The sequence below is a fragment of the Streptomyces cynarae genome (genome assembly GCF_025642135.1).
GTDB classification, from domain to species: domain Bacteria; phylum Actinomycetota; class Actinomycetes; order Streptomycetales; family Streptomycetaceae; genus Streptomyces; species Streptomyces cynarae.
The window spans coordinates 5788569-5844414 of the sequence record NZ_CP106793.1 but is presented as its reverse complement, the minus strand read 5'-3'; the positions used below and the strand labels follow the sequence as shown (position 1 = coordinate 5844414).

Here is a 55846-nt window from a genome sequence, read left to right as displayed (position 1 = left end):
GACTGTGAGGTCACAGCGGTGAGCTCCTGTGGGGCTGTCGGGTTCGGCAAGGGGAGACTCGTCGCGCGGAACCTCACTGTGACCGGCTCGGAGGGCTTGGGACTCTGCGGGACGGACTCCGCCCGCCTGGATGTCATGAACAGCGAGTTCGTCGACTGCGCGACAGCGGGTGCGAGTTTCCAAGGCACGAGCGGCGGACGGCTGGTGGACTGTTCCGTCACCGGAACGCAGGGTGTGGCCGTGCTGGACAACGGCCGCGTCGACCTTGTCTCTCTCCGCACGTCGCTGCCGGTCGTCGAGCAGACCGCAGAGCCGGTCGAGCCTCCGCCGACGATCGTCAACCACTACGACGGCCCGGTGTTCAACGCCGAGGTCCACGGGGCCCAACTGGCATGGAACAACAACAACGTCATCCAGCAGCAGAACAACGAGGACGGTTCCAGCACATGAACGAGCCGCAGAACGTCAACAACTACGACGGGCCGGTGTTCAACGCCGAGGTCTCAGGCGCTCAGTTCGCCTGGAACAACGACACGGTCAGCCAGAACCAGCAGAACAACAGCGCTGTCGCCCCGGGCTTCGAAGCACTCGCCACGCTGGTCACCACCTTGCTCCGAGAGCTGCCCCAAGCCGGCCTCGCCGATCCCGACCGAGAGGATGCCGAGTCCGCAGCCAGAGAAGTGCTCGCGACGATCGCCCGGCCGGATGCTGCCGAAGACGGCAGGCTCCGCCGCGCGCTCGCCATGCTGAGGGGAGCTCTGGCCCCGGTCGCGACCGGAGTGGTGGCCGGTACGGCGGCGGGGGCACAGCAGTGGGCCCAAAAGGCGATCGAGGGTTTGACCGGCATCCTCTGATCAGGGATTGGCGTATCGGCTCGTTCGGCTACGGCGCGTCTCTCTTCGTGGTGTCCCGGCGGCCCGGACCGCCCCGTCGGACGGTCCGGGCCGGCCGCCGCCGTTGCCGGACCCCTACGCCTCCTCGTGCCCCAGCGACACGTCCACCTGCCGGCGCCCGCCCCCGTCGATCTTCACGGGCGTGACGACCGGCGGGTAGCCGCTGGCGACCACCGTGTACTCGTCGCCGGAGAGATCGGTGAAGGCGTACGTGCCGTCGGGGCCGGTGGAGCGGGCCGCGACGACGTTGCCCTCCGCGTCCAGCAGGGTGACCCGGGCGTCCTCCACCGTGCGGCCGTCCCGGGTGCGTATCGTGCCGCGCACGTCGACGGCGGGGCGGAGTTCGATGTCGTGGTGGATGCCCTCGGTCGTGACCGTCACCAGGGAGGCTGCCGGGCGGCGGCCCGGCGCGGTGACCGTGACCGCGTAGTCGCCGGGGAGGAGGTCGACGATCCGGTAGGCGCCGTCGGTCCCCGTCGTCGTCGAGGACGCCACGGCGCCGCGCTCGTCGGTGACGACGACCAGGGCTCCGGACAGCGCCTCGCCGCCCGTGTCGCCCACCGTGCCGGACAGGGTGCCCGTGCCGGCGGGCATGACCAGGTCGTAGGCGATCGGTGCGCCGTTCAGGGACAGCGTGGCGACCTGCGGCTGGTGTCCGGCCGCCGAGCCGATGAGCACCAGGCTCCCGCGTGCGGAGGTGTCCACGGCGTACGAGCCGTCCTCGCGCGAGGTGGCCCGGGCGACCTGGCGGCCCGTCGGGTCAAGCACCGTGATCGCGGCGCGTGCCAGCGGTGTGCCCGCCCCGTCCCGCACCTGGCCGCGGATCACGCCCGGACCGTCGAACTCGATCTCGGTCTCCGGACGGTCGGTTCCGAAGCCTGGACGGTCGGTTGCGAAGTCCGGACGGTCGGTGTCCCGGCCGCCGGTGCCCCCTGCGGCGGCGACGGCCAAGGGCTCAGGGGCGTCCGGGGCGGCAGGCGTGTCCGCGGCCGCCTGGGGCGTCGCCTTGCGGCGGAACAGCAGCACCGTCACCAGCACCGCGAAGACGAAGAAGCCGGCCGACCACCAGTACGCGGTGGAGTAGCTGTGCAGCGCGGCGTTCACCTTGACCAGCGGGTCGGTCATGTGGTGCTTCGCGTAGTCCGTCGCGGCGCTGGTGGCCAGCGTGTTGAGCAGCGCGGTGCTGACCGAACCGCCCACCTGCTGCGTGGTGTTGACGGCCGCCGAGGCCACGCCCTGGTCGCTCGCCTGGACGCCGAGCGTCGCGTAGCTCATGGCCGCGGGCATCGACAGGCCGAGGCCCGCGCCGATCAGCAGCAGGGGCGGCAGCACATGCGCGGCGTAGCCGCTGTGCAGGCCGAGGCGGGTCAGCCAGACCATGCCGCCCGCTGCCAGCAGCATGCCGATGGGCACGATCACCTTGGGGCCGATCTTCGGCACGAGCACGTTGGTGGACAGCTGCGCCATCACCATCAGCGCTCCCACCATCGGCAGGAAGGCCACGCCGTTCTTCACCGGCGAGTAGCCCAGCGTCGCCTGCAGGTAGTAGGTGAGGAAGAGGAAGACGCCGAACATGCCGGCGGACGAGATGAGAACGGTGGACAGGGCGGCGCCGCGGTTGCGGTCCGCCAGCACGCGCAGCGGCAGCAGGGGGTGCTTCGCCCGGGCCTGCCAGAGGAAGAACGCCAGCAGGAGCACGCCGCCCGCGGCCAGGAAGCCCCAGGTCATCCAGTTGCTCCAGTCGTGCGTCTCCGCGTTGGCGAAGCCGTAGACGACGCCGAACAGGCCGCCGGAGACCAGGATCACACCCGGGATGTCCAGCCGGGGCCGCTGGGCCGGGACCGAGCGGCTGATGAAGACGATCGCGCCGACCAGCGCGAAGACCGCGATGACGTCGTTGACGTACAGCGTCCAGCGCCAGTTCAGGTATTCGGTCAGCAGGCCGCCGAGGACCAGACCGACGGCGGCGCCGGAACCGGCGATGGCGCCGAACACGCCGAACGCCCTGGCGCGTTCCTTGGCGTCCGTGAAGGTCGTGGTCAACAGGGAGAGCGCGGCGGGAGCCAGCAGGGCGCCGAACAGGCCCTGGATCGCGCGCGCGACGACGAGCATGGTGAAGCCGTTCGCCGCCCCGCCGAGTGCGGAGGCCGCCGCGAAGCCGACCAGGCCGATGATGAAAGTGGTCTTGCGGCCGAACAGGTCGGCGAGCCGGCCGCCGAGCAGCAGCAGGCTGCCGAAGGCGAGCGAGTAGGCGGTGACGATCCACTGCCGTCCGTTGTTGTCGAAGCCCAGGTCCTGCTGGGCGGACGGCAGTGCGATGTTCACGATCGTGGCGTCGAGCACCACCATGAGTTGGGCGAGGGCGATCACGCCCAGCGCCCACCATCGGTGCTTCGGCTGGGCATGGTGGTGGGTCCGGCCGGAGTCTGTGGCCGGGGCGGCTTCGGTCTGGATGAATTCCATGTGATCCCTCTTGCGGGGCTCAAGGGCTCCGGGGTGGCTCAGTGCCTTCTACCTCGAGGCGGAGGAGGACGACGGCGTCCGTCCAGCGCTCGAGGTACGGAGTGTGGGCGTCGGTTCGTTCGGTGTTCGGCCGGTGTGCGGGGCGCTTCGGCGAGACGGCAGGGTCTCTCTGTCCGAAACGGTTTCGTACACCGTCCCGAGAGTAGGGAACCTCGTAGCGAAACGCAAACGTTTCGATCCTCGCCCGTTCCGCACCTCAGGCCGCGGTGTAGATCCTCGCCCGTTCCGCACCTCAGGCCGCGGTGTAGATCCTCGCCCGTTCCGCACCTCAGGCCGCGGTGTAGCCGAGCTGGCGCCTCATGTACGGGGTCAGGAGGGTCTTCGCCTTGGCCAGGGCGCTGGTGCGGCTGCCGAGGACGGCGGTTTCGCCGCCCGGCACGGGCATCACGGTCACTCCGGCGGCCGGGCCGAACGGCACGATGAGCGGGGTGCGGCGGATCGGCCGGTAGAAGCGGGGCTCCTTGCGGTGCCTGCCGGAACTCTGGAGATGCACGCGGATGTTGTGGGCGGCGATGTCCGCCTGCGCGAGTGCGGCAGGGGTTATCTTGAGCTCGCTGACGTCGTTCACGTCGCCGACCGCGAACACGTCCGTCCACCCCTCGACCCGGAGCGTCCGGTCGACCTTCACATGGCCGGCACCGTTGAGCCAGTCGCCGTGGCCCGCCAGCCGCAGCCAGAGCGTGTTGGGGGTGGTCCCGGTCGCCCAGAAGGAGAGGTCGGCGTCGACGACGTCGCCATGAGCGTCGCGATAGGTGCCGAAGGCGTTGCCGGGGGCCATGAAGGAGTCGAGCCGCACCTCCACGTCGTGGGACTCCAGCCAGGCGCGAGCCTTGCGGCCGGCCCGCGTGCTGCCCGTGGAGTGGAGCAGTTCCGGCCCGGCGTGGGCGAGCGTCACCCGGGCGTCCGGCCGGGCCAGGCGAATCTCGGCGCTGAGCTCCACGCCGGACGGCCCGCCGCCGACGACCAGGACGTGTTCGGCGGCGGCCACGTGTTGCTGGTGTCCGGCGAACGACTTGGCCGCCTCCTCGGTGGTGGTGCCGGTGAAGCGGGCCGGTTCGGGGTAGTCGGCGCCGGTGGCGATCACCAGCACGTCGTACGGCAGTCTTTCGCCGGTGGCCAGCACCACGTGCCGTTCGGCGGTGTCGATGCGGACCGCCTTGCCGACGACGACACGGCCGTTGCGCAGCAGCCGGTCGTACGGAATGAAAGGAGTGGCCGTCCACTCCGGGCGTACGCCGGCGCGCAGGGAGGCGATGCGGTGGAAGAAGACCTCCTTGCGGTCCACCAGCGTGACCCGCGCCAGGGCGTCCAGCCGTTTCGCCAGGCGGACGCCCGCATAGCCGCCGCCGATCACCACTACATCGCCGTCGCGCACGCCGAGCCTCCTGCCTGATGGGGGGTGCGAGTGCCGCACGGATGGGCTGTTCTCGGCCACTCGACTGCCGGGGCAGAGTAACGCTTGAAACCTAAACTTTTGATGCGGTCGCGTGCGCATTCCGTGAAGCGATGGTGTGGGCGGGCACCACCCGACGCGGGCCGGTGCCAGGGTCAGGGAAGCGTCGGCGAGCCGCTGTCCGAGCCGTTGCCGTCCAAGGCCGTCCCTTGCCGCTGCTGGACCCACTGCCGCAGTTCCTCATCGCCCACCTGCTCCACGGCGGCCAGCAGCTCCTGTCGCGCTCGCGTGTCCCGGTCGGACTCAGGGAGCAACTGGTAGCGGTTGACGGCTCGTCGCAGGGACTCGCGGGACTGTGCCGCCAGGACATAGCGGGGGCCGTGCCCGAACACCTGCCGGAACCCGGTGAAGAACAGGGCGCCGCCCGCGATGAGAGCGGTGAGCCAGGCGGGAGCATGGAGCCCCGCCGCCACCACCGTGGACGAGGAAGTGGCCAGGGCCCCCAGCTCGGTGACGCGGTACCACTTGCGGGCCGAGTCGCGCACCTCCTCGTAGAAGGCCAGCTCCTCCCGGGCGAGTGCGAGCACCGGGTCCGGGGCTTCGAGCCACGAGCTGGTGTTCGGTCTACGTCGGCGCATGGCTCCATGGTGTCCTATGGAACACCGCCGACGCCGACCCGAAGGCGGGAGAAGTACAGTGGAGTTGACCGACGGACAGCACAACCGGGCCTGGGGGCAGCAGCGTTCGGATCTACGGAAAGCTGCGTGGCACCATGCGCCCCTCCCCCTCTTCCATCCCCCGACCGCCACTGCTGGACGCCGGGTGCGGGTTGCCTCAGTCGGCCGAACAGGACGAGGCCCGCGGCCATCTCGTAGGCCACGACCCGAGCGCCCACCGGCCGCCCCTCGGTGCAACGCCGCGGCGGGTCCTCGTCACCGGGCTGGGAGCCGTCACCCCACTCGGTGTCGGCGTGGCCGAGTTGTGGCAGGGGCTTCTGGACGGACGGTGCGGGGTAACCGAGTTGACGGGTGACGACTTCGCCGGGTTGCCCGTCCGCACGGCCGGGACCGTGCCCGCCGATCCCGCCGCGCTGCTGCCCCGGCCGCGGGCGCGGCGGATGAACCGGGCCGCGCAGTTCGGGGTGCTGGCGGCACGGGAGGCCTGGCGGGATGCCGGGTTCGACCTGGCGGGCGCGGTGGACAGCGGGCTCGAACCCGAGCGCGTCGGCGTGTCCGTGGGGTCCATCCTCGGTGACGCTTCCGTGCTGGTCGGCGGTGACCGGGTGCTGCGGGAGAGGGGGCCTCGCGCGGTCTCGCCCCTCACCACCCCCATGACCGTTGCCTCCCAGGCCGCCTCCCAGATATCGATCGACCTGGGGATCACCGGAGAGGCGCGCACCGTGACGAGTGCCTGCGCTTCGGGGACCGAGGCGATCGGGCAGGCGATCGACCGGATCAGGTACGGGCACGTGGACGTGGCCGTGGCAGGCGGTGCGGAGGCGGTGGTGACGCCGGCGATCATGGCGTCTTTCGCCGCGATGCGGGCCTTGTCCCAGCACGCGGTGGGGGACGTCTCGCCCTCCCGGCCCTTCGCCAAGGACCGCGACGGGTTCGTGAACGGCGAGGGCGCCGGATTCCTGTTGCTGGAGGCGGAGGAGCACGCACGGGCGCGCGGGGCGCGTGTCTACTGCGAGGCCGCCGGGTGGGGCTTGTCCGCCGACGCGCACCACATGGCGGCGCCGGATCCGTCGGGCGCCGGGATCGTGCTCGCGCTGCGGCGGGCGCTGCGGGACGCGGGTGCCCGCGCTGCGGACGTCGTCCATGTGAACGCACACGCCACCGCCACGCCCGACGGCGACCTCGCGGAGGGCATCGCGCTACGGGAGGTGCTGGGCGACGCCGTGCCGGTCACGGCGCTCAAGGGTCACCTGGGGCATCTACAGGGCGCGGCGGGCGGTGTGGAGGCCCTGGCCACGGTGCTGACCCTGTACCACGGGCTCATCCCTCCGACGATCGGGGCCACCGCCCACCATCCCCAGGACTCCCAGGACCCGGAGATTCCGCTGGACGTGGTCCGCGGCCGCCCCCGCCCGCTCCCCTCACGCGGCGACCTGGCCCTGAGCAACTCCTTCGGCTTCGGCGGCCACAACGCCGTACTGGCGCTGCGGCGGGTGCGCTAGCTAGGGCCCCTCGTTCGGATCATGCCGGGCTAGCGGGGCCTGGCACGACATCTCCCTAAGCCCCCTTCGCGGTCGCCTTCTTCGCCGCTGTCTTCTTCGCCGGCGTCTTCTTCGCCGCAGTCTTCTTGGCTGCCGTCTTCTTGGTCGCGCTTTGCTCGGTCGTGGTCTGCTCGGTCGCGGTCTGCTTGGCCGTGGTCTGCTTGGCCGCCGTCCTGTTCGCCGTGGTCCCCGGCTTCGCCGCCGTCTTCTTCGTCGCCGGCGCCCTCTTCTTCCCGCCGGTCTCCTTCGGCTCCGCACGCGCCGCCTTCCGCTGCGGCAACCGTGTGACCTCGGCCCTCTGCTGCGCCCCCTGCTCGCCCGCGCCCCGCGCCTCCTTGGCCACCCGCACGCTCTTCTCCAGCGCCGCCATCAGGTCGAGCACCTTGCCGCCCTCGGGCGCCGGCGCCGTCGGCGGTTCCTTGCCCTCCGCCTTCGCCGCGATCAGGTCCTCCACCGCCTCGCGGTACTCGTCGTGCAGCTCGTCCAGGTCCACCTCCCCCAGCGTGTCCATCAGGGCGTCCGCCAGGTCCAGTTCCTTGTCCCGGACCGTGATGTTCCCCTCCGGTGCCACGCCCTCCGGTGCGCGGATCTCATCGGGCCACAGCAGGGCGTGCATGGCGAGGACGTCGCCGACCGCGCGCAGCATCCCGAGCCGTTCCCGGCCCCGCAGGGCGAACTTCGCGATCGCCACCTTCCCCGTGCGCCCGAGCGCCTCCCGCAGCAGCGTGTAGGGCTTGGCTGCCGGGGTGCCGTTCGCGCACAGGTAGTACGCCGTGTCCATCTGGAGCGGGTCGATCAGGTCCTCCGGGACGAACGCCACGATCTCGATCGTCTTGGTGGTCGGGATGGGCAGCTGCGCGAGGTCCTCGTCCGTGATCGGGATGACCGAGCCGTCCGCGTCCTCGTACCCCTTGCCGATCTCCGCCTGAGCCACCTCGCGGTCCTCCAGCTCGCAGAACTTGCGGTACCGGATCCGGCCGCCGTCCTCCAGATGGATCTGACGGAAGGAGATCGCGTGGTTCTCGGTGGCGTTCATCAGCTTGATGGGGATGCTCACCAGGCCGAACGAGATGGAGCCGTTCCAGATGGATCGCACGTTCCGCCCCTTTTCCGGATAGGTCGGGCGATTTCATGGGGTTCTCGTGGCATTCTCATCGTATGACGCCGATCACAGAGGTGGAGGGCCGCCGGCTGGCGCTCAGCAACCTGGAGAAGGTGCTCCATCCCGCGACCGGCTTCACCAAGGGCGAGCTGCTGCACTATTACGCGACCACCGCCGGCGCCCTGCTGCCCCACCTCCGCGACCGCCCGCTGTCCTTCCTGCGCTATCCGGACGGGCCGGACGGACAGCTGTTCTTCGCCAAGAACGTGCCGCCGGGTACGCCCGACTGGGTCACCACGGCCGAGGTGCCGCGTACGGAGGGTGCGGCCCGCATGGTGCTGATCCAGGATTTGGCAAGCCTCATGTGGGCGGCGAACCTCGTCACCGAGTTCCACACCCCGCAGTGGCGCATCGACACGCCCGACATCGCTGACCGGCTGGTCTTCGACTTCGACCCGGGAGCGCCGGCCACGATCGTCGAGTGCTGCGAGGTCGCCCTGTGGCTGCGGGAGCGGCTGGCGGCGGACGGGATCGAGGCGTACGCGAAGACGTCCGGCTCCAAGGGGTTGCATCTGCTCGCCACCGTCGCACCGACGCCTTCAGAGCGGACGGCGGAATACGCCCGGCAGCTCGCCGTGGAGGCGGAGAAGGCGATGCCCCGCCTGGTCGTCCACCGTATGACCCGCAGTCTGCGGCCCGGAAAGGTCTTCGTGGACTGGAGCCAGAACGCGGCGCGCAAGACCACCGCCACGCCGTACACACTGCGCGCCCGGGCGGAGCCCACCGTGTCGGCGCCGGTCACGTGGGAGGAGGTGGGGGACTGTGCCTCGCCCGGCAGTCTCGTCTTCCGCGCCCCGGACGTCGCTCCCCGGTTGCAGGCGTACGGGGACCTCATGGCCGCGCTCTGCGATTCCGATCAAGCGGTTCCGCTGCCGTGAGAGCGAGCGGTTCCGTTGCCCTGAGAGCAGGCGGTTCCACGGCCCCGGACCCCTGCGGTGTGTCGCCGCCTTCCGGTCACACCCGGGACCACGTGTGCCTGTCCCGTGCCATCGCGTGCAGCGCCTCCACGTCCGCGGGCTTCAGCATGCCGCCCAAGCGGGCCAGGGCGGGCACGTCCGTGTCCTTCAGGACGCGGATCTTGCGCAGCGGCGCCGTGATCTCCAGGCGGCCGGGCTCGGTGACGATCAGGACCGGGTGGACCTCGGCCGTCAGCGCGTACGACGCCCGGTCCGCGTCGGCGCTCACCTGGCGCAGCAGCGGCCGCGCCTCCTGACGGCCCACCGTCACCATCGGGTCGGCGACGAGGACCCGCTGCCTGCGGGCGTAGAGGGAGCACACCGCGAACAGGCCGCCGGGGCCGATCGCCAGGTGGTGGATGCGGTCGCCACCGGGCAGCGGCACCGAGTGCAGGGTTCGCCAGCCCGCGCCCTCCAGCCCGTCCAGCGCGTCACCGACCGCCTGCTCGGCCTCGAGCGCCCGGCGCCGTGGGTCCGGGCGCAGCCGGTGGGTGGGGGCCGGGTCGCGGTCGAGGGCGATCAGCAGGGCCTCACCGGGTCGGTTCGGCGCCAGGTCGTCGTCCGGGTGGAGGGAGAGCCGGGCCAGTTCGGCGGGGGTGGGCACGGGGGGCGGCCCGATCGTCACCGGGCCCGTCACGAACGGGCCGAGCGCATCGAGCACGTCCTCACGCAGGTCCTCGCTCAGCAGGTTGACCCGGCCGGTCTCCCGGTCGTACCAGGCGATGTTCCGCCCGTCGGTGCCGCACACGTACAGGCGTTCCTGTCCGTGCCGCCAGGTCGGTACGACGCGCAGTCCGTCCATGCACCATCACCCCTCGACCATGGGAACAGGCGGGGTGCTCCGGGTGCAAGAACCCGGCTACCTTTGTGAGCAGTTGGGGACTCGGTGGGAGGCGCCGTTGCGGACCCGCAGAAAGCAACCCGATGTTCCGGCTCCCGAGAGCCCGTGGAGCGAGATCGTGCCCGGTCTGTGGATGGGCGGCCACGAGTTCAGGGGGCTCTCCGGGGAGCGGGAGTTCGCCGTCGTACGGGATGAGTTCGATCTGGTGCTGACCTTGTTGCGGCTGCCCGGGCACGGGCCTGACGACGGGGTCGAGCACCATGTGTGGCCGATCCCGGACGGCCCGCTGGACGGGACGCAGCTCGCGGGTGTGATGCGGCTGGCGCAGGCCGCCGACGACGCGCTGGAGGACGGGCGCCGGGTGCTCGTGCGGTGCTACCACGGGTACAACCGTTCGGGGCTGGTCGTCGCGCATGCCCTGGTGCGGGCCGGGCACACCGCCGAGGAGGCGATCCGCATGATCCGCGCCCGACGCGGGCCCTGGGCGCTGCACAACGAGCTGTTCGTGGAGTACCTGCGGGCGGGCCTGGACACCGCCCGCCTCCTGGAGGAACTCGCGGAGTAACCTCACTGGCCGACCCTAGAGCGAACAACCGGTCATCAGGTGAGCAAAAAGGACGGATGCCCCGTGTTCCCCAGCCGTCGCGCCGGCACGGCGTTCCGCAGCCGCCGCGTGGGCCCGGCACGACGCGGTCGCCCCGTGCGCGTGGCCCTCGGTGTCGCCGTGGCCGCCCTGGTGCTGGTGGGCTGCGGTGACTCCGGTGCCCTGCGGGCTGCGGGCCCGACCGCCACCGCCGTCGGCCCGGTGCGGCTGTGGCCCCACCTGCCGCCCGCCTCCACACCCGCCCTGGACTACGGCGAGGCGGTCACCGAGACCGTCAAGGGCATCACCGTTCCGGGTGATGACATCCGCCGGGTGGACCCCCTGGACGTCGTGCGCGCCGAGGTCGCCGCGCACCCGGACGCCTACTCCGGCCCGCACGCCGTGTACGCGGAGACCCGCGAGCGGCTGAAGGACTGCGGCGCGGCGGGCCCGCAGGGGCGGCGGTGCCCGGTCCTGCGGGCGTACTACCGCGACCTCACCGGCGACGGCAAGGACGACATGGTGCTCGGCATCCGCTTCCCGGACGATCAGCTGGCGGTGCGCGTGTACACCGTCGAGCACCACCGGCTGGTGCAGGTCATGGGCACCTCGGACAGCGTGATCAACGTGGAGCTGGCGGGCGGCACCGTGATCATCCGCTCGCCGTCGACGCTGCCGGGCTACGAGTTCCGCACAGAGTGGACCTGGGATCCGCACCAGCACGCGATGCTGGCGACCCGGGACGAGATCGTGCGGGTGGGCACCGCGCCCCCACGCCGGCCGGTCGCGCCGGCCCCGTCCGCCTCTCCCCCGGCCTCGTCCGTCCCGTCCGTCTCCCCCTCGGCCGTCCCCGTCCCCTCGGAGAGCGCCCGATGAGGCCCCTGGGACGTGGTTGTCGCACGCTCGGCCGGCTGCCGCGCTGGACCGGCACGCTGACCTGGAAGGCGGCCGCCTTCATCACCGTCATGTGCTGTGGTCTGGCCGCGCTGCTCGGCGTGCTCGTCCATGTCCAGGTCACCGACCGGACCGTCGGTGAGGCCCGCGGCCGGGCACTGGCCCGGCTGACGGAGGTGACGCAGGCCTACGAGGCGGGCGACCGGCTGCCGCACGGCGCGGGTGTCGACCCGCCGGGACTGCCGGCGCCGCTGCGGGAACTGGCGGCGGACGGGTACCGCGGCACGATGGTCGGGACCCAGGATCCGCAGCCCACGATGTGGGCGGCGGGCCCGGCCGACGGCGGCCGGGCGCTGGCCGTGCAGGTCGACTACGCGCAGGGCGCCCGCATCATCGACGCCCTGGACGAGGCGATCGTGTGGTCCTCGGCGCTGGCGAGCGGCGCGACGCTGTGCGTGGGAGCGTTCGCGGTGACCCGGGTGACCCGGCGGCTGCAGGCGACCGCGCAGGTGGCCCGGCGGATCAGCGCGGGCGACCTCGACGCGCGCGTGAACGACCGGCGCGCGAGGAATCCGGCGCGCCCCCAGGACGAAGTGGCCGCGGTCGCGGGCGCCCTGGACACGATGGCGGCCACGCTGCAGGGCAAGCTGCTGAGCGAGCAGCGGTTCACCGCGGACGTGGCGCATGAACTGCGCACCCCGCTGACCGGGCTGCACGCGGCGGCCGAGCTGCTGCCGCCCGGGCGGCCGACCGAGCTGGTGCGGGACCGGGTGGCGGCGCTGCGCACGCTCACCGAGGACCTGCTGGAGATCTCCCGCCTGGACGCGGGCGGCGAACGCCTGGAGCTGGCCGAGGAGCGGCTCGCGCCGCTGGCGCAGCGGGTGGTGCGGGCCTCCGGCACCCCGGCCGAGGTCCGGGTGGTGCGGGACGTGTGCGTGGCGACCGACCGGCGGCGGCTGGAGCGGGTGCTCGGCAACCTGCTGGCGAACGCGCACCGGCACGGGCGGGGCCCGGTCGTGCTGACGGTCGACGGTGCGCGGGTCACCGTCCGGGACCACGGGGACGGTTATCCGGAGTACCTGCTGGCACACGGGCCGCAGCGGTTCCGCACCGAGGGCAGCGCGAAGGGGCACGGCCTCGGACTGACGATCGCGCGCGGGCAGGCGGAGGTGCTGGGCGCCCGGCTGGAGTTCGCCAACGCGCCGGACGGCGGGGCCATGGCCACGCTCTCCCTCCCCGAGACGCCAATGAGTACCGGAACGGGCTGATTGCCCCGGCATAACAGGACATACCGCTTACCGCTTGCTACGTTCCGCACATGATCCCGCCCGGAACGCCAGGAGCGAGGACCGTGACGCCGGCGGACGCCCCCGCCCCCGCGCTGCGCCTGCCCCGGCGCCGGGGAACCGAGTTCGGCCTGATCGTCCTCGCCGTGCTGCTGTCGGTGTACGGCTACTGCGCCGTCGGCCTCGCCCGGCACGGCACCCTCCCGCCCGGCGCGCTCCGCTACGGCGCCGGGCTGGGCGCGCTCGCGCTGCTCGCGCACTGCGCGGTACGGCTGCGCGCCCCGTACGCCGATCCCCTGCTGCTGCCCATCGCGGTGCTGCTCAACGGCGTGGGCCTGGTACTGATCTACCGCCTCGATCTGGAGACCCCGAGCCACCGGGCGGCCCCCACCCAGCTGGCCTGGTCGACGCTCGGCGTCGCGCTGTTCATCGCCGTCGTCCTGCTGTTGCGCCACCACCGGGTGCTCCAGCGCTACACCTATCTGTGCGGGGGCGCCGCGCTCGCCCTGCTCACCCTGCCGATCTTCTTCCCGGCGGTGAACGGCGCCCGGATCTGGCTCAGGGTCGCCGGGTTCTCCATCCAGCCGGGCGAGTTCGCGAAGCTGCTGCTCGCGCTCTTCTACGCCGGGTACCTGGCCGCCAACCGGCAGGCGCTGGCCTTCACGGGCCGCAAGGTGTGGCGGCTTCAGCTGCCCACCGGGCGGGTCCTCGGCCCGGTGGTGGCGATCTGGCTGCTGAGCGTCGGCGTCCTCGTCCTGGAGCGCGACCTCGGCACCTCGCTGCTGTTCTTCGGGCTGTTCGTGGTGCTGCTGTACGTCGCCACGGGCCGCACCGGCTGGATCGCGGTCGGTCTGCTGCTCGCGATGGTGGGCGCGTTCGCCGTGGGCCGGCTGGAGCCGCACGTGCACGCCAGGGTCGAGGACTGGCTGCACCCCTTCGCGTCGATCGAGGCGGGCCAGGGCGCGGGCCAGCTCGCCCAGTCGCTGTTCGCGTTCGCCGCCGGCGGCGCGCTCGGCACCGGGCTCGGCCTCGGCCACTCGGTGCTGATCGGCTTCGCCGTGAAGTCGGACTTCATCCTGGCGACGGCGGGCGAGGAACTGGGCTTCACCGGCCTGTGCGCGCTGTTCCTGCTCTACGCGCTGCTGGTGGAGCGCGGCTACCGGGCGGGGCTGGCGCTGCGGGACCCGTTCGGGCGGCTGCTCGCCGTGGGGCTCGCGTCGATCGTGGCGCTCCAGGTGTTCGTGATCGCGGGCGGGGTGACGGGCCTGATCCCGCTGACGGGCATGGCGATGCCGTTTCTGGCGCAGGGCGGCTCGTCGCTCGTGACCAACTGGATCATCGTGGCGCTGCTGACCCGGATCAGCGACTCGGCCCGCAGCCAGTACGACAGGACGGCCGCGCCGTGAGCAGGTACATCCGCCGGGCGGCGGCCCTGTGCGCGGTGCTGCTGATCGCCCTGCTGGCGAACGCCACCCGGGTGCAGATCCTCGAGTCCGCCCGCTACGAGGACAACCCCGCCAACCGCCGGCAGATGATCGCCAGGTACGGCAGCCCCCGCGGCGACATCCTGGTCGACGGCCGCCCCGTGACCGGGTCCCGGGACACGGGCGGCATGTTCCGCCACACCCGCACCTACACCGACGGGCCGCTGTACGCGCCGGTCACCGGCTTCGCCTCCCAGGTGTACGGGACGACGCTGCTGGAGCACACCGAGGACGCGCTGCTGTCGGGCACCGACCCGCTGCTCGATCCGTTCCCCCTGTGGAACGGCGTTCTGAGGAAGCGCATCCCCGGCGGCCATGTCGTCACCACGCTCAACGGGGCGGCGCAGCGGGCGGCGTACCAGGGGCTGGCCGGGCGCGCGGGCGCGGTCGCCGCGGTCGAGCCGACGACGGGGCGGATCCTGGCGCTGGTATCGACGCCGTCGTACGACCCCGGGGAGCTGTCCGGGACGTCGCCGTCCGTGGCCCGGGCCTGGAAGAAGCTGAACGGGGACGCGGCGCGGCCGATGCTCGACCGGGCGATCCGGCAGACGTATCCGCCCGGTTCGACGTTCAAGGTGGTCACGGCCGCGGCGGCCCTCGAGGCGGGGGTGGTGACGGACCTCGACGCGCCGACGGACTCCCCCGACCCCTACCGGCTGCCCGGCACGACGACCGAGCTGGCCAACGAGACCGAGGGCTGCGAGGACGCGTCGCTGCGGTACGCCTTCACCTGGTCGTGCAACACGGTGTTCGCCAAGCTGGGCGGGGAGGTGGGGCTGCAGACCATGACGGGCACGGCGGCGAACTTCGGGTTCAACGAGCGGAGGCTGAGGGTGCCGTTCGCGGTGGCGCCGAGCACGTTCGACCCGAAGCTGGACGCCTCCCAGCTGGCGCTGTCCTCGATCGGGCAGTTCGAGACCCGGGCGACGCCGCTGCAGATGGCGATGGTCGCGGCGACCGTGGCCTGCGGAGGCGATGTGAAAGCGCCGTACCTGGTGGAGCGGACGACGACCAAGGACGGCGAGACGGTCGCCACGGCCACGCCCCGCACCCTGCACCGGGCGATGAGCGCCGCCACCGCGGAACAGCTGCGGGAGATGATGACGGACGTGGTGCAGGAGGGAACGGGTCGTAACGCGGCGATCCCCGGCGCCCGAGTGGGCGGCAAGACGGGCACGGCCCAGCATGGCGTCGACAACTCCGGGAAGCCGTACGCCTGGTTCATCTCCTGGGCACAGGCGGACGACGCGCTCGAGCCGGCGGTGGCGGTCGCGGTGGTGGTGGAGGACGCGGGCCGGCAGGGGGAGGTCAGCGGGGGCGGGGACGCGGCGCCGATCGCCAAGGCGGTCATGGAGGCGGTGCTCAACTCCCGGCCGCACGGCAGGGGTTGAGTCCAGGTGCTGAGACGGGGACTGTCGTCCGGCGGCCCGGCCGACCTACCGTTCGGTCATGACGACCACCTACGAACTCGCCGAGGTCAACATCGCCCGTCTCAAGGCCCCGCTGGACTCACCGCAGTTGAAGGACTTCGTGGAGGCCCTGGACCCGGTGAACGCGACGGCGGACGCGGCCGACGGTTTCGTGTGGCGGCTGCAGAGCGACTCGGGCAACGCCACGGACATCCCCGTCCTCGGTGACGAGTGGCTGATCATCAACATGTCGATGTGGCGGGACACGAACGCCCTGACGGCATTCATGTACCAGGGCCGGCACCGGGAGATGCTGGCGCGGCGCCGGGAGTGGTTCGAGCGGCTCGAGGAGGCGTTCACGGCGCTGTGGTGGGTCCGGGCGGGCCACCGCCCGACGGTGGCGGAGGCGGAGGAGCGGCTGCTTCACCTCCGCGCGCACGGGCCGACGGACTACGCGTTCACCCTGCGGACGTCGTTCCCTCCGGGGGAGGCGCGACCGGTGGGCGGCGGTTGATGGCGGTGAGGTCGATGGTGAGAGGGAAGGGGACGGTCAGTTCCAGCTTGTCGTGGAAGATGCCGGTCAGGCCGTAGACCTGGGTTGCGGGGTCGAGTTCGTAGACGTACACCACCGGAAGACCCTTGTTCTCTTCGACGCGCCAGTAGTGCGGGATGCCCGCCCGCGCGTACTTCCGCGGTTTCACCTCCCGGTCCCGGTCTTCCGAGTCCTCCGAGACGACCTCGACAGCGATGACGATGTCTTCCGGCCGGTACCAGGTCTGCCGAGGACCGGCATCGGCGTCCGCACGGAAAACCAGTACGTCGGGCTCCGGTCGATTGCGCTTGTCGAGCTTGATGGTCATCTCCCGGATGACGTCAAGCTCGACCGGCACCTGGGCCAGCAGGGTGTGCTCCAGCAAGCGCGTGGCACGCGAGTGGAAAGCGGTCTGCGGACTCACGAAGACAAGACTCCCGTCGATCAGCTCCGTGTGCGGAGGAAGATTGGGAAGCTTGTCGAGGTCGTCCGCCGTCCAGCCACCCTCCGGCGGACGAGCCCACTCGTAGTCGTCGTCCAGACCGTAGTCACGTGCGGCGCTCATGATTGCTCCCATGCGGCGGAGTCTGCCTGGCAGAGCCAGCGTACCCAGGGGAATATGCCGATTCGCCCGTCGATCGAGTGATCAGCCGCCGAGGCGCTGACCCTCCTCGATCGCCTCCTCCACCTCGGCGACCCGTTCCTTCTCCTCCGCCGCGAATCGCTCCGCATCCAGCTTCTCGGCGATCTCCTCGTCCTGCGCCATCAGCAGGTCCAGATTCGAGTCGCCCATCTCGAAGACGCCCATGTCGACGTAGGCCTGCTGGAGGCGCTTGCCCCACAGGCCGATGTCCTTCACGCACGGGACGATGCGGCTGAACAGCAACTGCCGGAACAGCTGAAGGAACTCGGAGTTCTCGCTGTACGCCTCCGCCTCGGCCTTGGGGATGCCGAAGTTCTCCAGCACCTCCACCCCGCGCAGCCGGTCCCGCATCAGGTAGCAGCCCTCGATGACGAACTCCTCGCGTTCGCGCAGTTCGGCGTCCGTGAGCTGCTTGTAGTAGTCCCGCAGCGCCATGCGGCCGAACGCCACGTGCCGGGCCTCGTCCTGCATGACGTACGCAAGGATCTGCTTGGGCAGCGGCTTGTCGGTCGTGTCGCGGATCATGCCGAAGGCGGCGAGCGCCAGGCCCTCGATGAGGACCTGCATGCCGAGGTACGGCATGTCCCAGCGGCTGTCCCGCAGGGTGTCTCCGAGCAGTGCCTGCAGGTTGTCGTTGATCGGGTAGAGCATCCCGATCTTCTCGTGCAGGAAGCGGCCGTAGATCTCCGCGTGCCGCGCCTCGTCCATGGTCTGGGTCGCCGAGTAGAACTTGGCGTCGAGGTCGGGGACGGACTCCACGATCCGCGCCGCGCAGATCATCGCACCCTGCTCGCCGTGCAGGAACTGGCTGAACTGCCAGGAGGCGTAGTGTTTGCGCAGTTCGCCCTTGTCCTTGTCGGTCATCTTCGCCCAGTACGGCGTCCCGTAGAGGGTCATCGCCTCGTCGGGGGTGCCGAGCGGGTCGTACGGGTCGACCTCCAGGTCCCAGTCGATCCGCTTCTGCCCGTCCCACTGCTTGTCCTTGCCCTTCTGGTACAGGGCCAGCAGCCGGTCGCGCCCGTCGTCGTACTCCCAGCTGAAGCGGGCAGCGCCACTCGCGGGCACCTGCCAGAGGGGTTCCTCCGGCTCCTTGGCGTACAGCTCAAACGTCGGCATGAGCACACGCTCACACGAGGTAGACGCGGCGTCAACAAGTGGAACGCAAGGGATTGACGTCGTTGCTGACAAGCAGTCTCATAAGACCGTGACCGCGGGTAACAGCCGACCCGTACGACGAGGTGGTGGGCACAGCGATGACGACCGTGACCGAAGCAGACGTGCTGCGCGACGCGCTCGGACTGCTCAAGGACCGGGAGCAGGTGGCGGAGCGGCTTCTCGCCTCCTCCGCCAAACACTCCTTCGACCCGGACGAGGAACTGGACTGGGACGCGCCCTACGAGGAAGGAAAGTGGTTCTGGCCCCCGGAGCTGGTGTCGCTGTACGACACACCGCTGTGGCGGCGGATGAGCCAGGAGCAGCGGATACGGCTCTCCCAGCACGAGGCCGCGGCGCTCGCCTCGCTGGGCATCTGGTTCGAGATCATCCTGATGCAGCTGCTGGTCCGGCACATCTACGACAAGGCGGCGACGAGCGCGCACGTGCGGTATGCGCTGACCGAGATCGAGGACGAGTGCCGGCACTCGAAGATGTTCGCCCGGCTGATCGCGCACGGCGACACGCCGTGGTACCCGGTGAGCCGGGCGCACCAGAACCTGGGCCGCGTCTTCAAGACGATCTCGACCACGCCGGGCTCGTTCACGGCCACCCTGCTGGGCGAGGAGGTCCTGGACTGGATGCAGCGGCTGACGTTCCCCGACGAGCGGGTGCAGCCGCTGATCCGCGGGGTCACCCGTATCCACGTGGTCGAGGAGGCCCGCCACGTCCGCTACGCCCGTGAGGAACTGCGCCGCCAGATGCTGACCGCTCCGCGGTGGTCGCAGGAGTTCACCCGCATCACGTCCGGCGAGTTCGCACGGGTGTTCTCGGTGGCCTTCGTGAACCCGGAGGTCTACACGAACGTGGGCCTGGACAAGCGGGAGGCGATGGCCCAGGTGAGGGCGAGCGGCCACCGCCGGGAGGTCATGCAGACGGGAGCGAAGCGGCTGACGGACTTCCTGGACGACATCGGTGTGCTCAGGGGTGTGGGCCGACGGTTGTGGAGGTCGTCCGGGTTGCTGGCATGAGTACGTCTCGGCTTCGGGCCGGCGTTTTCAGCCCGTCGTGGGGGTCCCCATGCTCGGGCGAAGCCGAGAGTGGGGGGAGAGCGAGGACGAGGCCGTTCAGGCCGATGGGGGTCCGGGGCGCAGCCCCCGGGCACGGCCGCTGCAGCTCCGGGTGCCTCGTCCTCCCGGCAACACGATTACGCTGCGAACATGACCTCCGAGGCCCCCACGCGCGCGTACCGAAGGCTCAGCGTGGAAGAACGCCGCAGGCAACTCCTCGACGCCGCGCTCACCCTCTTCGCGCACCGCGCCCCCGAGGAGGTCTCCCTCGACGACGTGGCCGAGGCTGCCGGCGTCTCCCGCCCCCTCGTCTACCGCTACTTCCCCGGCGGCAAGCAACAGCTGTACGAGGCCGCGCTGCGCTCCGCCGCCGACGACCTCCGGCAGTGCTTCGCCGAACCCCCCGAGGGCCCGCTCAGTCACCGCCTCGCCCGCGCCCTCGACCGCTACCTCGCCTTCGTCGCCCGGCACGACGCCGGTTTCAGCGCCCTGCTCCAGGGCGGCAGCGTGGTCGAGACGTCCCGCACCACCGCCATAGTCGACGGCGTGCGCCGGGCGGCGGCCGGGCACATCCTCACCCACCTCGGCGTCGAGGACCCCGGCCCCGGGCTTCGGATGACCGTACGGATGTGGATCACCTCCGTCGAGGCCGCCTCCCTCATCTGGCTCGACCAGGACAAGGAGCCCCCGGTCGAGGAGTTGCGGGACTGGCTGGTGGAGCAGTTCGTGGCCGGACTGGTGGCCACCGCGGGACGTGATGCGCAGACCGCCGAGGTGGTCCGCTCCGCGCTGGCCCTGGAGAGCGCCGAAGGTCCCGTCGGCGCCCTGGCCCGGCGTGTCCTGCCCGTGCTCGGCGGCGCCGGTCACCTGCTGTGACACTGGTGCCGTGAAGAGCCAAAACACCCCGTTCGTCGGCGGCCCCCTGGACGGGCGCGTCCTGCCCGTCCTGCTCGGCGTCACCGGCCACCCCCCGAAGGTGTACCGCGTGCCGGTCCCGGACGCGGCCGGCGCCTCGCCCGCCGTCCTCGTCTACCGTCGCGTCCAGGCGGGCCCGAGCGGCAGGTTCGGTCTCCACCCGGGCTGGAAGTACGAGTACGACCCGGAGGGGGACCCCGGCGGCCGTCCGCGGTGGCCGTGGTCGAAACCGCGCCGGACGCCAGGCGCCACGCCGGGAGACGGCCCGGACACCGCCCCCGAGTGACCTCGCTGCGCCGAACCGACCACTCGGCGCGCGCACGGGCCGCACCCGTCTCATCCTGCCGGTGCGAGGTGGAGGGACCACCCGGCATCCGGAGGTGATGACATGTCAGAAAGGTTGCTGTGTCTGGCGGGTACGGCGGCGGTGACCACGTGGGTCCTGCTCGCCACCGCGCCGGCGATCGCCGTCCCGGACCCCGTCCCCACGACCACGGCCCAACCGGACCCCTCCCCCGGCAACACAGCCCAACCGGACACCTTGCCCAGCGCCACGGGCCGACCGGACCCCTCCCCCGGCAACACGGCGCAACCGGACCCCACCCCCACCACCACGGGCCGACCGGACCCCTCCCCCGGCAACACGGCCCAACCTGACCCCTCCCCCACCACCACGGCCCAACCGGACGCCTTGCCCAGCGCCACGGGCCGACCGGACCCCTCCCCCGGCAACACGGCGCAACCGGACCCCTCCCCCACCACCACGGCCCAACCGAACGCCTCCCCCACCGCCACGGTCCAGCCGAGCGCCCCGCCCGTCGCCCGGCTCCTGACTGACCTTCAGCAGCTCTACCGCGCCGCGGAGCAGGCCACCGAGGCCTACGACGCCACCACCGAGAAGCTGAAGCAACGACGGGCGGAGGTGGCCCGGCTCGACGGGCAGCTCGCGAGGACCCGGCTCGACCTGCGGAGCAGTCGCGTCGCGGCCGGACGGCTGGCCCGGCAGCAGTACCAGGGCAGCGCGTCCCTCTCCCCGTACGTACGCCTGCTGTTCGCCCGCGATCCACAGCACGCGCTCGACGAGGGCCATCTGATCGGCCAGTTGACGCGGGAGCGGGCCGCGACCGTGAACCAGCTGACCGACGCCGAGAGGAGCGCCGACACCCTGGCCCGCGCGGCCCGTAAGGCGCTGGACGACCAGCTCACCCTCACCGACCAGCAGAAGAAGGCCCGGGACGACGTCGAACAGCGGCTGAAGGACATCGAGAAGCGGCTCGCCTCCCTCACCCCCGAACGGCTGGCCGCCCTAGCCCGGTTCGAGCAGGAGACGGCCGCGGCGGCCCAGGAGACGGCCCCGGCCTCCGGTGCGCCCGAGGCGGAGCGGACGCCGACGGCCGAGGGCCCGACGACGTCCGGCACCGTGCGCCCGGAGGCGTCAGGTCAGGCGCCGGCCACCGACGCCAGGTAGGCCTCGGCCTTCTCCGGCTCGTAGAAGAAGTTCTCGAAGTCCGAGGGGTCGTTGAACCCATTGGCGATCCGGTGCGCCACCGGCGGCATGGCCCCCGCCGCCCCGATCAGGTTCAGCACGTGCTCCGGCGGCACGCCCAGCATCGCGTTCGTCCACTTGGTGACGTGGCGCGCCGTCTCCCAGTAGCGGTCGAACGTCTGCTGCATCCACGCCTCGTCGAATTCCTTGTCCCCGTGTTCGAGGATCGAGGCCAGATACGCGGCCGCGCACTTGGACGCCGAGTTGGAGCCCTGTCCGGTGATCGGGTCGTTCGCCACCACCACGTCGGCGACGCCGAGCACCAGTCCCCCACCGGGCAGCCGCCCGATCGGCTTGCGCACGGTGGGCGCGTACCGCCCGGCCAGCGTGCCGCCGGCGTCGGTCAGCTCCACCTTCGTGGCCCGCGCATACTCCCAGGGAGTGAACTTCTCCATGAGTTCCAGGGTCAGGGAGAGGTGCTCGCCGGGGTCTTTGACGCCCTTGAAGACGTCGAGCGGGCCGCCGGGTATGCCCTCCCAGAACAGGATGTCCGCACGGCCGGAGGTGGTGAGCGTCGGCATGACGAACAGCTCGCCGACGCCCGGGACCAGGTTGCAGCGGACCGCGTCGAAGTCCGGGTGCTCGGGGCGCGGCCCGAGGCCGTGGACGTACGACACGGCGAGCGCGCGCTGCGGCTCGCTGTACGGGGACCGCTCGGGGTCCCGGGCGAACATCGACACCAGCTCGCCCTTGCCTGCCGACACCAGCACCAGGTCGTACGTGCGGGAGAAGTAGTCGAGGTCGGAGACCGCGGCGCCGTGGATGACGAGCTGGCCGCCGCGCTGCGCGAACGTCTCCATCCAGCCGGCCATCTTCAGCCGCTGGTCGACCGACTGCGCGTACCCGTCGAGCTTCGCCACCCAGTCGATCGCGCGCTGCGACGGGCCCGGGTCGAACGAGCCGGGAGCGGCGACGGACACGCCCAGTCCTTCGATCTTCGGGGCCTGGGACTCCCAGAAGTTCAGCTTCAGGTCGCGCTCGTACTGCAGCGCCGTGTCGAACATGCACTGCGTCGACATGACCCGGCCGGTACGGATCTCGTCCGCGGTCCGGTTGGACATCAGGGTGACCTCGTAGCCGTGCGACTGGAGGCCGAGGGCGAGCTGGAGTCCGGACTGACCGGCTCCGACGACGAGTATCTTCCGCATGCGGGTGGTGCTCCCTATCTTTTGGCTCGTTCGCCTCCGGGGCGCTGAAGCCGGTGTCGAGGGCCCGATCGTGCTCAGCCCTCCGGGCCTCCGCGCGTTCGGTCCCTCGACACCGGCGCGCCCCTTCGGCTCGCTCACTGCCGGGGGACTACTCGGGGGTGACGTCCAGCGCGTGGCCCACCAGGACCAGGAGGGTCTCGATCACCGAGATCCGGCGGCGCGCGTCCATGATCATGACAGGTATGTGTGCGGGAATGGTGAGGGCCTCGCGCACATCCTCGGGTTCGAACCGCTCGCTGCCGTCGAAGTGGTTGACGGCGACCATGTACGGCAGGCCGCTGCTCTCGAAGTAGTCGAGCGCCGGGAAGCAGTCCGCGAGCCGGCGGGTGTCGGCCATGACGACCGCCCCGATCGCGCCGCGCACCAGGTCGTCCCACATGAACCAGAACCGCTGCTGGCCCGGCGTGCCGAAGAGGTACAGCACCAGGTCGTCGTCGAGCGTGATGCGGCCGAAGTCCATGGCCACGGTGGTGGTGAGCTTGTCCGGGGTGCCGGTGAGGTCGTCGGTCTCCTCACTGGCCTCGGTCATCAGCGCCTCGGTCTGCAGGGGCGTGATCTCCGAGACGGCGCTCACCAGGGTGGTCTTGCCGACGCCGAAGCCGCCCGCCACCACGATCTTCGTGGCTATCGGAGCGCGCGTACGGTCCGTCTGCCAGGCCTTCAGTTCCTCGTCCGGCTCGACGAGTCGGTCGACGCCCGGGGCGGCGTCAGAGACGACGGAGTCCACTCAGCACCCTTTCCAGCAGAGCGCGGTCCGGCTGTCCCGTGCCGTGACCGGTTCCGTACACACGGATCTTTCCCTGGTCCGCGAGGTCGCTCAGGAGCACGCGGACCACCCCGAGCGGCATCTTCAGCAGTGCCGCGATCTCCGCCACCGTGCGCATACGGCGGCACAGTTCGACGATGGCCCGCATCTCCGGCATCACGCGGGTGGACAGTGAACCATTCGTCAGTTCCCGCCGCTCCTCGGGGGCGTCCAGCGCGGCGACGAAGGTCTCGACGAGCAGGACGTGGCCGAAGCGGGTGCGGCCCCCGGTCAGGGAGTAGGGGCGTACGCGGGCGGGTTTGCGCTCGCCGCCGCGGACGGGAAGTTTCTTCTGTGTGCCGCTCATCGGGCGCTCCCTGCCGACTCGGCCTCGAGGGACCTGCGCAGCTCGCTGCGGAGTTCGGGGGTCAGGACGTGTCCGGCGCGACCCACGAAGAGCGCCATGTGGTACGCCACCACGCTCATGTCGCAGTCCGCGGAGCCGTGCACGCCGAGCAGCGAGCCGTCGCTGATGGACATGACGAACAGGCTGCCCTCGTCCATCGCGACCATCGTGTGCTTGACCCGGCCGGCGTCCATCAGCTTGGCGGCGCCGATGGTGAGGCTGCCGATGCCGGAGACGATCGTGGCGAGGTCGGCGGCGGACCCCTTGGGGCCGCTGGGCCTTGCGTCACGGCCCGCGCGGGCTTCCGCAACGCGGCCCGGGTCGGACGAGAGCAGGAGCAGGCCGTCGGAGGAGACCACCGCGACCGACAGGATGCCGGGCACCTCCTCCACCAGGTTGGTCAGCAGCCAGTGCAGGTTGCGGGCTTCACTGCTCAGTCCGAAGGTACTGGACGCGGTCAACTGCTTGCCTCCTCGACTGTGCCCCCCGATGATTCAACGTCCTGTGCGGTGCCGGGTGTCGCGTGCTGAGGTGGAGCCGTGGGCCGGTGCCCGGGTGCCTTGGTCTCCCCCGTCCGCTCGGCGATCTCCGCCTCGACGTGGCGGAAGCCCTCCTTGGCTCCCCGGTGGAACCCGCCGAGCCTGCGGCGCAGCGCCTCGGCGTCCACACCGCCGGCACGCGGCCGTGGGGCCGGAGCGGGCGTGGAGATCTTGGGGGTGCGCTTGGGGAGCCCCTTGGCGGTGAGCCGGGGGGTCTCGGGCTCCTGAGGCTCCTCGGGCTCCTGGGGCCCCGCGGGCTCCTGAGGTGCCTCCGGCGCGGGCGGCTCGGTGGCCGTGGTGCGGGGCGCCTGCGCGGCGGGCCCCGGCTCGCCCTCGTCCACGGTGCGCTCGTGGCTCTCCGGACCGATGGCATAGGGGTCGGCGGACGCCTGGGCGGGGATGTCGGCGGTCGGGCCGGGCTCCTGCGCCCGGGGCGACGGCTCCACGCGGGGCGATGGAAGGAACAGCTCCATCGTGGTCTCGGGACCGAACTCGGGCTCGGCGGCGGGCTCCGGGGCGGCGGGCTCGCGTACTGGTTCGGCGCGCGTGGCGTCCCAGTCGTCCCGTACGGATTCCTCTCCGTGGGCGGGCTCCTGCCGCTGCTCGCTCTCCTCCCGCTCCCGTACGGCCTCCTCCGCCGCCGCGATCAGGGGGTCCTCGTCGCCCTCGGGCCTCCCCGGCGCGAGCCGCGCACGACCGCTGAGGACGTTGGAGTTGACCTCCGCGTCCGCGCCGGGCAGCGAGAAGGAGTGCGCGCCCCCGGCCACCGGGGCCCCGGCGGGTACGGCCGCGGCCGGCGCCTGGACGAGCAGCGGCTTCGGCAGGACCACGACGGCCGCGATGCCGCCCTGCTTCTGCTCCCGCAACTGCACCCGCACGCCGTGCCGGTGGGCGAGGCGGGCCACCACGTACAGGCCGAGCCCGAGGCCCTCGCCGCTCTCCTGGTCGTAGGAGTCCTCCGGGTCGAAGTCGGCGAGCCGGGCGTTGAGCCGGCTCAACCGGTCGGCGGCCATGCCGATGCCCTCGTCCTGCACGGAGAGCATCACCTCGCCGCTCTCCAGGAGCCAGCCGGAGATTTCGACGGGGACGTCGGGCGGCGAGAAGGAGGTGGCGTTCTCCAGGAGTTCGGCGACCAGGTGCGACAGGTCGTCGGCGGCGAACCCGGCGACGTGCGCGTGCGGGGGCAGCGCGGCGATACGGACGCGCTCGTAGCGCTCGATCTCGCTGACCGCGGCGCGCACCACGTCGACGAGCGGCACCGGTCCGGCGTGCTGCTGGACGTGCTCGGCGCCGGCCAGGACGAGGAGGTTCTCGCTGTGGCGGCGCATGACCGTGGCGAAGTGGTCGAGCTTGAACAGCGTGGACAGCCGCTCCGGGTCCTGCTCCCGCTCCTCCAGGCCCTCGATGACGGTCAGCTGGCGCTCGACCAGGCCGAGGGTGCGCAGGGCGAGGTTGACGAAGGTGGAGTGGATGCTGTGGCGAACCTGCTGCAGGTGGGCAGCGGCCTGGGCGAGTTCGGCGCGCAGCCTCTCGCGCTCGTCGGCCATGGTCTGCCGCTGGCCGACGAGGTGCCTGCGGTCGGCCTCCAGGGTCGAAAGGCGCTCCTGGAGGGCGACCGCGTGCGCGTGCAGGGCGTTGACGGAGCGGACGACCTGCGCGAACTCGTCGTTGCGGCCCGTGAACTTCACCGGCTCCTCGCCGGCCGGGTCGGCGGCCACGCGCGCGGTGCCCAGGCGGAGCACGGCGAGCGGGCGGGTGAGACTGCGGGCCATGGCCATGGCGATGCCGACGGCTGCCAGCAGGATGGCGCCGAGGACGGCGATGCGGATCTCCAGCGCCGTGACGTCGTCGTCGCGCAGCCGGGCGAGGTCCTTGCTGCGGGCCTCGTAGAGGGAGGACTCGACGCCGCGCATGAGGTCGACGCGGGCGGAGAGGGCGGCGTCGACCTTCTTGGTGCTCAGGCCGAGGTCGCTGTCGGAGAGGGTGGGCTGGTCGGTGAGGGAGGCGAGGTACTTCTCGGCGGAGGAGACCTCGGGGCCGGTCACCGTGGAGTCGTAGGAGGACTTGGCCGCGGCGGGCGCGGTGTCGCGGAAGCCGGCGATCGCCGCGTCGGAGCGGACGGCGGCCTGCTGGGCGGCGGCGGTGAGCGCGTCGCGCTGCTTGGTGTCGGCGGCCGAGGAGGTGTTGACGGTGGTCGGCAGTCCGGTGACCGGGCTGATGACGGTCCGGGTGGTGCTCGGGATGTTCAGGGCCGCGAGGAGCAGCCCGCGGGCGGCGGCGGCCTGCTGCACGGCGGTGTCGAGCTCGGCGAGGGAGTGGGCGCCGGAGCCGGCGCGCGGCGGCATCCGATCGGCCAGCTGCTCGGCGAGCGCGTGCAGCTCGGTGATGGCGGCGGAGTACGCCTGATGCGCCTGGAGAGCGGTGCTCTTCCCGGTGAGCGCTGCTCGCCGCACCGCGGCCACGTCGTCGAGGTCCCTGCGCAGGCCGACGGAGAGGTCCGGGTTGGCGCGCAGGTCCTCGATCTCCCGGTCGACACGGGCCTGCTGCTGCTCTGCGGGCGCCTTCGACCCGGGGCGCCCGGCGGCCACGTACGAGGTGACCTCGTCCCGTTCGTCGGCCAGCGAGTGGGCGAGGACGAGCGCGTCCTGGGTCTGCTCGGCGAGCGTGACCAGGTTCTGGGAGTCGTGCAACTGCCCGGAGGCGGCGACGACGCTCGGCGCCCCGGCCCCGGCGATGGCGGCGGCGACCACGGCGACGGCGACGATCAGCCGGTTGCGCACATGGGCGGCGCGGCCGTGGCCCGCGGACTCGGACGAGGCCCCCTGCGCGGGGGCCGTCTGCTTGCCTGTGCTCCGAGGCCGCGTCTTCTGCACCGGTGCTCGCACTTCCTCACTCGTGTACCCATGGGCCCGGGGTGACGTTCCGTCAACGGGAATGCCGACCCGGTACGACGGCTTCCGACCCTCCCAGTGCCGGTGGGCAGAGGTCTCGCTTCGCCTGACCCGCCACCCGAAGGAGTGAACATCGGTGGGGAGTTGGCGGGCAAGTTCCTCTGGCGCGTGCGGAGGCCTTGCGCGGTGGGCCGGTTGGACGTCGGCGGCGCACTTTGGCAATATTCGCCACCACGCTCCACCGGAAGCGATTATTCCGTACCAAACCAGGCGGCTGACCTGCGCGCTCGCATCGATTCGGCGACCGTTGACGGCCTTTCGTGGACCTTGTGAAGGCCTCGTGCAGACTGGCTGGATGCGTATTGAGCTGACGTCCGAACCCGGCGATGCGACTCACCCGAACGAGGACTTCGCCGCGCTCGCGCTTCCGGCTTCAGGACAGGGCGGGGCGCTGGTCGTCCTGGACGGGGTGACCCCGCCGGCCGGCGACGACGGCTGTCTGCATTCCGTCTCCTGGTTCTGCGCGCGCCTGGGCGGCCTGCTGACCGAACTGTCCGTTTCCCACCGGGATCTGACACTGTCGGAGATCCTCGCGGAGGCCGTTCTCCGCACCGCCGACACCCATGGCTCCACTTGTGACCTTTCTCACCCGCGGACGCCCCAGGCGACCGTGGTCCTCGCCCGCTGGTCCGAGGCAGCGGTGGAGTACCTCGTGCTGTCGGACTCGGCGCTCCTCGTCGAGGCCCCCGACGGCACGGTCACCGTCCTCCTGGACGACCGCCTCGCCCGCCTCCCGCGCGCGGCGCTGGCCACGGACGCGCTGGTGGACGCGAGGGTCCGCAACAAGGAGGGCGGCTTCTTCACGGCGGCCGCGGACCCCTCGGTCGCGGCCCGAGCGGTCACCGGGGAACTGCCGCGCGGGCGGGTGCGCGCCCTGGTGGGCCTGACGGACGGGGCGACGCGCTGGACGGAGAAGTTCCGCCAGGGCGACTGGACGGATCTGTTCGCAGTCGTCCGCAAGGAGGGAGCGGCGGCGCTGGTGGAGCGCGTACGGGCACTGGAGAGCGCCGACCGTGCGGAACGGGCGTACCTCGGCCGCAGCAAGACGCACGACGACGCGACGGTGGTGTACGTGGAGCCGTAGGGCTCCCGCCATGGCGAGTTCCCGCCCCGTAGGGCCGTCGCCCTGGTCGGGCTCCTGCCACCGTACGGCTACTGCTTGTCCATGCCCAGGTTCAACTGGTGCAGGAGCCGAGCCAGTTCAGCCACCTCGCGCGGGTCCCAGTGGGCGAGCTGGCGCACATAGCGGGCGCGGCGGGCCTCGCGGACGTGGCCGACACGCCGGTGGCCCTCCTCCGTGAGATGCACGAGCCAGGCACGGCCGTCGGCCGGGTCGGGCTCCCGGGCGACCAGACCCAGCTCCTCCAGGGCGCGCAGCTGGCGGGACATCGTGGCCTTGCCGACACCGATGTAGGCGGCGAGTTCCGTGGCGCGCTGGCGGCCGCTCTCGTCCAGCCGTACGAGGAGCCCGTACGCGGCGGACTCCAGGTCCGGGTGGACCTCCCGGGCCATCTGTCCGGCGTTGGCGCGGGCGCGCCGCAGGAACACGGTCAGCTCGCGCTCGAGCGCCAGGAACTCCTGGTTCGCGCCACCGGACCGGTCCGCGCCCTCCGCCGACGCGCCGGGGTCCACCGGACGCCGCTCGCCGTTTCCGTCCTCGTGCACGTCAGTCACCTGATCCGGTATCCCGTTCCTCGAAAGTCTCCGCCGAAGGTCGCCGTCGCCGCAGCTCCGTCAGTATTTCGCAGGCGTAGACCAACGGCAGCACCGGTCCATGGCGAAGGCCCGGGCCTCCCTCACGAAACCCGGGCCTTCCCTCATCCGGCGGCGTCCGTCACGCCGCCACCGGAACCTCCGGCGTCGCGTCGCTTGTGGCGGGCGCGAGCGCCAGCTCCAGGACCTGGCGGACGTCCGTGACGGCGTGGACGTCGAGCTTGTCCAGCACCTCCGCCGGGACGTCGTCCAGGTCGGGCTCGTTGCGCTTGGGGATGATCACCGTGGTGACCCCCGCCCGGTGCGCGGCGAGCAGCTTCTGCTTCACCCCGCCGATCGGCAGGACCCGGCCGGTCAGCGAGACCTCACCGGTCATCGCCACGTCCGTACGGACCAACCGGCCCGACAGCAGCGAGGCCAGCGCGGTCGTCATCGTGATGCCCGCGCTCGGGCCGTCCTTGGGGACCGCGCCCGCCGGGAAGTGGATGTGCACGCCCCGGTCCTTCAGGTCGCCGACGGGCAGTTCCAGTTCGGCGCCGTGGGAGCGCAGGAAGCTCAGCGCGATCTGCGCGGACTCCTTCATCACGTCGCCGAGCTGACCGGTCAGGGTCAGGCCCGCCGCGCCCGTCTCCGGGTCGGCCAGCGACGCCTCGACGTAGAGGACGTCCCCGCCCGCGCCGGTGACCGCGAGGCCGGTCGCCACACCGGGGACCGCGGTGCGCCGCTCGGCCGGGTCCTGAGCGGACTCGGGCACGTGGTGCGGGCGCCCCAGCAGCCCGCGCAGGTCCTCGTCCCGGACGGTGAACGGCAGCTCCCGCTCGCCGAGTTCGTGCTGTGCCGTGACCTTGCGCAGCAGCCGCGCGATGGACCGCTCCAGGGTGCGCACGCCCGCCTCGCGGGTGTACTCGCCGGCGAGCTTGCGCAGCGCGGCCTCGTCGATCGTGACCTCGTCCTTGTTCAGGCCGGCCCGCTCCAGCTGGCGCGGGAGCAGGTGGTCACGGGCGATGACGACCTTCTCGTCCTCGGTGTAGCCGTCCAGGCGGACGATGTCCATGCGGTCGGCGAGCGCCTCCGGGATGGCCTCCAGGACGTTCGCCGTGGCGAGGAACACCACGTCCGACAGGTCGAGTTCGACCTCCAGGTAGTGGTCGCGGAAGGTGTGGTTCTGCGCCGGGTCCAGTACCTCGAGCAAGGCCGCGGCCGGGTCGCCGCGGAAGTCGGAGCCGACCTTGTCGATCTCGTCCAGCAGGACGACCGGGTTCATGGAACCGGCCTCCTTGATGGCGCGCACGATACGGCCGGGCAGGGCGCCGACGTACGTACGGCGGTGGCCGCGGACCTCGGCCTCGTCGCGGACGCCGCCGAGGGCGACGCGGACGAACTTGCGGCCCATGGCGTGCGCGACGGACTCGCCGAGGCTGGTCTTGCCGACGCCGGGCGGGCCGACGAGCGCCAGCACGGCGCCGCCGCGGCGGCCGCCCACGACGCCGAGGCCCCGGTCGGCGCGCCGCTTGCGCACCGCGAGGTACTCGGTGATGCGCTCCTTCACGTCCTCCAGCCCCGCGTGCTCGGCGTCCAGGACGGCCCTGGCGCCGCGGATGTCGTACGCGTCCTCGGTGCGCTCGTTCCAGGGCATCTCGAGCACGGTGTCGAGCCAGGTGCGGATCCAGGAGCCCTCGGGGGACTGGTCGCTGGTGCGCTCGAGCTTGTCGACCTCCTTGAGGGCGGCCTCACGGACCTTCTCGGGCAGGTCGGCGGCCTCCACGCGGGCGCGGTAGTCGTCGGACTCCTCACCCCCCTGGGTGTCGCCGCCCAGCTCGCGCAGCTCCTTGCGGACGGCTTCCAGCTGGCGGCGCAGCAGGAACTCGCGCTGCTGCTTGTCGACGCCCTCCTGGACGTCCTTGGCGATGGACTCGGCGACCTCCTGCTCGGCGAGGTGGTCGCGGAGCTGCTGGGTGGCGAGCTTCAGCCGGGCCACCGGGTCGGTGGTCTCCAGGAGTTCCACCTTCTGCTCGGTGGTGAGGAAGGGCGAGTAGCCCGAGTTGTCGGCGAGCGCGGATACGTCGTCGATGGCCTGGACGCGGTCGACGACCTGCCAGGCGCCGCGCTTCTTCAGCCAGCTGGCGGCGAGGGCCTTGTACTCCTTGACGAGTTCGGCGACGTGGCCGGGCAGCGGGTCGGGAACCGTCTCGTCGATGCGTGTTCCCTCGACCCAGAGCGCCGCGCCGGGCCCGGTGGTGCCCGCACCGATCTTCACCCGTCCCAGGCCGCGGATGAGGGCGCCCGGGTCGCCGTCCGCGAGCCGGCCGACCTGCTCGACGCTGCCGAGGACACCGGTGGCGGCGTAGGTGCCGTCGATGCGTGGAACGAGCAGGACCCTGGGCTTTCCGGGCTCGGAACGGGCGGCCGCCTGGGCGGCCTCCACCGCCGCGCGCACCTCGGAGTCGCTCAGGTCCAGCGGGACCACCATGCCGGGCAGCACAACCTCGCCGTCGAGCGGCAGCACAGGCAGGGTGAGCGGTGTGGACGTCGAAGCCATGATCTCCCCTTCGGCAGTCAAGTTGAGCTGTGCAGACTCAATGCACGAGAGGATTCGATTGTTCCCCGACCCTTGTTCGCTCTCGGCGATCAGTCGGTGCGAGTACCGTGACCAGCGGCGGAGCGACTCGGGGGCAGATCCCGCAGAGGGCGGGACGCATCACCGCGAGCGGCCGGGCGGCTTTCGCGGGCGGCACCTCCGACCGTGCTGCGTGGGTGGCTTCCGGCAGCGGAACCGCGGGGCGGAGGCCGGAGTCACCGAGCCGGCGCCGGGGTGACCTCGGCTCCGGTCCGGGCCCAGCGCCGTACCAGCGGCCAGGTCGCGATGCCGACCGCCAGCGCCATCAGATGGCCCCAGTCGCTCAGCGGATCCGTGAACTCGGCCAGGTCCTGGAGGAGTAGCGCGGCGAACACGATCAGCACGGTCCAGCGCAGCCACGGCCGCAGCAATCCCGTCAGCGCGCCCACGCTCGCCGCCACGCCGAAACTGATGCCGTAGTCGAGGCGGTGCAGCGAACTGTCCGGCAGATGGCCCGCCAGGACCGCGAGGCCGACCGGGACCTCGGTGCCCAGCGTCGCGAGAACATGCCCGAGCAGGAAGACGACGGCCGTGCGGGCACCGCCTATCCGCCGCTCCAGCGCCGTCAGCACGACCAGGAAGACGAGCGTGTAGTACGACATCATCCCGCCCGCGATCCACAGCGCGCTGGTCAGCAGCACCACCGCCGGACTGCGCATCAGATGCGCGACGTCCGTGCTGGATCCCTGATACAGGGCGATCACCAGCGACGGGTCGGCGAACTGGGCGAACAGTGAGGTCACCAGCAACACGGCGGCGTAGCCGAAAGTGAACGGCGCCCGCGTGGGGCTCGGCAGCAGCGATGCCAGGCGCGGTGCCGTCCACGGCACCGGGAGCGCAGCCGGGGCGCGACGGCGGCGGCGCCGTGCGCTGACGCGGCATGCCGTCCAGAAGCGGCGCGCCCGTCTCGGGGGGCGTGAGCGTGGCGTCAGCCGCCGAGACCGTACGTTCCAAGGTGCGGCGCTCCTTCCGTCGCGCTCCACCCTTCGCGCCGCGCCGGTCGCTGTCTATGACCGACGCCACCCGAGACGCGATTCATAGCAACTTCCCAGCTGTTTCCGGCGTCCGGGGTGACCGCGGACGGGCGTCGGCGGCATCGGTGGTCCGTTCGACCACTGCGGGAAAGGCCGTTCGACCGCCGGAGAAAATCCGTCGTCCCCCGCCCCGCCGGTCACCAGAATGTGGTCCATGCCTCATCCGTACGACACCGACGAGACCCCGGTGGTCCTGGACCGTCGTGAGGGACCGCACGGCGAGGTCGTGTTGCGGCGCCACGGCGAGCTGCTGCAGATCATCTCCAACGGCTGCTTCCTGATGGACACCTCCGACGGGCGCTCGGAACGGCTGCTGGTGCAGGCAGCGTCCGACGCCCTGGACGGCCGCCCGGACCCGAGCGTGCTGATCGGCGGACTCGGCGTCGGTTTCTCGCTCGCGCACGCCGCAGCCGACCCCCGCTGGGGTCGCATCACCGTCGTCGAACGCGAACGGGCCGTCATCGACTGGCACCTCGACGGGCCCCTGTCCGCGCTGTCCGCCGACGCGCTCGCCGATCCGCGCACCCGCATCGTGGAGGCCGACCTCGTCGCCCACGTCAATGAGACATCGGACACGTACGACGCCCTCTGCCTGGACATCGACAACGGCCCCGCGTGGACCGTCACGGACGACAACGGCAGCCTCTACTCGACGTCCGGACTCACAAGCTGCGCAAGGGTGTTGAAACCCGGCGGTGTGCTCGCGGTGTGGTCGGCCGAGCCCTCTCCGGAATTTGAAGGAACCCTTAGGAATGCCGGGTTCCGGCAGGTGCGTACCGAAGAGGTGCCCGTTGCCCGGGGCGTTCCCGACGTCGTGCACCTCGCGATCGGACCTGGATAGCCGACCGGCGGTAACTCCCCGTACGCTGCTTCCCTGACGCCGATCATTCAAGCGTCAAACGCAGTCATGGGATCACCCCACGGATTCCGGAAAGCAACCCCAGGGGCGGGCGATGGAGCAGACACATACCTCCCACAACGGCACGACGGCGACCCCGGGCGCTCAGCGGCGCGTCCTGGTGGTCGAGGACGACCAGACGATCGTCGACGCCATCGCCACCCGTCTGCGCGCGGAGGGATTCCTCGTGCAAACGGCAGGTGACGGTCCGGCGGCGGTCGACACGGCGGAGGCCTGGCAGCCCGACCTGCTGATCCTCGACATCATGCTGCCGGGCTTCGACGGCCTGGAGGTCTGCCGGCGCGTGCAGGCCCAGCGCCCGGTGCCGGTGCTGATGCTCACCGCGCGCGACGACGAGACCGACATGCTGGTCGGGCTCGGTGTCGGCGCCGACGACTACATGACCAAGCCGTTCTCGATGCGGGAGCTGGCGGCGCGCGTGCACGTGCTGCTGCGGCGGGTGGAGCGGGCCGCGCTGGCCGCCGCGACCCCGCGCACCGGCATACTGCGCCTCGGCGAACTGGAGATCGACCATGCGCAGCGCCGGGTGCGGGTGCGCAGCGAGGACGTCCACCTGACGCCCACCGAGTTCGATCTCCTGGTGTGCCTGGCCAACACGCCGCGCGCCGTGCTCTCCCGTGAGCAGCTGCTCGCCGAGGTGTGGGACTGGGCGGACGCCTCCGGCACCCGCACCGTCGACAGCCACATCAAGGCGCTGCGGCGGAAGATCGGAGCGGAGCGCATCCGGACGGTGCACGGCGTGGGCTACGCCCTGGAGACCCCGACGCCATGAGCGACGGGCGGTCGGCCGCGCGGAGGAGCCCCGGGCAGCCCTGGGGCGGCGTACGTCCGTTCTCGATCAAGACCAAGCTGGGCGCGCTGGTCGTCATCTCGGTGTTCATCACCACGGGCCTGCTGATGATCGCGGTGCGCACCGCCACCGAGCTGCGGTTCATCACGGTGTTCTCGATGATCGCCACCCTGCTGATCACGCAGTTCGTGGCGCACTCGCTCACCGCCCCGCTGGACGAGATGAACGCGGTGGCCCGGTCCATCTCGCACGGCGACTACAGCCGTCGCGTGCGTGACAACCGCCGGGACGAGCTGGGCGACCTGGCCCAGACGATCAACCTGATGGCCGACGAGCTGGAGGCCCAGGACAGCCAGCGCAAGGAGCTGGTGGCGAACGTCTCGCACGAGCTGCGCACCCCCATCGCGGGCCTGCGCGCGGTGCTGGAGAACATCGTCGACGGGGTCACCGAGGCCGACCCGGAGACCATGCGCACGGCGCTGAAGCAGACCGAGCGCCTCGGCCGCCTGGTGGAGACGCTGCTGGACCTCTCCCGCCTGGACAACGGCGTCGTTCCGCTGAAGAAACGTCGCTTCGAGGTGTGGCCGTACCTCTCGGGCGTCCTCAAGGAGGCCCAGATGGTGTCCTCCGCGCGCGCGGGCATCGCCTCGGGCTCCGGCACCCACACCCGTACGGACGTCCATCTGCACCTCGACGTCTCCCCGCCGGAGCTGACCGCGCACGCGGACCCGGAGCGGATCCACCAGGTCGTCGCCAACCTGATCGACAACGCGGTCAAGCACAGCCCGCCGCACGGCCGCGTCACGGTGAAGGCCCGGCGCGGACCCGCCCCGGACTCCCTGGAGCTGGAGGTGCTGGACGAGGGTCCCGGCATCCCCCAGTCGGAGTGGCACCGGGTCTTCGAGCGATTCAACCGCGGCGCCGTGAACCGGCCGCACGGGCCCGGCAGCGACGGCGGCACGGGCCTCGGCCTGGCGATCGCCCGCTGGGCGGTGGATCTGCACGGTGGCCGGATCGGTGTGGCCGAATCCCCGCGCGGCTGCCGGATCCAGGTCACCCTTCCAGGAGAGCCATCTCTGCCAAGTTGACGTAAAGTTCGAAGCGGAGCAACAAGATCCACGTCTGTCCGCGCAGCCGGATACGTGTGATCAGGCAGAGGCCCGCGTACTCCCCGCGCCGGGCCCGGGTCGTCGCACCCGTCCACAACCGGAACCACGCTTGTTTCCCGCCATTTCAACCCCTGAAACGCACTTTCTGATGTGACTTACGCGACGATGAACCGGCCCGACCTGACCTTCACGGTCTTGGAGGCGTAGCCTTTATTCCCGCTGTCCAATCACCTTGTGAAGCGGAAGAGGGCGGTTGCCGCCGTGTCGCCACAGTCCCCGAGTAACCCGAGCGTCTCGACCGACGACCAAGCCGGGAGGAATCCCGCTGCTGCGTTCGGTCCCAACGAGTGGCTCGTCGACGAGATCTATCAGCAGTACCTCCAGGACCCGAATTCGGTAGACCGTGCCTGGTGGGACTTCTTCGCCGACTACAAGCCCGGGGCCGCCGCCGCTGCCGCCTCGGCTCCGGCGGGTACCGCGGCCGCGGGGGCCGCGGAGACCACCACGGCGCCCCAGGCAGCGCAGGCCCCGCAGGCGGCAGCGCCCGCGGCCCCCGCCGCACCGCAGGCCCCGGCCGCCGCCGCTCCGCAGCCCGCCGCCGCACCGGCCCCGACCCCGGCGAAGCCCGCCCCGGCGGCCGCCGCACCGGCTCCGGCCAAGCCCGCCGCACCCGCCGCCGCGAAGCCCGCCGCGGCCCCCGCCCAGCCCAAGAAGGACGAGCCCGTGTCCGAGGCCCCCGCCGGCCCCGAACTGGTGACGCTGCGCGGCCCCGCCGCCGCCGTCGCGAAGAACATGAACGCCTCCCTGGAGATCCCCACGGCCACGTCCGTGCGCGCGGTCCCGGTGAAGCTGCTCTTCGACAACCGCATCGTCATCAACAACCACCTCAAGCGCGCCCGCGGCGGGAAGATCTCCTTCACGCACCTCATCGGCTACGCGATGGTCCAGGCCATCAAGGCGATGCCGTCGATGAACTGGTCGTTCGCGCAGAAGGACGGCAAGCCCACCCTCGTCAAGCCGGACCACGTCAACCTGGGCCTCGCCATCGACCTGGTCAAGCCCAACGGCGACCGCCAGCTCGTCGTCGCGGCGATCAAGAAGGCCGAGACGCTGAACTTCTTCGAGTTCTGGCAGGCCTACGAGGACATCGTCCGCCGCGCCCGCGACGGCAAGCTGACGATGGACGACTTCACCGGCGTCACCGTCTCCCTCACCAACCCCGGCGGCCTCGGCACGGTCCACTCGGTGCCGCGCCTGATGCCCGGCCAGTCGGTGATCATGGGCGTCGGTTCCATGGACTACCCCGCGGAGTTCCAGGGCACCTCCCAGGACACCCTGAACAAGCTCGGCGTCTCCAAGGTCATGACGCTCACGTCGACCTACGACCACCGGGTGATCCAGGGCGCCGCCTCCGGCGAGTTCCTCCGCCAGGTCGCGAACCTGCTGCTGGGCGAGAACCGCTTCTACGACGAGATCTTCGAGGCCCTGCGCATCCCCTACGAGCCGGTCCGCTGGCTCAAGGACATCGACGCCAGCCACGACGACGACGTCACCAAGGCCGCCCGCGTCTTCGAGCTGATCCACTCCTACCGGGTCCGCGGCCACGTCATGGCCGACACCGACCCGCTGGAGTACCAGCAGCGCAAGCACCCCGACCTGGACATCACCGAGCACGGCCTCACCCTGTGGGACCTGGAGCGCGAGTTCGCCGTCGGCGGCTTCGCCGGCAAGTCGATGATGAAGCTGCGGGACATCCTCGGCGTGCTCCGCGACTCGTACTGCCGCACCACCGGCATCGAGTACATGCACATCCAGGACCCCAAGCAGCGCAAGTGGATCCAGGACCGCGTGGAGCGCGCGCACTCCAAGCCGGAGCGCGAGGAGCAGCTGCGCATCCTGCGCCGGCTGAACGCCGCGGAGGCCTTCGAGACCTTCCTGCAGACGAAGTACGTCGGCCAGAAGCGCTTCTCCCTCGAGGGCGGCGAGTCCGTCATCCCGCTGCTCGACGCGGTGATCGACTCCGCTGCCGAGTCCCGCCTGGACGAGGTCGTCATCGGCATGGCCCACCGCGGCCGCCTGAACGTGCTGGCGAACATCGTCGGCAAGTCGTACGCACAGATCTTCCGCGAGTTCGAGGGCAACCTCGACCCGAAGTCGATGCACGGCTCCGGCGACGTGAAGTACCACCTGGGCGCCGAGGGCACCTTCACGGGCCTGGACGGCGAGCAGATCAAGGTCTCGCTGGCCGCGAACCCGTCCCATCTGGAGACGGTCGACCCGGTCATCGAAGGCATCACCCGGGCCAAGCAGGACATCATCAACAAGGGCGGTACGGACTTCACGGTCCTGCCGGTGGCGATCCACGGCGACGCGGCCTTCGCGGGCCAGGGCGTGGTGGCCGAGACCCTGAACATGTCGCAGCTGCGCGGCTACCGCACCGGCGGCACGGTCCACATCGTCATCAACAACCAGGTCGGCTTCACCGCGGCCCCCGAGTCCTCGCGCTCCTCCATGTACGCGACGGACGTGGCCCGCATGATCGAGGCCCCGATCTTCCACGTGAACGGCGACGACCCGGAGGCGGTCGTGCGCGTGGCGCGGCTCGCCTTCGAGTTCCGCCAGGCGTTCAACAAGGACGTGGTGATCGACCTCATCTGCTACCGCCGCCGCGGTCACAACGAGTCGGACAACCCGGCCTTCACCCAGCCGCTGATGTACGACCTGATCGACAAGAAGCGCTCGGTGCGCAAGCTGTACACCGAGTCCCTGATCGGTCGCGGCGACATCACCCTGGAAGAGGCCGAGCAGGCGCTGCAGGACTACCAGGGCCAGCTGGAGAAGGTCTTCACGGAGGTCCGCGAGGCCACGACCGCCCAGCCGAGCGTCGGCCCGGTGTCGGACCCGCAGGCGGAGTTCCCGGTCGCCGTGAACACCGCGATCTCCACCGAGGTCGTGAAGCGCATCGCCGAGTCCCAGGTCAACATCCCGGATTCCTTCCACGTGCACCCGCGTCTGCTGCCGCAGCTGCAGCGCCGGGCGGCGATGGTCGAGGACGGCACGATCGACTGGGGCATGGGCGAGACCCTCGCGGTCGGCTCCCTCCTCCTGGAGGGCACCCCGGTCCGCCTGTCCGGCCAGGACTCCCAGCGGGGCACCTTCGGCCAGCGCCACGCGGTCCTCATCGACCGCCAGACGGGCGAGGAGTACACCCCGCTCCAGTACCTCGCCGAGGACCAGGCGCGCTACAACGTCTACAACTCCCTTCTGTCCGAGTACGCGGTCATGGGCTTCGAGTACGGCTACTCGCTGGCCCGCCCCGACGCGCTCGTGATGTGGGAGGCGCAGTTCGGCGACTTCGTCAACGGCGCGCAGACGGTGGTCGACGAGTACATCTCGGCGGCGGAGCAGAAGTGGGGCCAGACGAGCGGTGTCGTCCTGCTGCTCCCCCACGGCTACGAGGGTCAGGGCCCGGACCACTCCTCGGCCCGCGTCGAGCGGTTCCTCCAGCTCTGTGCCCAGAACAACATGACGGTCGCCATGCCGACCCTCCCGTCGAACTACTTCCACCTCCTGCGCTGGCAGGTGCACAACCCGCACCACAAGCCGCTGGTGGTCTTCACCCCGAAGTCGATGCTGCGTCTGAAGGCCGCCGCGTCGAAGACGGAGGAGTTCACGTCGGGTCAGTTCCGCCCGGTCATCGGCGATTCGACGGTGGACGCCGCTGCCGTCCGCAAGGTCGTCTTCGTGGCCGGCAAGCTGTACTACGACCTGGAGGCCGAGCGCACCAAGCGCGGCATCACGGACACCGCGATCATCCGCCTCGAGCGCCTGTACCCGCTGCCGGGTGCGGAGCTCCAGGAGGAGATCAAGAAGTACCCGAACGCCGAGAAGTACCTCTGGGCCCAGGAGGAGCCGGCGAACCAGGGCGCCTGGCCGTTCATCGCCCTGAACCTGATCGACCACCTGGACCTGGCGGTCGGCGCGGACATCCCGGCCGGCGAGCGCCTGCGCCGCATCTCCCGCCCGCACTCGTCGTCCCCGGCGGTGGGTTCGGCGAAGCGGCACCAGGCGGAGCAGGAGCAGCTGGTGCGTGAGGTGTTCGAGGCGTAGGTCTCACGGCACCGCGAGGGGCCCGGTCCCGAGTTCCGGCTCGGGACCGGGCCCCTTCGCGTTGCGGGTAGCCCCCCCCACGCGCACGTGGAGGCGGGCCCGGGCAGGAGAGCGGTGCGTGCAGTGATCCGGTGCTGCCACGCGGCTTAACCTGGAGTTGTACGTCCGGCCCAGCGCCTTCAGGAGAGCATCCGTGTACTTCACCGACCGTGGCATCGAGGAACTGGAGAAGCGGCGCGGCGAGGAGGAGATCACCTTCGAGTGGCTCGCCGAGCAGCTCCGCACGTTCGTCGACCTCAACCCGGACTTTGAGGTGCCGGTGGAACGGCTGGCGACCTGGCTGGCACGGCTGGACGACGAGGAAGACGAGTAGGCGGCATCGTCGGGTGGGGCGCCCCGTGGACGGGGGCGCCCCACCGTTGTGCGTGAGCGATCACCGGAACGAGTGTCTTGACTTCCCGTGTCCGCGATATATCGTGAATGGCGAAGACGCGATATGCCGCGTCCGTCGACGTGTGGCGAGCGTGTGCGGCGTGCGAGCCTGCCGAGGCGACCGCCCGTCGCCCGCCCGAGCCCGCACCGGCCGAGGAGGTCAGCACCATGCCCGAGTGGTCCGTCGCAGAGCCGAGGAAGCTCACCTTCGACGACCCGGTGACCGCACTCCACGTGCGCATCGTCAACGGAACGGTGAACGTCGTGGGCACCGACGAGGGTTCCGCACGGCTGGAGGTCTCACAGGTCGAGGGCCCCTCCCTGACGGTGACACAGAAGGACGGCACCCTCACCGTGGCCTACGACGACCTGCCCTGGAAGGGCTTCCTCAAGTGGCTCGACCCCAAGGGCTGGCGTCGCAGCGCGGTGGTCTCCCTCGCCGTCCCGGCGTCCACTCGCGTGGAGGTGGGCGTGGTCGGAGCCGACGCCCTGGTCTCCGGGATCGACGGCGGCGCCGACGTCAAGAGCGTCACGGGCGCGACGACCCTGGTCGGCGTCTCCGGCCCGGTCCGCGCCACCACGGTGTCGGGAAACGTGGAGGCCCAGGGCGTCACCGGCGAGTTGCGGCTCAACTCCGTCTCCGGCGACCTGACCGTCATCGAGGGCGCGTGCCCGTCCGTGAAGGCCGACTCCGTCAGCGGTTCGATCATCCTGGACCTCGATCCCACGAGCGGTCCCACCGAAGCGCGTCTGACGAACGTCTCGGGCGAGATCGCCATCCGTCTCCCTCACCCGGCCGACGCCGAGGTGGAGGCGAACACCGCGAGCGGCACGGTGTCCAACGCCTTCGACGACCTGCGCGTCACCGGGCAGTGGGGCGCGAAGAAGATCACGGGCCGCCTGGGCGGGGGCAACGGCCGACTGAAGGCGACCACGGTCTCCGGCTCCATCGCCCTGCTGCGCCGCCCACCCGCCGAGGACGAGCCCTGGGGCGCGCCGCCCGCCGATGCCTCCCCCGGCACGACCGGCGGCCCTACCGAGCGGAAGGGGCTCTGACATGCCTCCCGTCTTCGCCCATGGACGCCTGCGGCTGTACCTGCTGAAGCTTCTCGACGAGGCACCACGCCACGGATACGAGGTGATCCGGCTGCTGGAGGAGCGCTTCCAGGGGCTGTACGCACCGTCCGCCGGCACCGTCTACCCCCGGCTGGCCAAGCTGGAGGCCGAGGGCCTGGTCACGCACACCACCGAGGGCGGCCGCAAGGTGTACGCGATCACGGACGCGGGCCGCGCCGAACTGGCCGACCGCAGCGGTGAACTGGCCGACCTGGAGCTGGAGATCCGCGAGTCGGTCGCCGAGCTGGCCGCCGAGATCCAGGCGGACGTCCGGGGGGCGGCGGGTGACCTGCGCCGCGAGATGCGGGCCGCGGTCTCCGAGGCGCGCCGGGGCACCAAGGAGCACGCGGGTGCCTTCGGGGCGTACGGCGACCAGTCGGAGAAGGAGGCCTGGCGCGCCGCCCGGGAGGAGATGCGCCGCGTCAAGCAGGAGTGGAAGGAGCAGGCCCGGCGCGCCAAGGACGAGAGCCGACGGGCCCGTGAGGAGGCCCAGAGGGCACGCCGCCAGGCCAAGGAGGCGCAGGAGCGGGCTCGCGCCCAGGCGCAGGAGGAGCTGCAGCGCATGGCGCGACGGGTGCAGGAGCAGGTCCAGGACCACTTCGCGCGGGGCGACTGGCCGACGGGCGTACGGGAGGGCCTGGCCGAACTGGCCAAGGAGTTCGGCGAGTTCGGCCAGGACTTCGGCAAGGACTTCGGCTTCGGGCGCCCGGGGGCCGCGGGCGCGTCCAAGACGGCGGAGCAGCCCGAGTACGCGACGACCCCGGAGGACTTCCCGGGTGCGTACGAACCGTCCTGGGCGCACGAGGACTTCCCGGGCGACCCGGCCCGCGCCCTCGACCGGCTCCTGGACCGCTTCCGTGACGACATCCGCGACGCGGCCCGGGATCACGGGGTGACGGAGGAGCAGTTGCGCGACGCCCGCCGGCACCTGTCGACGGCGGCGGCACACATCGGGGCGACGCTGCGGTCGCGGAAGGGGTAAAGCTCCTCACGACCGGCCGACGTCACCCGGCGGCAGGCTCACCCCGCCTTCGCCCGGCCGCTGCCGCCCCACAGCAGGTCCTCCACGGCCGCGAAGGTCGCTCCATGGTCGGCGAGGACCTCGGAGGGGACGCCGGGGCGGGCGGTCAGGGCAAGGAGCAGGTGCTCGTCGCCGATGTGCCGGTCGCCGTGAGCGACGGCGGCGCGCAGGGATCGGGTGAGTACGTCCTTGGCGCCCCGGGTGAACGGGCGGCGCCCGGACCGCCGTACGGCCCCTGCGTGGGTCCCGGCCAGCGCGCCCTGTCCGTGGGCCTCCTCGACCCTGGAGACGATCTCGGTGAGGTCGATGCCGAGCCCGGCGAGAGCGTCCGCGTCGGCGCGGGTGAGCCCGCCGCGACGGCGGGCCTCGGCGAGGTCCCGTTCGACCACGTCGCGCCGCCCGGTCAGCCCGAGCGCCGTCAGGGCGAACGCGGCACGGCCGGCCTCCCTCTCGAGGAGCGCGAGCAGCAGGTGGGCTTCGTCGACGCGTTGCTCACCGGCGCGTTCGCAGTGCGCGACGGCGCCGATGACCACCGCGCGGGCGTCCTGGGTGAACCTCTCGAACATCACTGCCTCCCGTACTTCTTGTGCACGGCCTGCCTGCTGATTCCGAGTTCCGCGGCGATCTCCTGCCACGACCAGCCCTGGTTGCGTGCGCTGCGCACCTGAACCGCCTCCAGCTGCTCCAGCAGCCTGCGCAGCGCGGCGACGGCTCGCAGCCCCACTCGCGGATCGCGGTCGCCAGCACGCTCGGCGAGATCCGTTGCTTCGGTCATGATGTCAACATAGGTTGACACGCCAAGGCTTGTCAACCCTGGTTGACAAGCCGGTCACGGAAACGCCATGGCGGGCTCGGGAAGAATCCCGAGCCCGCCATGGGCACGTGGCGGAATGCGCCGTCGCCGTCAGTCGGCGGTCAGCACGATCTTCCCGAACTGGTCTCCGGCTTCCAGACGTTCGAAGCCCTCGCGGGCCCGGTCGAGCGGAAGCACCTCGTCGATGACGGGGCGTACGCCGGTGGCGGCGCAGAAGGAGAGCAGGTCCTCCAGTTCGTCCTTGGAGCCCATGGTGGAGCCGACGACCTTCAGTTCGAGGAAGAAGATGCGGGTGAGTTCGGCGTGGGAGGGCCGGTCACCACTGGTGGCACCCGAGATGACGAGGGTGCCCCCGGGACGCAGGGACTTGACCGAGTGGGACCAGGTGGCGGCACCGACGGTCTCGATGACGGCGTCCACCCGCTGTGGCAGCCGCGCCCCGGACTCCAGGGCCTCCACGGCGCCCAGTTCCACGGCCCGCTTGCGCTTGGCCTCGTCCCGGCTGGTGGCGAAGACCCTGAGGCCGGCCGCCTTGCCGAGCACGATCGCGGCGGTCGCGACACCGCCGCCCGCACCCTGGACGAGGACGGAGTCACCGGGGCGGACTCCGGCGTTGGTGAACAGCATGCGGTAGGCCGTCAGCCAGGCGGTGGGGAGGCAGGCGGCCTCCTCGAAGGAGAGTTCCCCGGGCTTGGGAAGGAGGTTCCAGGTCGGCACGGAGACCTGTTCGGCGAACGTGCCCTGGTAGCGCTCGGTGAGGATGGAGCGCGGCTCGTCGGGGCCGACGCCATGGCCGGTCTGTCCGATGACGGAGTGGAGTACGACCTCGTTGCCGTCCTCGTCGACGCCGGCCGCGTCGCAGCCGAGGATCATGGGGAGCTTGTCCTCGGAGAGCCCGACGCCCCTGAGGGACCAGAGGTCGTGATGGTTGAGGGAGGCGGCCTTGACGGTCACGGTCGTCCAGCCGGGCCTCCGCTCGGGGGCCGGGCGCTCTCCCAACTCAAGGCCGGAGAGGGGGTTGTCGCGGTCGATACGGGCGGCGTAGGCAGCGAACATGACCTTGAGATTAGGCTCCGCGCCTGGCGGAGGGAACCGAGACGGGCTGTGACGCGTGTCCCTGCTCCCTGCTTCCCTGCCGCCGCCGGAAGGCGCAGCCAACGCCCGGCCCACCCCCAACGCCGGGCGCCTTGCGACCGCCGAGCGGGAAGCCGCGCTTCATATCACGCTGGGCGGGCGGGAGAGGCCCCCGCCCGCCCGACGCACCGTTACCGCCGGGCCACGCCCTCCGCCCGAGCTGCCGCGGCCACCGCCGCCGTCACCGCAGGGGCGACCCGCTCGTCGAACGGCGAGGGAATCACGTAGTCGGCAGCGAGATCGTCCCCGACGACCCCCGCCAGCGCCTCCGCCGCCGCGATCTTCATCCCCTCCGTGATGCGGGACGCCCGCACCTGGAGGGCTCCGGCGAAGATGCCGGGGAACGCCAGCACGTTGTTGATCTGGTTCGGGAAGTCGGAGCGGCCCGTCGCCACCACGGACGCGTACTTGTGCGCGACGTCCGGATGCACCTCCGGGTTCGGGTTGGCCATCGCGAAGACGAAGGCACCCTCTGCCATCGACGCCACCGCCTTCTCCGGCACGGTGCCGCCGGAGACTCCGATGAAGACGTCGGCGCCCTCCAGGGCGTGCTCGAGAGATCCCGAAAGCCCCGCCTTGTTGGTGAACTCGGCGAGCTCCCGCTTGACCGGCGTCAGATCCTCCCGCTCCCGCGAGACGACTCCCTTGCGGTCGGCGACCGCGACGTCGCCGATCCCCGCCTCGATCAGCATCTTGGCGATGGCGAAGCCCGCCGCGCCGGCGCCGGAGATGACGGCCCGCAGATCGCCGAGCCCCTTCCCGGTCAGCCGCGCCGCGTTCCGCAGGGCGGCCAGCGTCACCACGGCGGTGCCGTGCTGGTCGTCGTGGAAGACCGGGATGTCCAGCCGTTCCTGGAGCCGGCGCTCGATCTCGAAGCACCGCGGCGCCGAGATGTCCTCCAGGTTGACGCCGCCGAAGGAGGGCGCGAGCCGGGCCACGGTGTCGATGATCTCGTCCACGTCCGTGCAGTCCAGCGCGATCGGCACCGCGTCCACGCCGCCGAACTGCTTGAACAGGATCGCCTTGCCCTCCATCACCGGGAGGGAGGCCTCGGGGCCGATGTCGCCGAGCCCCAGCACTGCCGTGCCGTCGGTCACCACGGCGACGACCGACGACTTCCATGTGTAGTCGTGGACCAGCTCCGGCTGCTCCGCGATGGCCGTGCACACCCGGGCGACGCCGGGCGTGTACGCCAGGGACAGGTCGTCCTTGTCACGGACCGGCACGGTGGCCTGCACGGCCATCTTGCCGCCGCGGTGCAGCGCGAACGCCGGATCGAAGGAATCGTGGGGCTCGACCCCGCCGTCCTGATCCGCATTGCTGGCGCTGCGCGAGTTGACGATCTCCGCTGCCACTGTCTTGTACCCCTTAGATCTGCATGGTTTGAGGGTGACCACTCCTGGTTGAGGGGTGGGCGGGCACCGCGTACGACCCACGTGACTGGTGCGTAAGGGCACATACGCGACGGGCGCGCCGCACACGCGCCCTGAGCCCCGGATGAGGGGTGTAATGCACCTTCTTACCGGACGGATGGTGCTCGGGACGAGTCCATAACGCGAAGGTCACACGCCGGTGAGATGACTCATGGCCGAAAATGTGGACAAGTCCGCCGCGTGCCCTCACACGATCACGCGGGCGGGCGTGAGACCGACCGCATGGTGAGATGCACCGAAGATCTTCCGGCCGGAAGGAAGGATTCCCGCACAAGGTGCGGCCGAAATCGGCCGTCCGAGGCGGTTCGGGGGTCACCCGTTATCCGATTTTGACATAGCGGGTCACCTGAATGCCGCAGTGCGACTGGCAAGATGCCTCAATCACGCGAGGTCGCGACACCCGAAGGTGTGTGTACTCGTCGACCCGTCGGCACCAACCCATTCCGCCGGAGGAACCACCATGACCGCACGCTCCACCCGTCGTACGACCGCCACGCGCTCCCGAATAGCCGCGGTCGGCGCCATCGCGGTCGCGGGCACCCTGGTGCTGGCCGGTTGTGGCGACCACACGGACAAGGGCAGCACCGACAACAGCGGCGGCGGTTCGTCCACGTCCTCGGCGCCGCTCGCCGGCAAGCTTCCCAAGGACATCCGTGACGCGGGCGTCATCAAGGTCGGCTCCGACATCTCGTACGCTCCGGTCGAGTTCATGCAGGGCGGCAAGGCCGTCGGCATCGACCCGGACATCGCGGACGCCCTCGGCAAGCAGCTGGGCGTGAAGTTCGACTTCCAGAACGGCAAGTTCAACCAGCTCATCCTGGGCCTGCAGGCCAAGCGGTTCAACGTGATCATGTCCGCGATGAACGACACCAAGGACCGCCAGAACGGCATCGACTCCGACACCGGCAAGAAGATCGGCAACGGCGTCGACTTCGTCGACTACTTCACCGCCGGTACCTCGATCCTCGTCCAGAAGGGCAACCCGAAGGGCGTCAAGTCGCTGGACGACCTGTGCGGCAAGGTGGTGGCCCTGCAGCAGGGCACCACGTCCGAGGGCGTCGCCAAGGCGCAGAACACGAAGTGCAAGAAGGACGGCAAGAAGCCCATCACGCTGCAGACCTTCGACACCGACCCCGAGGCTCTGCTCCGCCTCAAGCAGGGCGCGTCCGTCGCGGACCTCAACGACTTCCCGGTCGCGGCCTACAACGCCAAGACCTCGGGCGGCGGCAAGGACTTCGAGGTCGTCGGCGACCAGATCGAGGCGGGTCCGTACGGCATCGCGGTCAGCAAGGAGGACGCCCAGCTGCGCGACGCCCTCCAGGCGGCCGTGAGCGCGATCATCAAGAGCGGCGAGTACCAGAAGATCCTGCAGAAGTGGAACGTCACGGACGGCGCGGTGACCGACGCGAAGATCAACGGCGGCTCCTGAGCCTCACGCAACACTGAAGGGCAGTCACCGTGACTGACACTGTCGACAAGACTCCGGCGCCGACGGTGCCGCCGGAGCAGATCAAGGCCATACCGGTGCGCCACTACGGGCGCTGGGTGGCCGGCGTCCTGGTCGTCGCCGTGGTGGTGCTGGTCGGGATCGCGTTCTCCAACGCGAAGATCAACTACAGCGTGATCCCGGACTATCTCACGGACGGGACGATCCTTTCCGGAGCCTGGCACACGCTGTACATCTCCGTGCTCGCCATGGTGCTCGGCCTCGCCCTGGGCGTCGTCCTCGCGGTGATGCGGATGTCGTCGAACCCGGTCACCAGCACGGTGTCCTGGTTCTACATCTGGTTCTTCCGCGGCACCCCGGTCCTGGTCCAGCTGCTCCTCTGGTACAACATCGCACTCGTGTTCCCCATTCTGAACCTGGGGTTCTACAAGGACGAGATGAACCAGGTGATGACGCCGTTCCTGACGGCTCTCCTGGGCCTCGGCCTGAACGAGGCCGCGTACATGGCGGAGATCGTGCGCGCGGGCATCCAGTCGGTGGACGAGGGGCAGACGGAGGCGTCCCACGCGCTGGGCATGACCCAGGGTCAGACCCTGCGGCGCGTGATCCTCCCGCAGGCGATGCGGGTGATCGTCCCGCCGACGGGCAACGAGTTCATCAACATGCTGAAGACCTCGTCGCTGGCCTACGCGGTCCAGTTCAACGAGCTCATCAAGCGGTCCCAGGACATCTCCAGCACCTCGCTGGCGGTCGTGGAGATGTACTTCGTGGCGTCGATCTGGTACCTGATCCTGACCACGATCTTCAGCATCGTCCAGTACTACATCGAACGCCGTTACGCCCGCGGTTCGACGCGCAACCTGCCGCCGACCCCGCTGCAGCGGCTGAAGAGGAACCTCCGTCTGTTCGGTTCGTTCCGCCGCCCGGAGGTGGCCCGATGAGCAGTCTCGGCAAGGACGTCGCCAAGAGCGGCGGCGGCCCGATGGTCAAGGCAGAGGGCGTCCACAAGTCCTTCGGGCCGGCGCACATCCTCAAGGGCATCGACCTGGAGGTGAACCCACGGGAGGTGTTCTGCCTCATCGGCCCCTCCGGCTCGGGCAAGTCCACCTTCCTGCGGTGCATCAACCACCTGGAGAAGATCAGCGCCGGGCGACTCTACGTCGACGGGGACCTGGTCGGCTACCGGCAGAAGGGCGACAAGCTCTACGAGCTGAAGGAGAAGGAGGTCGCGGCGCAGCGACGGGACATCGGCATGGTGTTCCAGCGCTTCAACCTCTTCCCGCACATGACGGCGCTGGAGAACGTCATGGAGGCGCCGGTCCAGGTCAAGCGCGAGAGCAGGGCCGCCGCCCGGGAGCGGGCGCAGCGGCTCCTGGACCGGGTGGGTCTCGGTGACCGTACCGGCCACTACCCCGCCCAGCTCTCCGGCGGCCAGCAGCAGCGCGTCGCCATCGCCCGCGCGCTGGCGATGGAGCCCAAGCTGATGCTCTTCGATGAGCCGACCTCGGCCCTCGACCCGGAGCTGGTCGGCGAGGTCCTCGACGTCATGCGGGACCTCGCGGAGGACGGCATGACGATGATCGTCGTCACGCACGAGATGGGCTTCGCCCGGGAGGTCGGCGACTCGCTCGTCTTCATGGACGACGGTGTGGTGGTCGAGGCCGGCCACCCGCGTGAGGTCCTGACGAACCCCCAGCACGAGCGGACGAAGTCCTTCCTGTCGAAGGTCCTGTAGACGGCTCGCGACACACGACAGTGGCCCCCATGTCCGCGACATGGGGGCCACTTTTTGCGGGATCAGCCCACCCAGCGGTTGTTCCACTTACCGCCGTAGTAGACCTGCCATCCCTCGTCCACCATCTCGGAACCCCGGGCGCAGAAGTCGGTCCTGCTGGTTCCGTGGGTGACGGTGGGGCCGTAGTTGATCCCGGATCCGCCGAGGGCCGCGCACTTCGCCATCGCCCGGGTCGGCCGGTTGCAACGGTTGAGCGTCACATCGATCTGGTAGCCCTCCTGGCTTCCCGAATACACCTTCTTGCCGTACACGTCCTCAGCACACGGCGGGTCGGCAGATGCCGTGCCGGCGGTGAGCGGAACGATCGCGGCAGCCGCGAGAACAACGGGCGCCAAGGCGCCGAGCAACTTGCTGCGCACACTTCCCCCTTCGTCAGGTGCGCTCCCTGGTGGTCAGCCAGGCGCGTGAGGACGCACCAGCGCACACAAACTTTCGAATTGACAGGGGCACGCTATCGGTGTCGGCGACGACGATCAAGGGAATTGCGCGGCACAGCAGGCAGGCATTCGGCCCTACTTGAGGGCCAGCAGCAGCGTGTCCGAGGGGGAGCACCACACCGGGCGGGCCTCGGCGAAGCCCTTGTCGCGCAGTACGCGCGCGTGCCAGGCGGCGGAGGGCATGTCGCCGTCGGCGTGGGCGCCGTAGATCTCGAAGCGGCGGGCGGTCGGCGCGGTGAGGACGGGGTCCTTGGCGGCCAGCGCCCACCACTCGGCCCAGTCGAGGGCGCCGTCGCGCATGGCCTGATCCATGCGGGCGTGCCGCTGGGCGCTTTCGGCCGCGTTGATCCGGGGCGTGGTGTCGTCGATCATGTGGTCGGCGTTCATGAAGACGCCGCCGTAGCGGACGAGTTCCGCGATCCGACCATAGAGGGCCTCGAGGGGCTCGTCGCGCAGCCAGTGGAGGGCCGTGGCGGTGAGGACGGCGTCGTACGCGTCGTACGGCAGGCGCGCCGGCCAGTCGGGGTCCTTGAGGTCCGCCTCGACGAACGTGACGCGGTCGTCGCCCTCGAACGTGCCGCGCGCGATCGTGAGCAGGGCCGGGTCGAGGTCGACGCCGGTGCTGGTGGCGTTCGGGAAGCGGGCGATGAGCCGGGCGGTGATGCTGCCGGTGCCGCACGCGAGGTCGAGCACGCGGGGTTCGGTGCCCACGAACGCCTCGACCATGTCGAGCATGATCCGGAAGCGCTCCTCGCGGTCGGGCATGTACCACTCCTGCTGGCGGTCCCAGCTCTTCTGCCAGGCCTGCCAGTCGGTGCCCGTCGTGGATCCGGTCGTCGTGTCCATCGGAAGCCCCCTTCTTCACGGAACTGCGTAATACCCTGGACGCAGGGTCATCTGTTACGCATCGCACCCACGACGATAGAGCGCCTTCGTAAGGACTACAAGTGGAACTGGCCTATTACTCGGACTATGCCGTACGTCTCGTGAACAGCGAGGAACCGGCCCGGAGCAAGGACGCGCTGACCTCGGTGGAGGCCGTCCGCGACCTCTTCGGGGGCAACCAGTCGGCGGCCCGCCGTGCCACCGACGCCGATGTGACCCGCTTCCGCTCGGTCCGGGCCCGGCTGCGCTCGGTCTTCGAGGCGGCGGACCAGGGTGACGAGACGCTCGCCGTGGACCTGCTGAACTCCCTTCTCCTCGAGTTCCCGGTGAGCCCGCAGATCTCCGGGCACGACCACCGGGACGACGACGGCCGCCCTCTGTGGCACATGCACCTCGCGGACCACCCGTCGAACGCGACCGCCGGCTACGCGGCCATCGCCGCGATGGGGCTCGCCTTCCACCTCACCGAGTACGGCGTGGACCGTCTGGGCCTGTGCGAGGCGGCTCCCTGCCGCAACGCCTACCTCGACACCTCGACGAACCGCTCCCGTCGCTACTGCTCGGACCGCTGCGCGACGCGCGCGAACGTGGCCGCCTACCGGGCCCGCAAGCGCCTGGAGGCGGACCGGTCGGAGAGCACGGGCCGGGCGGCGGAGAGCACCCAGCGCAGCAGCGCGAAGGCCGAGCGCTGACCGTCCCTGAGCGGGCGGTAGCGGAACCACACCTTCCCAAGGACCAGTTCCTCGGGGACGGTGCCGTAGTCGGTGCTGTCCCCACCCGCGTACGGATTGTCGCCGAGCACCCACCAGCCGCCCTCGCGCAACTCCACGGCCCGCTTGACCACCAGCAGGTCCTGCTGGAAGGGGTGACGCAGCACGATGACGTCACCGGGCCGCACCCGGGCCCCGTACTGCAGGAGCAGCCGGTCCCCGTGCTGGAGCGTGGGCACCATGGACGGCCCCGTGACCTCCGCCACCCCCAGCGGCAGCAACGCCCTCGTGCGCTCGGTCTCCTGTGACAGCTCCGGCATCATCCGGCACCTCCCCGGTCCGTTCCTCCACCAGTCCCAGTCTCACCCTGGACTTTTGGCGTAAGCCCCTGGGGGCACTCGCCAAAACCGGTCCCCTACGGAGTAATGTCCCACCTGAGATGACGATCACGAGGAAGGACAGCTTCATGCTCTCCCGCCTGTTTGCCCCGAAGGTCAAGGTCAGCGCCCACTGCGACCTCCCCTGTGGTGTCTACGACCCGGCCCAGGCCCGCATCGAGGCGGAGTCGGTGAAGGCCATCCAGGAGAAGATGGCCGCCAACGACGACCCGCACTTCCAGGCGCGCGCCACCACCATCAAGGAGCAGCGTGCCGAGCTCGCCAAGCACCACGTGTCGGTGCTGTGGAGCGACTACTTCAAGGCCCCGCACTTCGAGAAGTACCCGGAGCTGCACCAGCTGGTCAACGACACCCTGAAGGCCCTCTCGGCCGCCAAGGGCTCGACGGACCCGGCGACGGGCCAGAAGGCGCTGGACTACATCGCCCAGATCGACAAGATCTTCTGGGAGACCAAGAAGGCCTGATCTTGAATCATGCCTTCTGACCTGCGATTACGTTGGTTGCAGTGTCTCCCTGTCCGCACCCGGACCGCAGGCCGCCGAGCACGGCGTCCATGACGGCCCGGGTGCGGTCTTCTTCTCCCGGCCACGGATGGGCGTAGATCCGCAGCGTGATGGCGGCGGACGCGCGGGCAGTTCCAGTCCGTCTTCCAGCGGCGGTGGTTGAGGGGCGAGGTGCGTCAAGAGGCGCCCCTGACGGCCTCGATCGACCGGGACGGCGCGCCGGACTTGGCGGTCTTCGGCAGACCCGTCTTCCCAGCCACGGCCCACACCGAGCCGAACTGAGAGCAGCGACAAGGACGTTCAGGCACGCCCGCCGCTCGGCGTACCCGGCCTCGAGCAGCAGGCCGCAGGCAGCCGCACCCACCCTCCGCCGCCTGTAGGCCGGCTACCAGCGGGCCCGCCCGGCCAGTCCTGGCGGAACTCACCCGACGCGCCCCGCGCGCCACCGCCGTGCCCCGCTTCGAGCAGGACCTGCGCGCGGCCCTCCCCGACAGCGCCGACCCATCCTCGCTGATCCAAATGGAGGCCCGTGGCCGACTGACTGCCAGGACCCACCGGGTTGAGGACCCACCGGGTTGAGGACCCACCGGGTTGAGGACCCACCGGGTTGAGGCGGCCGCAGGCCCTGACCGGGCCGCCTCAGTCCGCACACAGTCCGCTCGTCCCCGTCCGGGAGCAGGAGTGCGATGTCCAGTCGTCACCCGAGTAGGTCAGAGGCGCCTCGTGGATCTTGTGGCTTCCTTTGCCGGGGCACGGGGGCCGCTCCTGCCAGGGTCCACTGTCAGTGGTCCGTGCGATGCTGACGGCGTGGATGTGGAGGACCTGGTCCGGCTGCGGCGGGCGCGCGACCGGATGGACCGTGAGTACGCCGAGCCGCTGGACATGCCGGCGCTGGCGCGCACCGCGCTGATGTCGCCGGGGCACTTCCAGCGCAGCTTCCGCGAGGCCTACGGGGAGACGCCGTACAGCTACCTCATGACCCGCCGCATCGAGCGGGCCAAGGCGCTGCTGCGACGCGGCGACCTGACCGTGACGGAGGTCTGCATCGCCGTGGGCTGCACCTCGCTGGGGTCCTTCAGCTCACGCTTCACCGAACTGGTCGGCGAGACCCCGAGCGCCTACCGGGCGCGGTCGCACGAGCAGGGGGCCGCGATACCGCCGTGCGTGGCGAAGGGACTGACGCGCCCGCGCCGAGGGCGGCCGGGCGACACGCGGACAGATCCGCGTGAGCAGCTATAGCGCTCTAGCCTGGCCTCATGGACGTGAAACTCTCCCAGTGCTTCATCGCCGTCGACGACCACGACAAGGCGCTCGCCTTCTATCGGGACGTCCTCGGCCTGGAGGTGCGCAACGACGTCGGTTTCGAGGGCATGCGCTGGGTGACGGTCGGCTCCCCGCTCCAGCCGGACGTGGAGATCGTCCTGGAGCCTCCGGCGGCGAACCCGGACGCCTCCCCCGCCGACCGCCGCGCGATGGCGGAACTGCTCGCCAAGGGTCTTCTGCGCGGTGTCATCTTCTCCACCGATGACTGCGACGCCCTCTTCGCCCGCGTCCAGGCGTCCGGAGCGGAGGTCCTCCAGGAGCCCATGGACCAGCCGTACGGCGTGCGGGACTGCGCCTTCCGCGACCCGGCGGGCAACCTGCTGCGCTTCAACGAGCGCCGCGGCGCCTGACCCACGGGAAACGCGTTTGCGTGACCGGACGGCGCGGGGAGACGGTACGAGCCCGTGAACCGTCTGCCAGGGAGACCGCGTGCCCCTCATGAGCGAACCGATCCGCTGGACGTACGTCTTCGTCGACCGGCCCGCCGAGCAGTTCGGCCGGGCCTGCGACTTCTGGACCGCCGTCACCGGCACCAAGTCGTCCGAACCGCGGGGCGACGACGGTGAGTTCGTCACGCTGGTGCCCGAGGCGGGCGACGCCTGTGTGAAGGCCCAGGCGGTACGAGCGGGCGGCGGCGCCCATCTCGATCTCGCCGTCGAGAACGTGCCCGCGCTCGTCGCGGCGGCGCGACGGCTGGGCGCGGACCTCGTCTCCGACCATCCCGGCTGGGCGGTCCTCCGCTCCCCCGGCGGCGTGCTGTTCTGCGCGGTGCCCTGGCACGGCGAGTCGGCGCGACCGCAGGCCGTCGAGGGCCCCGGCGGCGCGGCGACGCGCCTCGACCAGGTGTGCCTCGACCTCGCCCCGGCCGTGTTCGACGCGGAGGTCGCCTTCTGGAGCGGGCTCACCGACTGGGAGTCCTCCCCCGGCTCGCTCCCGGAGTTCCACGTGGTCAGGCCACCCGCCGGCCTCCCCGTTCGTATCCTGCTGCAACGCCTCGGCGCCGACCGCCCCGCCGCGGCCCACCTGGACCTCGCGTGCGCCGACATCCAGGCGACCCGTTCCTGGCACGAGCGGCTCGGCGCCACACACGTCGCCGACGGCACCCACTGGACCGTGATGAGCGACCCGGCGGGCGGCACCTACTGCCTGACGGGCCGCGACCCCTGGACGGGCGGCCTGCCGGGCTAACGGTCTCTCCGGTTACGTTCGCCGTGCCGTTTCGGCTGCGTCTCCTCGGGTTCCCGGGACGCATACGCCGGGCACTGCGGGTTCCGGCAGGGGCCGGGGCGCCATACGGGCACGACGGCGCCCAGCGTCTTGTGGCGCCGTACGACGGCGGCGACGGGCTGCCCGCAGGACGGGCAGACGGGGTCCTGACTGCCCATGCCTCCAGCCTAGGCCGGGTCCGGGGGCGTGCGCCCGCCGTCGACCGCGTCGCCGGATTCAGCGGTCTTTCAGCGCGGCTCGCGCCACATCGGCCACATCCGCAGGCCGTCCGGGAGGTCCAGGGTACGTCCGGTGAGGGCGAAGCCGAGGCGTTCGTAAAGCCGGGTGCTGCGGGCGCTGCTCGCCTCCAGATAGGCGGGCCGGCCCTCGCTGTCGCAACGGTCGAGGACGTGCTGGATGAGCGCGGTGCCCAGGCCCTGGCCCTGGTGTCCGGGGGCCACGCCGATCATCCACAGGTATTCGTGGGCGCGGTCCGCGGGGTGCGCCTCGGCCATCAGCCGGGCAATCCGCTCCACGCGCTCGTTCTCCGGGTCGACGGCCTCGCGCAACCTTGCCCCGTCGTCCCCCTCGGTCTCCGCCCCGGCCTTGCCCCCGTCCGCCGAGTGGTCACCCGCGGGTATGGACAGCCACAGCGCGCACGCCGTGCCGTCCTCGGTCACGTCGATGCGTCCCTCGGCGAGCACGACGTCGGTGAACGCGGCCATCAGCCGGTGGTGCGTCCTGCGACGGTACTCCTCGCCGGGGAAGACCCAGCTGCTGACCGGGTCGTTCTGGAACGCATCGTCCAGCAGACGGACGACCAGCTCCCGGTCGCCTCGGTCAGCCGCCCGAATGGCCACGCCCATCAGCCCACCCCTTCACGTCAACTCGCCCTGTCCGTACGGCGGTTGCAGCCTAACCGGAACTCGATCGGCCGGGGCGACGCGGGTGGGTAGGGGCGGGCCCCCGCACATCGTGGGGAGGTGCGGAGGCCGCCCCGGGCCGGAGCCTCCGGGACCGCGCAGGGTCAGGAGCCGCGCGGGCCCGGGTCTCCGGGGTCCAGCGGTGGTGCCTGTCAGGTGCTGCGCCGGGTGACGAACTCGGCCAGCGCCAGCAGATCACCCGCCGCGTCCGGGTCCGGAACCGCGCGGGACAGCTCCTGCATCGCCCGGCCCATCCGGTCGGCCGCCTGCGACTGCGCCCAGTCACGACCGCCCGCCCGCTCGACGGCGAGCACGGTGCGTTCCAACTCCCCTTCCCTGTACGGCCCCTCGTACAGCTCCGCGAGGTCGGTCGCCGCCGGTGTACCGGAGGCGAGCGCGGCGACCACGGGCAGCGACTTCTTGCGGGCCATGAGGTCCGCGCCGGCCGGCTTGCCGGTGCGGCTGGGGTCGCCCCAGATGCCGATCACGTCGTCGATGAGCTGGAAGGCGAGCCCCGCCTCACGGCCGAACGCGTCCAGCGCCTCCACGTCCGCCGTGTCCGCTCCCGCGTACAGCGCGCCGAGCGCACAGGCACAGCCGAGCAGGGCGCCCGTCTTCGCCTCCGCCA

55 protein-coding genes (2 of these 55 only partly in view) are annotated in these 55846 nt (G+C 71.0%); 30 read left to right on the top strand and 25 right to left on the bottom strand.

The features are described from left to right. Nucleotides 1-450 carry the 3' end of a right-handed parallel beta-helix repeat-containing protein gene (locus N8I84_RS26785; RefSeq protein WP_263232045.1) on the top strand. Its footprint begins 1257 nt before the window's first position, so only the last 450 of its 1707 coding nucleotides appear in the window; its start codon lies beyond the left edge, outside the window; its stop codon occupies nt 448-450. Further along, nucleotides 447-854, top strand: a complete 408-nt coding sequence (locus N8I84_RS26780) for a hypothetical protein (protein WP_263232044.1) — start codon at nt 447-449, stop codon at nt 852-854. Before N8I84_RS26785 ends, N8I84_RS26780 begins: the two co-directional genes overlap by 4 nt. Before the next feature lie 114 nt (nt 855-968). On the opposite strand, the gene N8I84_RS26775 is transcribed toward N8I84_RS26780, so the two are convergent. The 3 genes from N8I84_RS26775 to N8I84_RS26765 form a co-directional block, all read right to left on the bottom strand. After that, nucleotides 969-3356: an MFS transporter gene (locus tag N8I84_RS26775; protein ID WP_263232043.1), complete on the bottom strand. Its 2388-nt coding sequence runs from the start codon at nt 3354-3356 to the stop codon at nt 969-971. 328 nt (nt 3357-3684) lie between these two features. Then, the gene (locus N8I84_RS26770) at nt 3685-4791 is read right to left on the bottom strand and encodes an NAD(P)/FAD-dependent oxidoreductase (RefSeq protein WP_263232042.1); all 1107 of its coding nucleotides are present in this window, start codon (nt 4789-4791) and stop codon (nt 3685-3687) included. A gap of 173 nt (nt 4792-4964) precedes the next feature. Then, a complete protein-coding gene (locus tag N8I84_RS26765; protein WP_263232041.1) occupies nt 4965-5447 on the bottom strand; it encodes an SLATT domain-containing protein in 483 nt (160 codons plus the stop codon). 191 nt (nt 5448-5638) lie between these two features. Between N8I84_RS26765 and N8I84_RS26760 the strand changes: the two genes are divergently transcribed. Then, nucleotides 5639-6988: a beta-ketoacyl-[acyl-carrier-protein] synthase family protein gene (locus tag N8I84_RS26760; protein WP_263232040.1), complete on the top strand. Its 1350-nt coding sequence runs from the start codon at nt 5639-5641 to the stop codon at nt 6986-6988. 55 nt (nt 6989-7043) lie between these two features. Here the strand turns inward: N8I84_RS26760 and ku are convergent, their stop codons facing one another. Beyond that, on the bottom strand, nt 7044-8123 hold the full coding sequence (gene ku, locus N8I84_RS26755) for a non-homologous end joining protein Ku (protein WP_263232039.1): 1080 nt from the start codon (nt 8121-8123) through the stop codon (nt 7044-7046). Nucleotides 8124-8185: 62 nt separating this feature from the next. Between ku and ligD the strand changes: the two genes are divergently transcribed. Then, on the top strand, nt 8186-9067 hold the full coding sequence (ligD, locus tag N8I84_RS26750; RefSeq protein WP_263232038.1) for a non-homologous end-joining DNA ligase: 882 nt from the start codon (nt 8186-8188) through the stop codon (nt 9065-9067). Nucleotides 9068-9143: 76 nt separating this feature from the next. Here ligD and N8I84_RS26745 read toward each other — a convergent pair whose 3' ends face one another. Next, on the bottom strand, nt 9144-9947 hold the full coding sequence (locus N8I84_RS26745) for a nuclease-related domain-containing protein (RefSeq protein WP_263232037.1): 804 nt from the start codon (nt 9945-9947) through the stop codon (nt 9144-9146). A gap of 97 nt (nt 9948-10044) precedes the next feature. On the opposite strand from N8I84_RS26745, the gene N8I84_RS26740 reads away from it, so the two are divergent. The 6 genes from N8I84_RS26740 (at nt 10045) to N8I84_RS26715 (ending at nt 16156) form a co-directional block, all read left to right on the top strand. Further along, complete coding sequence (locus N8I84_RS26740; RefSeq protein ID WP_263232036.1) at nt 10045-10551, top strand: protein-tyrosine phosphatase family protein; 507 nt, start codon at nt 10045-10047, stop codon at nt 10549-10551. 63 nt (nt 10552-10614) lie between these two features. Beyond that, nucleotides 10615-11445, top strand: coding sequence for a hypothetical protein (locus N8I84_RS26735; protein ID WP_313884291.1), 831 nt, complete (start codon nt 10615-10617; stop codon nt 11443-11445). Continuing rightward, a complete protein-coding gene (locus N8I84_RS26730; RefSeq protein WP_263232035.1) occupies nt 11442-12731 on the top strand; it encodes a sensor histidine kinase in 1290 nt (429 codons plus the stop codon). The genes N8I84_RS26735 and N8I84_RS26730 overlap by 4 nt, the downstream gene beginning before the upstream one ends. A gap of 50 nt (nt 12732-12781) precedes the next feature. Continuing rightward, nucleotides 12782-14155 (top strand): FtsW/RodA/SpoVE family cell cycle protein, encoded by a 1374-nt coding sequence (locus N8I84_RS26725; protein WP_263232034.1) that lies wholly within the window; start codon nt 12782-12784, stop codon nt 14153-14155. Next, nucleotides 14152-15624: a penicillin-binding transpeptidase domain-containing protein gene (locus N8I84_RS26720; RefSeq protein ID WP_263232033.1), complete on the top strand. Its 1473-nt coding sequence runs from the start codon at nt 14152-14154 to the stop codon at nt 15622-15624. Before N8I84_RS26725 ends, N8I84_RS26720 begins: the two co-directional genes overlap by 4 nt. A gap of 58 nt (nt 15625-15682) precedes the next feature. Then, a complete protein-coding gene (locus N8I84_RS26715) occupies nt 15683-16156 on the top strand; it encodes a DUF3291 domain-containing protein (RefSeq protein WP_263232032.1) in 474 nt (157 codons plus the stop codon). Here the strand turns inward: N8I84_RS26715 and N8I84_RS26710 are convergent. Together N8I84_RS26710 and N8I84_RS26705 are read right to left on the bottom strand one after the other, a co-directional pair. After that, nucleotides 16101-16739 (bottom strand): Uma2 family endonuclease, encoded by a 639-nt coding sequence (locus N8I84_RS26710; RefSeq protein WP_263232031.1) that lies wholly within the window; start codon nt 16737-16739, stop codon nt 16101-16103. The two genes, N8I84_RS26715 and N8I84_RS26710, sit on opposite strands and share 56 nt — an antisense overlap. An 81-nt stretch (nt 16740-16820) precedes the next feature. Beyond that, nucleotides 16821-17933, bottom strand: coding sequence for a ferritin-like domain-containing protein (locus N8I84_RS26705; protein ID WP_263232030.1), 1113 nt, complete (start codon nt 17931-17933; stop codon nt 16821-16823). Between the two features lie 137 nt (nt 17934-18070). Between N8I84_RS26705 and N8I84_RS26700 the strand changes: the two genes are divergently transcribed. From N8I84_RS26700 to N8I84_RS42790, 4 genes are all read left to right on the top strand, one after another. After that, nucleotides 18071-19000, top strand: a complete 930-nt coding sequence (locus tag N8I84_RS26700; RefSeq protein WP_263232029.1) for an AurF N-oxygenase family protein — start codon at nt 18071-18073, stop codon at nt 18998-19000. A 189-nt stretch (nt 19001-19189) separates the two neighbouring features. Then, nucleotides 19190-19915 (top strand): TetR/AcrR family transcriptional regulator, encoded by a 726-nt coding sequence (locus N8I84_RS26695; protein ID WP_263232028.1) that lies wholly within the window; start codon nt 19190-19192, stop codon nt 19913-19915. Nucleotides 19916-19925: 10 nt separating this feature from the next. Further along, nucleotides 19926-20240, top strand: a complete 315-nt coding sequence (locus N8I84_RS26690) for a hypothetical protein (protein ID WP_263232027.1) — start codon at nt 19926-19928, stop codon at nt 20238-20240. Nucleotides 20241-20342: 102 nt separating this feature from the next. Then, entirely contained in the window at nt 20343-21422 is a 1080-nt protein-coding gene (locus N8I84_RS42790) for a coiled-coil domain-containing protein (protein ID WP_313884290.1), read from the top strand. On the opposite strand, the gene N8I84_RS26680 is transcribed toward N8I84_RS42790, so the two are convergent. The 5 genes from N8I84_RS26680 to N8I84_RS26660 form a co-directional block, all read right to left on the bottom strand. Further along, nucleotides 21395-22648: a styrene monooxygenase/indole monooxygenase family protein gene (locus N8I84_RS26680; RefSeq protein ID WP_263232026.1), complete on the bottom strand. Its 1254-nt coding sequence runs from the start codon at nt 22646-22648 to the stop codon at nt 21395-21397. The two genes, N8I84_RS42790 and N8I84_RS26680, sit on opposite strands and share 28 nt — an antisense overlap. A gap of 148 nt (nt 22649-22796) precedes the next feature. Continuing rightward, entirely contained in the window at nt 22797-23435 is a 639-nt protein-coding gene (locus N8I84_RS26675) for a GTP-binding protein (RefSeq protein ID WP_263232025.1), read from the bottom strand. Further along, nucleotides 23416-23820: a DUF742 domain-containing protein gene (locus tag N8I84_RS26670; protein ID WP_200419282.1), complete on the bottom strand. Its 405-nt coding sequence runs from the start codon at nt 23818-23820 to the stop codon at nt 23416-23418. Before N8I84_RS26670 ends, N8I84_RS26675 begins: the two co-directional genes overlap by 20 nt. Beyond that, entirely contained in the window at nt 23817-24320 is a 504-nt protein-coding gene (locus tag N8I84_RS26665) for a roadblock/LC7 domain-containing protein (RefSeq protein WP_263232024.1), read from the bottom strand. The genes N8I84_RS26670 and N8I84_RS26665 overlap by 4 nt, the downstream gene beginning before the upstream one ends. Beyond that, on the bottom strand, nt 24317-27271 hold the full coding sequence (locus N8I84_RS26660) for a sensor histidine kinase (protein ID WP_263232023.1): 2955 nt from the start codon (nt 27269-27271) through the stop codon (nt 24317-24319). The genes N8I84_RS26665 and N8I84_RS26660 overlap by 4 nt, the downstream gene beginning before the upstream one ends. A gap of 373 nt (nt 27272-27644) precedes the next feature. Between N8I84_RS26660 and N8I84_RS26655 the strand changes: the two genes are divergently transcribed. Further along, nucleotides 27645-28433 (top strand): protein phosphatase 2C domain-containing protein, encoded by a 789-nt coding sequence (locus N8I84_RS26655; RefSeq protein WP_263232022.1) that lies wholly within the window; start codon nt 27645-27647, stop codon nt 28431-28433. A 68-nt stretch (nt 28434-28501) separates the two neighbouring features. Here the strand turns inward: N8I84_RS26655 and N8I84_RS26650 are convergent, their stop codons facing one another. From N8I84_RS26650 to N8I84_RS26640, 3 genes are all read right to left on the bottom strand, one after another. Continuing rightward, a complete protein-coding gene (locus tag N8I84_RS26650) occupies nt 28502-29014 on the bottom strand; it encodes a MarR family winged helix-turn-helix transcriptional regulator (protein WP_390898948.1) in 513 nt (170 codons plus the stop codon). Between the two features lie 169 nt (nt 29015-29183). After that, nucleotides 29184-31601: an endopeptidase La gene (gene lon, locus N8I84_RS26645; protein WP_263232021.1), complete on the bottom strand. Its 2418-nt coding sequence runs from the start codon at nt 31599-31601 to the stop codon at nt 29184-29186. A 254-nt stretch (nt 31602-31855) separates the two neighbouring features. Continuing rightward, nucleotides 31856-32509 carry a rhomboid-like protein gene (locus N8I84_RS26640; RefSeq protein ID WP_313884289.1) on the bottom strand — a complete coding sequence of 218 codons (654 nt, stop codon included), beginning with the start codon at nt 32507-32509 and terminating at the stop codon, nt 31856-31858. Nucleotides 32510-32867: 358 nt separating this feature from the next. Between N8I84_RS26640 and N8I84_RS26635 the strand changes: the two genes are divergently transcribed. The 7 genes from N8I84_RS26635 to N8I84_RS26605 all read left to right on the top strand — a co-directional run bounded on the left by N8I84_RS26635 (nt 32868) and on the right by N8I84_RS26605 (nt 42171). Next, nucleotides 32868-33554 carry a spermine/spermidine synthase domain-containing protein gene (locus N8I84_RS26635; RefSeq protein ID WP_263232020.1) on the top strand — a complete coding sequence of 229 codons (687 nt, stop codon included), beginning with the start codon at nt 32868-32870 and terminating at the stop codon, nt 33552-33554. A gap of 112 nt (nt 33555-33666) precedes the next feature. Beyond that, nucleotides 33667-34404 carry a response regulator transcription factor gene (locus tag N8I84_RS26630; RefSeq protein ID WP_103839275.1) on the top strand — a complete coding sequence of 246 codons (738 nt, stop codon included), beginning with the start codon at nt 33667-33669 and terminating at the stop codon, nt 34402-34404. Further along, the gene (locus tag N8I84_RS26625) at nt 34401-35510 is read left to right on the top strand and encodes a HAMP domain-containing sensor histidine kinase (RefSeq protein ID WP_200419275.1); all 1110 of its coding nucleotides are present in this window, start codon (nt 34401-34403) and stop codon (nt 35508-35510) included. Before N8I84_RS26630 ends, N8I84_RS26625 begins: the two co-directional genes overlap by 4 nt. A 282-nt stretch (nt 35511-35792) precedes the next feature. Continuing rightward, nucleotides 35793-39641, top strand: coding sequence for a multifunctional oxoglutarate decarboxylase/oxoglutarate dehydrogenase thiamine pyrophosphate-binding subunit/dihydrolipoyllysine-residue succinyltransferase subunit (locus N8I84_RS26620; protein WP_263232019.1), 3849 nt, complete (start codon nt 35793-35795; stop codon nt 39639-39641). Nucleotides 39642-39834: 193 nt separating this feature from the next. After that, entirely contained in the window at nt 39835-40014 is a 180-nt protein-coding gene (locus N8I84_RS26615) for a DUF6104 family protein (protein WP_200419274.1), read from the top strand. Between the two features lie 227 nt (nt 40015-40241). Then, nucleotides 40242-41129, top strand: a complete 888-nt coding sequence (locus N8I84_RS26610; RefSeq protein WP_263232018.1) for a DUF4097 family beta strand repeat-containing protein — start codon at nt 40242-40244, stop codon at nt 41127-41129. 1 nt (nt 41130) lies between these two features. Then, complete coding sequence (locus N8I84_RS26605) at nt 41131-42171, top strand: PadR family transcriptional regulator (protein WP_263232017.1); 1041 nt, start codon at nt 41131-41133, stop codon at nt 42169-42171. A gap of 38 nt (nt 42172-42209) precedes the next feature. Here the strand turns inward: N8I84_RS26605 and N8I84_RS26600 are convergent, their stop codons facing one another. The 4 genes from N8I84_RS26600 to N8I84_RS26585 form a co-directional block, all read right to left on the bottom strand. Beyond that, entirely contained in the window at nt 42210-42776 is a 567-nt protein-coding gene (locus N8I84_RS26600) for a Clp protease N-terminal domain-containing protein (RefSeq protein ID WP_263232016.1), read from the bottom strand. Next, entirely contained in the window at nt 42776-42985 is a 210-nt protein-coding gene (locus N8I84_RS26595; protein ID WP_263232015.1) for a helix-turn-helix domain-containing protein, read from the bottom strand. The genes N8I84_RS26600 and N8I84_RS26595 overlap by 1 nt, the downstream gene beginning before the upstream one ends. Before the next feature lie 129 nt (nt 42986-43114). Further along, the gene (locus N8I84_RS26590) at nt 43115-44080 is read right to left on the bottom strand and encodes a zinc-binding dehydrogenase (RefSeq protein WP_263232014.1); all 966 of its coding nucleotides are present in this window, start codon (nt 44078-44080) and stop codon (nt 43115-43117) included. A gap of 209 nt (nt 44081-44289) precedes the next feature. Next, the gene (locus tag N8I84_RS26585) at nt 44290-45513 is read right to left on the bottom strand and encodes an NAD(P)-dependent malic enzyme (protein WP_263232013.1); all 1224 of its coding nucleotides are present in this window, start codon (nt 45511-45513) and stop codon (nt 44290-44292) included. A 538-nt stretch (nt 45514-46051) separates the two neighbouring features. On the opposite strand from N8I84_RS26585, the gene N8I84_RS26580 reads away from it, so the two are divergent. The 3 genes from N8I84_RS26580 to N8I84_RS26570 are packed head-to-tail and all read left to right on the top strand — an operon-like array spanning nt 46052 to nt 48773. Then, complete coding sequence (locus tag N8I84_RS26580) at nt 46052-47020, top strand: ABC transporter substrate-binding protein (RefSeq protein ID WP_263232012.1); 969 nt, start codon at nt 46052-46054, stop codon at nt 47018-47020. Nucleotides 47021-47049: 29 nt separating this feature from the next. Further along, entirely contained in the window at nt 47050-47979 is a 930-nt protein-coding gene (locus tag N8I84_RS26575) for an amino acid ABC transporter permease (RefSeq protein ID WP_263232011.1), read from the top strand. Then, the gene (locus N8I84_RS26570; protein WP_313884288.1) at nt 47976-48773 is read left to right on the top strand and encodes an amino acid ABC transporter ATP-binding protein; all 798 of its coding nucleotides are present in this window, start codon (nt 47976-47978) and stop codon (nt 48771-48773) included. Before N8I84_RS26575 ends, N8I84_RS26570 begins: the two co-directional genes overlap by 4 nt. Nucleotides 48774-48835: 62 nt before the next feature. Here the strand turns inward: N8I84_RS26570 and N8I84_RS26565 are convergent, their stop codons facing one another. Beyond that, nucleotides 48836-49192 carry a hypothetical protein gene (locus N8I84_RS26565; RefSeq protein WP_263232010.1) on the bottom strand — a complete coding sequence of 119 codons (357 nt, stop codon included), beginning with the start codon at nt 49190-49192 and terminating at the stop codon, nt 48836-48838. Nucleotides 49193-49345: 153 nt separating this feature from the next. Next, nucleotides 49346-50116 carry a class I SAM-dependent methyltransferase gene (locus tag N8I84_RS26560; RefSeq protein ID WP_263232009.1) on the bottom strand — a complete coding sequence of 257 codons (771 nt, stop codon included), beginning with the start codon at nt 50114-50116 and terminating at the stop codon, nt 49346-49348. Between the two features lie 101 nt (nt 50117-50217). Between N8I84_RS26560 and N8I84_RS26555 the strand changes: the two genes are divergently transcribed. After that, nucleotides 50218-50847: a CGNR zinc finger domain-containing protein gene (locus tag N8I84_RS26555; protein WP_263232008.1), complete on the top strand. Its 630-nt coding sequence runs from the start codon at nt 50218-50220 to the stop codon at nt 50845-50847. On the opposite strand, the gene sodX is transcribed toward N8I84_RS26555, so the two are convergent. Next, nucleotides 50751-51185 carry a nickel-type superoxide dismutase maturation protease gene (gene sodX, locus N8I84_RS26550; protein ID WP_263232007.1) on the bottom strand — a complete coding sequence of 145 codons (435 nt, stop codon included), beginning with the start codon at nt 51183-51185 and terminating at the stop codon, nt 50751-50753. The genes N8I84_RS26555 and sodX overlap by 97 nt on opposite strands. A gap of 146 nt (nt 51186-51331) precedes the next feature. On the opposite strand from sodX, the gene sodN reads away from it, so the two are divergent. The 4 genes from sodN (at nt 51332) to N8I84_RS26530 (ending at nt 54277) form a co-directional block, all read left to right on the top strand. Next, entirely contained in the window at nt 51332-51727 is a 396-nt protein-coding gene (gene sodN / locus N8I84_RS26545; protein WP_103839348.1) for a superoxide dismutase, Ni, read from the top strand. Nucleotides 51728-52573: 846 nt separating this feature from the next. Further along, nucleotides 52574-53005 (top strand): helix-turn-helix transcriptional regulator, encoded by a 432-nt coding sequence (locus N8I84_RS26540; RefSeq protein WP_263232006.1) that lies wholly within the window; start codon nt 52574-52576, stop codon nt 53003-53005. Between the two features lie 17 nt (nt 53006-53022). Continuing rightward, a complete protein-coding gene (locus N8I84_RS26535) occupies nt 53023-53439 on the top strand; it encodes a VOC family protein (RefSeq protein ID WP_263232005.1) in 417 nt (138 codons plus the stop codon). Nucleotides 53440-53527: 88 nt separating this feature from the next. Next, entirely contained in the window at nt 53528-54277 is a 750-nt protein-coding gene (locus tag N8I84_RS26530; RefSeq protein ID WP_263232004.1) for a VOC family protein, read from the top strand. On the opposite strand, the gene N8I84_RS26525 is transcribed toward N8I84_RS26530, so the two are convergent. The 3 genes from N8I84_RS26525 to N8I84_RS26515 form a co-directional block, all read right to left on the bottom strand. Continuing rightward, on the bottom strand, nt 54274-54474 hold the full coding sequence (locus N8I84_RS26525; protein ID WP_263232003.1) for a hypothetical protein: 201 nt from the start codon (nt 54472-54474) through the stop codon (nt 54274-54276). The genes N8I84_RS26530 and N8I84_RS26525 overlap by 4 nt on opposite strands. Before the next feature lie 69 nt (nt 54475-54543). Next, nucleotides 54544-55161: a GNAT family N-acetyltransferase gene (locus tag N8I84_RS26520; RefSeq protein WP_263232002.1), complete on the bottom strand. Its 618-nt coding sequence runs from the start codon at nt 55159-55161 to the stop codon at nt 54544-54546. Nucleotides 55162-55370: 209 nt separating this feature from the next. Then, nucleotides 55371-55846 carry the end of a family 2 encapsulin nanocompartment cargo protein polyprenyl transferase gene (locus N8I84_RS26515; RefSeq protein ID WP_263232001.1) on the bottom strand. The gene runs 649 nt beyond the window's last position, so only the last 476 of its 1125 coding nucleotides appear in the window; its start codon lies beyond the right edge, outside the window — the gene reads right to left on this strand; the stop codon is at nt 55371-55373.

What these genes read in the sequence shown, in the direction of transcription:
- N8I84_RS26695 (WP_263232028.1), top strand. Translation starts at nt 19,190, where the DNA reads ATGACCTCCGAGGCCCCCACGCGCGCGTACCGAAGGCTCAGCGTGGAA.
- N8I84_RS26635 (WP_263232020.1), top strand. Translation starts at nt 32,868, where the DNA reads ATGCCTCATCCGTACGACACCGACGAGACCCCGGTGGTCCTGGACCGT.
- N8I84_RS26700 (WP_263232029.1), top strand. Translation starts at nt 18,071, where the DNA reads ATGACGACCGTGACCGAAGCAGACGTGCTGCGCGACGCGCTCGGACTG.
- N8I84_RS26715 (WP_263232032.1), top strand. Translation starts at nt 15,683, where the DNA reads ATGACGACCACCTACGAACTCGCCGAGGTCAACATCGCCCGTCTCAAG.
- N8I84_RS26570 (WP_313884288.1), top strand. Translation starts at nt 47,976, where the DNA reads ATGAGCAGTCTCGGCAAGGACGTCGCCAAGAGCGGCGGCGGCCCGATG.
- N8I84_RS26745 (WP_263232037.1), bottom strand. Translation starts at nt 9,947, where the DNA reads ATGGACGGACTGCGCGTCGTACCGACCTGGCGGCACGGACAGGAACGC.
- N8I84_RS26775 (WP_263232043.1), bottom strand. Translation starts at nt 3,356, where the DNA reads ATGGAATTCATCCAGACCGAAGCCGCCCCGGCCACAGACTCCGGCCGG.
- N8I84_RS26765 (WP_263232041.1), bottom strand. Translation starts at nt 5,447, where the DNA reads ATGCGCCGACGTAGACCGAACACCAGCTCGTGGCTCGAAGCCCCGGAC.
- N8I84_RS26610 (WP_263232018.1), top strand. Translation starts at nt 40,242, where the DNA reads ATGCCCGAGTGGTCCGTCGCAGAGCCGAGGAAGCTCACCTTCGACGAC.
- N8I84_RS26535 (WP_263232005.1), top strand. Translation starts at nt 53,023, where the DNA reads ATGGACGTGAAACTCTCCCAGTGCTTCATCGCCGTCGACGACCACGAC.
- N8I84_RS26730 (WP_263232035.1), top strand. Translation starts at nt 11,442, where the DNA reads ATGAGGCCCCTGGGACGTGGTTGTCGCACGCTCGGCCGGCTGCCGCGC.
- N8I84_RS26595 (WP_263232015.1), bottom strand. Translation starts at nt 42,985, where the DNA reads ATGACCGAAGCAACGGATCTCGCCGAGCGTGCTGGCGACCGCGATCCG.
- N8I84_RS26580 (WP_263232012.1), top strand. Translation starts at nt 46,052, where the DNA reads ATGACCGCACGCTCCACCCGTCGTACGACCGCCACGCGCTCCCGAATA.
- N8I84_RS26655 (WP_263232022.1), top strand. Translation starts at nt 27,645, where the DNA reads ATGCGTATTGAGCTGACGTCCGAACCCGGCGATGCGACTCACCCGAAC.
- N8I84_RS26525 (WP_263232003.1), bottom strand. Translation starts at nt 54,474, where the DNA reads ATGGGCAGTCAGGACCCCGTCTGCCCGTCCTGCGGGCAGCCCGTCGCC.
- N8I84_RS26605 (WP_263232017.1), top strand. Translation starts at nt 41,131, where the DNA reads ATGCCTCCCGTCTTCGCCCATGGACGCCTGCGGCTGTACCTGCTGAAG.
- sodN (WP_103839348.1), top strand. Translation starts at nt 51,332, where the DNA reads ATGCTCTCCCGCCTGTTTGCCCCGAAGGTCAAGGTCAGCGCCCACTGC.
- N8I84_RS26780 (WP_263232044.1), top strand. Translation starts at nt 447, where the DNA reads ATGAACGAGCCGCAGAACGTCAACAACTACGACGGGCCGGTGTTCAAC.
- ligD (WP_263232038.1), top strand. Translation starts at nt 8,186, where the DNA reads ATGACGCCGATCACAGAGGTGGAGGGCCGCCGGCTGGCGCTCAGCAAC.
- N8I84_RS26630 (WP_103839275.1), top strand. Translation starts at nt 33,667, where the DNA reads ATGGAGCAGACACATACCTCCCACAACGGCACGACGGCGACCCCGGGC.
- N8I84_RS26680 (WP_263232026.1), bottom strand. Translation starts at nt 22,648, where the DNA reads ATGCGGAAGATACTCGTCGTCGGAGCCGGTCAGTCCGGACTCCAGCTC.
- N8I84_RS26705 (WP_263232030.1), bottom strand. Translation starts at nt 17,933, where the DNA reads ATGCCGACGTTTGAGCTGTACGCCAAGGAGCCGGAGGAACCCCTCTGG.
- lon (WP_263232021.1), bottom strand. Translation starts at nt 31,601, where the DNA reads ATGGCTTCGACGTCCACACCGCTCACCCTGCCTGTGCTGCCGCTCGAC.
- N8I84_RS26520 (WP_263232002.1), bottom strand. Translation starts at nt 55,161, where the DNA reads ATGGGCGTGGCCATTCGGGCGGCTGACCGAGGCGACCGGGAGCTGGTC.
- N8I84_RS26530 (WP_263232004.1), top strand. Translation starts at nt 53,528, where the DNA reads ATGAGCGAACCGATCCGCTGGACGTACGTCTTCGTCGACCGGCCCGCC.
- N8I84_RS26590 (WP_263232014.1), bottom strand. Translation starts at nt 44,080, where the DNA reads ATGTTCGCTGCCTACGCCGCCCGTATCGACCGCGACAACCCCCTCTCC.
- N8I84_RS26670 (WP_200419282.1), bottom strand. Translation starts at nt 23,820, where the DNA reads ATGAGCGGCACACAGAAGAAACTTCCCGTCCGCGGCGGCGAGCGCAAA.
- N8I84_RS26600 (WP_263232016.1), bottom strand. Translation starts at nt 42,776, where the DNA reads ATGTTCGAGAGGTTCACCCAGGACGCCCGCGCGGTGGTCATCGGCGCC.
- N8I84_RS26560 (WP_263232009.1), bottom strand. Translation starts at nt 50,116, where the DNA reads ATGGACACGACGACCGGATCCACGACGGGCACCGACTGGCAGGCCTGG.
- N8I84_RS42790 (WP_313884290.1), top strand. Translation starts at nt 20,343, where the DNA reads ATGTCAGAAAGGTTGCTGTGTCTGGCGGGTACGGCGGCGGTGACCACG.
- N8I84_RS26725 (WP_263232034.1), top strand. Translation starts at nt 12,782, where the DNA reads ATGATCCCGCCCGGAACGCCAGGAGCGAGGACCGTGACGCCGGCGGAC.
- sodX (WP_263232007.1), bottom strand. Translation starts at nt 51,185, where the DNA reads ATGCCGGAGCTGTCACAGGAGACCGAGCGCACGAGGGCGTTGCTGCCG.
- N8I84_RS26710 (WP_263232031.1), bottom strand. Translation starts at nt 16,739, where the DNA reads ATGAGCGCCGCACGTGACTACGGTCTGGACGACGACTACGAGTGGGCT.
- N8I84_RS26625 (WP_200419275.1), top strand. Translation starts at nt 34,401, where the DNA reads ATGAGCGACGGGCGGTCGGCCGCGCGGAGGAGCCCCGGGCAGCCCTGG.